The organism is Bradyrhizobium sp. Kon69 (genome assembly GCF_055807515.1).
In genome coordinates, this window is the sequence record NZ_JBVVOS010000031.1 from 1 (window position 1) to 54731 (window position 54731).

At 63.7% G+C, this 54731-nt stretch carries 57 protein-coding genes and 1 pseudogene (1 of these 58 running past the window's edge); 32 read left to right on the forward strand and 26 right to left on the reverse strand.

Translation table 11 applies throughout. The features are described 5' to 3' along the window. The 5 genes from AC0L3U_RS31790 to aat form a co-directional block, all read left to right on the forward strand. Nucleotides 1–658, forward strand: a 658-nt coding sequence (locus tag AC0L3U_RS31790) for an ATP-binding protein (protein WP_473364351.1), incomplete at its 5' end; no start/stop codon positions are given. Between the two features lie 106 nt (nucleotides 659–764). Next, nucleotides 765–2282: a sensor histidine kinase gene (locus tag AC0L3U_RS31795; RefSeq protein WP_473364352.1), complete on the forward strand. Its 1518-nt coding sequence runs from the start codon at nucleotides 765–767 to the stop codon at nucleotides 2280–2282. Then, nucleotides 2279–2719 (forward strand): response regulator, encoded by a 441-nt coding sequence (locus tag AC0L3U_RS31800; protein ID WP_007609730.1) that lies wholly within the window; start codon nucleotides 2279–2281, stop codon nucleotides 2717–2719. Before AC0L3U_RS31795 ends, AC0L3U_RS31800 begins: the two co-directional genes overlap by 4 nt. After that, on the forward strand, nucleotides 2716–3831 hold the full coding sequence (locus AC0L3U_RS31805; protein WP_473286976.1) for a sensor histidine kinase: 1116 nt from the start codon (nucleotides 2716–2718) through the stop codon (nucleotides 3829–3831). Before AC0L3U_RS31800 ends, AC0L3U_RS31805 begins: the two co-directional genes overlap by 4 nt. 50 nt (nucleotides 3832–3881) lie before the next feature. Next, nucleotides 3882–4562 (forward strand): leucyl/phenylalanyl-tRNA--protein transferase, encoded by a 681-nt coding sequence (aat, locus tag AC0L3U_RS31810; protein ID WP_026232743.1) that lies wholly within the window; start codon nucleotides 3882–3884, stop codon nucleotides 4560–4562. Nucleotides 4563–4598: 36 nt separating this feature from the next. Here the strand turns inward: aat and AC0L3U_RS31815 are convergent, their stop codons facing one another. Continuing rightward, nucleotides 4599–5645: a DUF2155 domain-containing protein gene (locus AC0L3U_RS31815; RefSeq protein WP_473364353.1), complete on the reverse strand. Its 1047-nt coding sequence runs from the start codon at nucleotides 5643–5645 to the stop codon at nucleotides 4599–4601. Nucleotides 5646–5898: 253 nt separating this feature from the next. On the opposite strand from AC0L3U_RS31815, the pseudogene AC0L3U_RS31820 reads away from it, so the two are divergent. Both AC0L3U_RS31820 and AC0L3U_RS31825 read left to right on the forward strand, forming a co-directional pair. Beyond that, a pseudogene (locus tag AC0L3U_RS31820) lies at nucleotides 5899–6030 on the forward strand (alpha/beta hydrolase); the annotation flags it as partial. 13 nt (nucleotides 6031–6043) lie between these two features. Next, nucleotides 6044–7060, forward strand: a complete 1017-nt coding sequence (locus tag AC0L3U_RS31825) for a Na+-dependent transporter (RefSeq protein WP_473287454.1) — start codon at nucleotides 6044–6046, stop codon at nucleotides 7058–7060. A gap of 59 nt (nucleotides 7061–7119) precedes the next feature. Here AC0L3U_RS31825 and AC0L3U_RS31830 read toward each other — a convergent pair whose 3' ends face one another. Then, on the reverse strand, nucleotides 7120–7296 hold the full coding sequence (locus tag AC0L3U_RS31830; protein ID WP_473286980.1) for a hypothetical protein: 177 nt from the start codon (nucleotides 7294–7296) through the stop codon (nucleotides 7120–7122). 110 nt (nucleotides 7297–7406) lie between these two features. After that, complete coding sequence (locus AC0L3U_RS31835; protein WP_473286981.1) at nucleotides 7407–8348, reverse strand: GlxA family transcriptional regulator; 942 nt, start codon at nucleotides 8346–8348, stop codon at nucleotides 7407–7409. A gap of 91 nt (nucleotides 8349–8439) precedes the next feature. On the opposite strand from AC0L3U_RS31835, the gene AC0L3U_RS31840 reads away from it, so the two are divergent. After that, the gene (locus AC0L3U_RS31840; protein ID WP_473364354.1) at nucleotides 8440–9126 is read left to right on the forward strand and encodes a DJ-1/PfpI family protein; all 687 of its coding nucleotides are present in this window, start codon (nucleotides 8440–8442) and stop codon (nucleotides 9124–9126) included. A gap of 498 nt (nucleotides 9127–9624) precedes the next feature. Here the strand turns inward: AC0L3U_RS31840 and AC0L3U_RS31845 are convergent, their stop codons facing one another. Further along, on the reverse strand, nucleotides 9625–10032 hold the full coding sequence (locus AC0L3U_RS31845) for an NADH:ubiquinone oxidoreductase subunit NDUFA12 (RefSeq protein ID WP_354054866.1): 408 nt from the start codon (nucleotides 10030–10032) through the stop codon (nucleotides 9625–9627). Nucleotides 10033–10279: 247 nt separating this feature from the next. Between AC0L3U_RS31845 and AC0L3U_RS31850 the strand changes: the two genes are divergently transcribed. The 3 genes from AC0L3U_RS31850 (at nucleotide 10280) to AC0L3U_RS31860 (ending at nucleotide 13871) form a co-directional block, all read left to right on the forward strand. Continuing rightward, nucleotides 10280–10957 (forward strand): BA14K family protein, encoded by a 678-nt coding sequence (locus tag AC0L3U_RS31850; protein WP_473364355.1) that lies wholly within the window; start codon nucleotides 10280–10282, stop codon nucleotides 10955–10957. Nucleotides 10958–11199: 242 nt separating this feature from the next. Further along, a complete protein-coding gene (locus AC0L3U_RS31855) occupies nucleotides 11200–11622 on the forward strand; it encodes a response regulator (RefSeq protein ID WP_027569815.1) in 423 nt (140 codons plus the stop codon). Continuing rightward, nucleotides 11619–13871 carry a CHASE3 domain-containing protein gene (locus AC0L3U_RS31860; protein ID WP_473364356.1) on the forward strand — a complete coding sequence of 751 codons (2253 nt, stop codon included), beginning with the start codon at nucleotides 11619–11621 and terminating at the stop codon, nucleotides 13869–13871. The genes AC0L3U_RS31855 and AC0L3U_RS31860 overlap by 4 nt, the downstream gene beginning before the upstream one ends. Here the strand turns inward: AC0L3U_RS31860 and AC0L3U_RS31865 are convergent. The 3 genes from AC0L3U_RS31865 to AC0L3U_RS31875 all read right to left on the reverse strand — a co-directional run bounded on the left by AC0L3U_RS31865 (nucleotide 13868) and on the right by AC0L3U_RS31875 (nucleotide 15757). Beyond that, nucleotides 13868–14803 carry an arginase family protein gene (locus AC0L3U_RS31865; RefSeq protein WP_473286989.1) on the reverse strand — a complete coding sequence of 312 codons (936 nt, stop codon included), beginning with the start codon at nucleotides 14801–14803 and terminating at the stop codon, nucleotides 13868–13870. The two genes, AC0L3U_RS31860 and AC0L3U_RS31865, sit on opposite strands and share 4 nt — an antisense overlap. A 208-nt stretch (nucleotides 14804–15011) precedes the next feature. Beyond that, the gene (locus AC0L3U_RS31870) at nucleotides 15012–15317 is read right to left on the reverse strand and encodes a putative quinol monooxygenase (RefSeq protein WP_473364357.1); all 306 of its coding nucleotides are present in this window, start codon (nucleotides 15315–15317) and stop codon (nucleotides 15012–15014) included. Between the two features lie 74 nt (nucleotides 15318–15391). Then, the gene (locus AC0L3U_RS31875) at nucleotides 15392–15757 is read right to left on the reverse strand and encodes a hypothetical protein (RefSeq protein ID WP_473364358.1); all 366 of its coding nucleotides are present in this window, start codon (nucleotides 15755–15757) and stop codon (nucleotides 15392–15394) included. A 189-nt stretch (nucleotides 15758–15946) separates the two neighbouring features. Here AC0L3U_RS31875 and AC0L3U_RS31880 point away from each other — a divergent pair, with 189 nt between their 5' ends. Further along, nucleotides 15947–16783: a helix-turn-helix domain-containing protein gene (locus tag AC0L3U_RS31880; RefSeq protein WP_473364359.1), complete on the forward strand. Its 837-nt coding sequence runs from the start codon at nucleotides 15947–15949 to the stop codon at nucleotides 16781–16783. Between the two features lie 272 nt (nucleotides 16784–17055). Continuing rightward, nucleotides 17056–17526 (forward strand): nuclear transport factor 2 family protein, encoded by a 471-nt coding sequence (locus tag AC0L3U_RS31885; protein WP_456764543.1) that lies wholly within the window; start codon nucleotides 17056–17058, stop codon nucleotides 17524–17526. Between the two features lie 27 nt (nucleotides 17527–17553). Here the strand turns inward: AC0L3U_RS31885 and AC0L3U_RS31890 are convergent, their stop codons facing one another. Next, a complete protein-coding gene (locus AC0L3U_RS31890) occupies nucleotides 17554–18450 on the reverse strand; it encodes a DMT family transporter (protein ID WP_473364360.1) in 897 nt (298 codons plus the stop codon). A gap of 502 nt (nucleotides 18451–18952) precedes the next feature. On the opposite strand from AC0L3U_RS31890, the gene AC0L3U_RS31895 reads away from it, so the two are divergent. The 3 genes from AC0L3U_RS31895 (at nucleotide 18953) to AC0L3U_RS31905 (ending at nucleotide 27333) form a co-directional block, all read left to right on the forward strand. Further along, complete coding sequence (locus AC0L3U_RS31895; RefSeq protein ID WP_456764545.1) at nucleotides 18953–19171, forward strand: hypothetical protein; 219 nt, start codon at nucleotides 18953–18955, stop codon at nucleotides 19169–19171. A gap of 39 nt (nucleotides 19172–19210) precedes the next feature. After that, nucleotides 19211–22975, forward strand: a complete 3765-nt coding sequence (locus AC0L3U_RS31900) for a vitamin B12-dependent ribonucleotide reductase (RefSeq protein WP_473364361.1) — start codon at nucleotides 19211–19213, stop codon at nucleotides 22973–22975. A gap of 308 nt (nucleotides 22976–23283) precedes the next feature. Further along, nucleotides 23284–27333 (forward strand): PIN domain-containing protein, encoded by a 4050-nt coding sequence (locus AC0L3U_RS31905; RefSeq protein ID WP_473364362.1) that lies wholly within the window; start codon nucleotides 23284–23286, stop codon nucleotides 27331–27333. Nucleotides 27334–27366: 33 nt separating this feature from the next. On the opposite strand, the gene AC0L3U_RS31910 is transcribed toward AC0L3U_RS31905, so the two are convergent. Then, nucleotides 27367–27576, reverse strand: coding sequence for a hypothetical protein (locus tag AC0L3U_RS31910; RefSeq protein ID WP_473364363.1), 210 nt, complete (start codon nucleotides 27574–27576; stop codon nucleotides 27367–27369). Nucleotides 27577–27699: 123 nt separating this feature from the next. Between AC0L3U_RS31910 and AC0L3U_RS31915 the strand changes: the two genes are divergently transcribed. The 5 genes from AC0L3U_RS31915 (at nucleotide 27700) to AC0L3U_RS31935 (ending at nucleotide 35194) form a co-directional block, all read left to right on the forward strand. Beyond that, on the forward strand, nucleotides 27700–28665 hold the full coding sequence (locus AC0L3U_RS31915; protein WP_473364364.1) for a hypothetical protein: 966 nt from the start codon (nucleotides 27700–27702) through the stop codon (nucleotides 28663–28665). A 546-nt stretch (nucleotides 28666–29211) separates the two neighbouring features. Then, nucleotides 29212–29946 (forward strand): hypothetical protein, encoded by a 735-nt coding sequence (locus AC0L3U_RS31920; RefSeq protein ID WP_473364365.1) that lies wholly within the window; start codon nucleotides 29212–29214, stop codon nucleotides 29944–29946. A gap of 187 nt (nucleotides 29947–30133) precedes the next feature. Further along, nucleotides 30134–32278 carry an integrase gene (locus tag AC0L3U_RS31925; protein WP_473364366.1) on the forward strand — a complete coding sequence of 715 codons (2145 nt, stop codon included), beginning with the start codon at nucleotides 30134–30136 and terminating at the stop codon, nucleotides 32276–32278. Nucleotide 32279: 1 nt separating this feature from the next. Beyond that, a complete protein-coding gene (locus tag AC0L3U_RS31930) occupies nucleotides 32280–33344 on the forward strand; it encodes a TniB family NTP-binding protein (protein WP_473364367.1) in 1065 nt (354 codons plus the stop codon). Further along, nucleotides 33341–35194, forward strand: coding sequence for a TniQ family protein (locus tag AC0L3U_RS31935; RefSeq protein ID WP_473364368.1), 1854 nt, complete (start codon nucleotides 33341–33343; stop codon nucleotides 35192–35194). The genes AC0L3U_RS31930 and AC0L3U_RS31935 overlap by 4 nt, the downstream gene beginning before the upstream one ends. A 9-nt stretch (nucleotides 35195–35203) precedes the next feature. Here AC0L3U_RS31935 and AC0L3U_RS31940 read toward each other — a convergent pair whose 3' ends face one another. After that, nucleotides 35204–35800 carry a hypothetical protein gene (locus AC0L3U_RS31940; protein WP_473364369.1) on the reverse strand — a complete coding sequence of 199 codons (597 nt, stop codon included), beginning with the start codon at nucleotides 35798–35800 and terminating at the stop codon, nucleotides 35204–35206. Nucleotides 35801–36217: 417 nt separating this feature from the next. Here AC0L3U_RS31940 and AC0L3U_RS31945 point away from each other — a divergent pair, with 417 nt between their 5' ends. Both AC0L3U_RS31945 and AC0L3U_RS31950 read left to right on the forward strand, forming a co-directional pair. Then, nucleotides 36218–37078, forward strand: a complete 861-nt coding sequence (locus AC0L3U_RS31945) for a hypothetical protein (protein ID WP_473364370.1) — start codon at nucleotides 36218–36220, stop codon at nucleotides 37076–37078. Nucleotides 37079–37312: 234 nt separating this feature from the next. Further along, the gene (locus tag AC0L3U_RS31950) at nucleotides 37313–37759 is read left to right on the forward strand and encodes a hypothetical protein (protein WP_473364371.1); all 447 of its coding nucleotides are present in this window, start codon (nucleotides 37313–37315) and stop codon (nucleotides 37757–37759) included. Between the two features lie 210 nt (nucleotides 37760–37969). On the opposite strand, the gene AC0L3U_RS31955 is transcribed toward AC0L3U_RS31950, so the two are convergent. Next, nucleotides 37970–38269 (reverse strand): hypothetical protein, encoded by a 300-nt coding sequence (locus tag AC0L3U_RS31955; RefSeq protein WP_473364372.1) that lies wholly within the window; start codon nucleotides 38267–38269, stop codon nucleotides 37970–37972. A gap of 937 nt (nucleotides 38270–39206) precedes the next feature. Between AC0L3U_RS31955 and AC0L3U_RS31960 the strand changes: the two genes are divergently transcribed. Further along, on the forward strand, nucleotides 39207–39722 hold the full coding sequence (locus tag AC0L3U_RS31960; RefSeq protein WP_473364373.1) for a ParB N-terminal domain-containing protein: 516 nt from the start codon (nucleotides 39207–39209) through the stop codon (nucleotides 39720–39722). Nucleotides 39723–39838: 116 nt separating this feature from the next. Here AC0L3U_RS31960 and AC0L3U_RS31965 read toward each other — a convergent pair whose 3' ends face one another. Further along, entirely contained in the window at nucleotides 39839–40135 is a 297-nt protein-coding gene (locus AC0L3U_RS31965; protein WP_473287017.1) for an HdeA/HdeB family chaperone, read from the reverse strand. A gap of 219 nt (nucleotides 40136–40354) precedes the next feature. Between AC0L3U_RS31965 and AC0L3U_RS31970 the strand changes: the two genes are divergently transcribed. After that, nucleotides 40355–41428: a hypothetical protein gene (locus AC0L3U_RS31970; RefSeq protein ID WP_473364374.1), complete on the forward strand. Its 1074-nt coding sequence runs from the start codon at nucleotides 40355–40357 to the stop codon at nucleotides 41426–41428. Between the two features lie 55 nt (nucleotides 41429–41483). Here the strand turns inward: AC0L3U_RS31970 and AC0L3U_RS31975 are convergent, their stop codons facing one another. The 3 genes from AC0L3U_RS31975 to AC0L3U_RS31985 form a co-directional block, all read right to left on the reverse strand. After that, on the reverse strand, nucleotides 41484–41702 hold the full coding sequence (locus AC0L3U_RS31975; protein WP_027517660.1) for a hypothetical protein: 219 nt from the start codon (nucleotides 41700–41702) through the stop codon (nucleotides 41484–41486). Beyond that, nucleotides 41696–41914, reverse strand: coding sequence for a hypothetical protein (locus AC0L3U_RS31980; protein WP_456764551.1), 219 nt, complete (start codon nucleotides 41912–41914; stop codon nucleotides 41696–41698). The genes AC0L3U_RS31975 and AC0L3U_RS31980 overlap by 7 nt, the downstream gene beginning before the upstream one ends. 309 nt (nucleotides 41915–42223) lie before the next feature. Then, nucleotides 42224–43231, reverse strand: a complete 1008-nt coding sequence (locus tag AC0L3U_RS31985; protein WP_473364375.1) for an acyl-CoA desaturase — start codon at nucleotides 43229–43231, stop codon at nucleotides 42224–42226. 205 nt (nucleotides 43232–43436) lie between these two features. Here AC0L3U_RS31985 and AC0L3U_RS31990 point away from each other — a divergent pair, with 205 nt between their 5' ends. After that, the gene (locus AC0L3U_RS31990; RefSeq protein ID WP_473364376.1) at nucleotides 43437–44234 is read left to right on the forward strand and encodes a lytic transglycosylase domain-containing protein; all 798 of its coding nucleotides are present in this window, start codon (nucleotides 43437–43439) and stop codon (nucleotides 44232–44234) included. A 119-nt stretch (nucleotides 44235–44353) separates the two neighbouring features. On the opposite strand, the gene AC0L3U_RS31995 is transcribed toward AC0L3U_RS31990, so the two are convergent. The 4 genes from AC0L3U_RS31995 to AC0L3U_RS32010 form a co-directional block, all read right to left on the reverse strand. Beyond that, nucleotides 44354–44629, reverse strand: coding sequence for a hypothetical protein (locus AC0L3U_RS31995; protein ID WP_473364377.1), 276 nt, complete (start codon nucleotides 44627–44629; stop codon nucleotides 44354–44356). 90 nt (nucleotides 44630–44719) lie between these two features. After that, the gene (locus AC0L3U_RS32000) at nucleotides 44720–45046 is read right to left on the reverse strand and encodes a hypothetical protein (RefSeq protein ID WP_473364378.1); all 327 of its coding nucleotides are present in this window, start codon (nucleotides 45044–45046) and stop codon (nucleotides 44720–44722) included. An 89-nt stretch (nucleotides 45047–45135) separates the two neighbouring features. Further along, nucleotides 45136–45795 (reverse strand): cell envelope biogenesis protein TolA, encoded by a 660-nt coding sequence (locus AC0L3U_RS32005; protein WP_473364379.1) that lies wholly within the window; start codon nucleotides 45793–45795, stop codon nucleotides 45136–45138. A gap of 306 nt (nucleotides 45796–46101) precedes the next feature. Then, nucleotides 46102–46638 (reverse strand): helix-turn-helix domain-containing protein, encoded by a 537-nt coding sequence (locus AC0L3U_RS32010; protein ID WP_473364380.1) that lies wholly within the window; start codon nucleotides 46636–46638, stop codon nucleotides 46102–46104. Between the two features lie 201 nt (nucleotides 46639–46839). Here AC0L3U_RS32010 and AC0L3U_RS32015 point away from each other — a divergent pair, with 201 nt between their 5' ends. From AC0L3U_RS32015 to AC0L3U_RS32025, 3 genes are all read left to right on the forward strand, one after another. Next, nucleotides 46840–47190: a zinc ribbon domain-containing protein YjdM gene (locus AC0L3U_RS32015; RefSeq protein WP_473364381.1), complete on the forward strand. Its 351-nt coding sequence runs from the start codon at nucleotides 46840–46842 to the stop codon at nucleotides 47188–47190. Nucleotides 47191–47303: 113 nt separating this feature from the next. Beyond that, a complete protein-coding gene (locus AC0L3U_RS32020; RefSeq protein WP_473287031.1) occupies nucleotides 47304–47519 on the forward strand; it encodes a hypothetical protein in 216 nt (71 codons plus the stop codon). 162 nt (nucleotides 47520–47681) lie between these two features. Then, complete coding sequence (locus AC0L3U_RS32025; protein ID WP_035962695.1) at nucleotides 47682–47867, forward strand: hypothetical protein; 186 nt, start codon at nucleotides 47682–47684, stop codon at nucleotides 47865–47867. 22 nt (nucleotides 47868–47889) lie between these two features. Here the strand turns inward: AC0L3U_RS32025 and AC0L3U_RS32030 are convergent, their stop codons facing one another. From AC0L3U_RS32030 to AC0L3U_RS32045, 4 genes are all read right to left on the reverse strand, one after another. Then, nucleotides 47890–48810, reverse strand: coding sequence for a DMT family transporter (locus AC0L3U_RS32030; RefSeq protein ID WP_473364382.1), 921 nt, complete (start codon nucleotides 48808–48810; stop codon nucleotides 47890–47892). A 90-nt stretch (nucleotides 48811–48900) separates the two neighbouring features. Further along, nucleotides 48901–49047: a hypothetical protein gene (locus AC0L3U_RS32035; protein WP_018454523.1), complete on the reverse strand. Its 147-nt coding sequence runs from the start codon at nucleotides 49045–49047 to the stop codon at nucleotides 48901–48903. Between the two features lie 244 nt (nucleotides 49048–49291). Further along, a complete protein-coding gene (locus AC0L3U_RS32040) occupies nucleotides 49292–49546 on the reverse strand; it encodes a hypothetical protein (RefSeq protein WP_473364383.1) in 255 nt (84 codons plus the stop codon). 171 nt (nucleotides 49547–49717) lie between these two features. Beyond that, the gene (locus tag AC0L3U_RS32045) at nucleotides 49718–49897 is read right to left on the reverse strand and encodes a hypothetical protein (protein ID WP_473364384.1); all 180 of its coding nucleotides are present in this window, start codon (nucleotides 49895–49897) and stop codon (nucleotides 49718–49720) included. A 349-nt stretch (nucleotides 49898–50246) separates the two neighbouring features. Here AC0L3U_RS32045 and AC0L3U_RS32050 point away from each other — a divergent pair, with 349 nt between their 5' ends. Next, complete coding sequence (locus AC0L3U_RS32050; protein ID WP_473364385.1) at nucleotides 50247–51551, forward strand: hypothetical protein; 1305 nt, start codon at nucleotides 50247–50249, stop codon at nucleotides 51549–51551. Nucleotides 51552–51561: 10 nt separating this feature from the next. On the opposite strand, the gene pdxY is transcribed toward AC0L3U_RS32050, so the two are convergent. The 3 genes from pdxY to AC0L3U_RS32065 form a co-directional block, all read right to left on the reverse strand. Next, nucleotides 51562–52374, reverse strand: a complete 813-nt coding sequence (gene pdxY, locus AC0L3U_RS32055; protein WP_473364386.1) for a pyridoxal kinase — start codon at nucleotides 52372–52374, stop codon at nucleotides 51562–51564. A gap of 46 nt (nucleotides 52375–52420) precedes the next feature. Continuing rightward, nucleotides 52421–53062: an FMN-binding negative transcriptional regulator gene (locus AC0L3U_RS32060; protein WP_473364387.1), complete on the reverse strand. Its 642-nt coding sequence runs from the start codon at nucleotides 53060–53062 to the stop codon at nucleotides 52421–52423. Nucleotides 53063–53154: 92 nt separating this feature from the next. After that, nucleotides 53155–53799, reverse strand: a complete 645-nt coding sequence (locus AC0L3U_RS32065; protein WP_473364388.1) for a TetR/AcrR family transcriptional regulator — start codon at nucleotides 53797–53799, stop codon at nucleotides 53155–53157. 97 nt (nucleotides 53800–53896) lie between these two features. Here AC0L3U_RS32065 and AC0L3U_RS32070 point away from each other — a divergent pair, with 97 nt between their 5' ends. Together AC0L3U_RS32070 and AC0L3U_RS32075 are read left to right on the forward strand one after the other, a co-directional pair. After that, nucleotides 53897–54562 (forward strand): O-methyltransferase, encoded by a 666-nt coding sequence (locus tag AC0L3U_RS32070; protein WP_473364389.1) that lies wholly within the window; start codon nucleotides 53897–53899, stop codon nucleotides 54560–54562. A 164-nt stretch (nucleotides 54563–54726) separates the two neighbouring features. Continuing rightward, nucleotides 54727–54731 carry the 5' portion of a DMT family transporter gene (locus AC0L3U_RS32075; protein ID WP_473287044.1) on the forward strand. It continues 340 nt past the right edge of the window, so only the first 5 of its 345 coding nucleotides appear in the window; the start codon lies at nucleotides 54727–54729; its stop codon lies beyond the right edge, outside the window.

Consider the following 54731-nt stretch of genomic DNA (forward strand, 5'->3'; position numbering starts at 1 on the left):
CCACCAGAAGGTCTGGGAGGAAGGTCCCTCGCCTGTGCTGACTGCGGCTGCGCGCGCCAAGATCGGCGAGACCTGCGCCAAGGCGATGCGCGAGATGAAATATCTCGGCGTCGGCACCATCGAATTCCTGTTCGAGGACGGCGAGTTCTACTTCATCGAGATGAACACGCGCATCCAGGTCGAGCATCCCGTCACCGAGAGCATCACCGACATCGACCTCGTGCTGGAGCAGATCCGCATCGCCGCCGGCGGCGACCTGCCGGCGAGGCAGGAAGAGGTCCAGGTCATCGGCCACGCGATCGAGTGCCGCATCAACGCCGAGAATCCGCAGACCTTTCGTCCTTCGCCTGGCCGCATCACGCAATATCACCCGCCCGGCGGGCTCGGTGTGCGGATCGATTCCGCCGTCTATCAGGGCTACACGATCCCGCCTTATTACGACTCGCTGGTCGGCAAGCTGATCGTGCACGGCAAGACCCGCGGCGAGTGCCTGATGCGGCTGCGCCGGGCGCTGGACGAGATGGTGGTCGAAGGCATCGAGACCACCCTGCCCCTGTTCCGCGCTCTGGTGCGCGAAGACGACATCATCAACGGCGACTACCACATCCACTGGCTGGAACAATATCTTGCCGGCAAGGTGGAACCCGCCCCGAAGTAGCCGTCCCTCGGCATGGAACCCTTTGGCCCTAATCGCGTTTGGGACGATGGGGACAGTTCCGAGGGGGCGTTTTGAAGTCCGGCAATCCTGATCGAGCGAGACCGTCGTGACCGCTGACGCGCAGCGACGGCGTACATTTTGGCAGATCCTGCTGTTCGCAGCGGGACTGCTGGTGCTGACCGTGATCAGCGCCGGCTCCGTCTACCTCGTCAACAAGGCGAGAGACGACAGCAAATGGGTGGTTCACACCATCGAGGCGGAGAACCAGATCAACGCCCTCCTGCTGGAAATCCGGCGGGCTGAGAGCACGGCCCGCGGCTACCTCCTGACAAAGGGGGAGGACTTCAAGGCCGACCATGACAAGGCCGTGGCGGCCATCATCCCGGCTCTGGACAGGCTCACGCGCCTGATCGGCGACAATCCGGCGCAACGCGAGAACATCGAGAAGCTGAGCGCAGCGATCGAGACCCGGCTCGGGCAGTTCGCGCAGGAGATGGATTTCATCCGCCGGGGTGAGCCGGAGAAGGCCGCAGCGCTGGTCCGCGAGGTTGTCTCCACGGACGCGACAGCCGCCATCGCCAAAGTCGCGACCGGGATGATCCAGGAAGAAGAACGGCTGTTCCGGCTCCGATCGGTCAATTCGGATCGCAGCCAGACCCTCGCCGCGTCGATGACCGGCATCGGCTCCGGCCTCGTCGTGCTGCTGGCGCTGATATCGATCTGGCTGGTGCGGCGCTCGGCCGGTGCCCGCGACGATGCCGAGGGGCGCCTGCGCGATGCCAATGTCAATCTGGAGGCCGTGGTCGACGAACGCACGGCCGATCTGCGCGAAGCCAATAACGAGATCCAGCGCTTCGCCTATATCGTCAGCCACGACCTGCGCTCGCCACTCGTCAACATCATGGGCTTCACCAGCGAACTCGAAGAGCTCGGCGGCGACATTTTCCGCCGTATCGGCGGCCTTACCCACGTCCCGGCCGACGGGCCGCCGCTGCCGGACGGCGAGATCGCGCTCGAAGGTCCCGACAAGCAGCTCTCGGCGGATTTTTCCGAAGCGCTGGGCTTCATCAAGTCGTCGATCGCCAAAATGGACCGCCTGATCTCGGCGATCCTCAATCTCACCCGCGAGGGTCGGCGCGAGTTCCAGCCGGAAAAGATCGACACCGCCGAGCTGATCGAAGCGATCGTATCGACGCTGGCGCATCAGGCCGCCGAGGCGCAGGCGGAGATTCATGTCGCACCCCTGCCCAATCTCGTCAGCGACCGCCTGGCGCTGGAGCAGATCTTCTCCAATCTGATCGACAACGCCATCAAATATCTCAAGCCCGGCGTTCCCGGCGAGATCAGAATCCGCGGGCGCACCAAGCTCGGCTACGCAATCTTCGAGATTAGCGATAACGGCCGCGGCATCGACCCCAAGGACCACCAGCGGATCTTCGACCTGTTTCGCCGCGCCGGAACCCAGGACAAGCCCGGTCAGGGCATCGGTCTTGCGCATGTGCGTGCACTTGTGCGTCGCCTCGGCGGCACCATGTCGGTATCATCGGAACTGAATACGGGCAGTACCTTCACCATCACGCTGCCCATCACCTGGAACGCCAGCAACCGGAACGCGGATCAATGACTCAACCCGTCAGCATCATCATGATCGAGGACGACGAAGGACACGCGCGGCTGATCGAGCGGAACATCCGTAGGTCCGGCGTCAACAACGAGATCATCTCCTTTGCCAACGGCACGGACGCGATGAAACACCTGTTCGGGCCCGACGGCAGCGGGCTCGTGCAGAAAGGTAATGCGCTCCTGATCCTGCTCGATCTCAATCTTCCCGACATGACCGGGATCGACATTCTCAAGCAGATCAAGGAGAACAAATATCTGAAGGCCTCGCCCGTGGTGGTGCTGACTACCACCGACGATTCCCAGGAAATCAAGCGCTGCTACGAGCTCGGCTGCAATGTCTACATCACCAAGCCCGTGAACTACGAGAATTTCGCCAATGCCATCCGGCAGCTCGGCTTGTTCTTCTCGGTCATCCAGGTCCCGCCCGCCGCCCCATGAACCAGCGCATGCCCACACTGCTCTACATCGACGACGACGGGGCGCTTGCGCGTCTGGTCGATCGCGGCCTGACACGGCGCGGCTACAAGGTCGTTCACGCCGCAAGCGGCGAGGAAGGCCTCGAGCTTATCCGCCGCGCGGGCGCGCAGGACAGCATTGACGGCGGCATCGACGTCGTGGCGCTCGACCAGTACATGCCCGGCCTCGACGGACTGGAGACGCTGGAGCAGATCATGGCGATCCCGGGCGCGCCGCCGGTGGTGTTCGTCACGGCGTCGCAGGATTCCAGCATTGCGGTGACGGCGCTGAAAGCGGGCGCGGCCGATTATCTCGTCAAGGACGTCAAGGGCGACTTCATCCCCCTGCTTCACGTCGCGGCCGAGGGCGCGCTGCGCCAGGCCGAACTGCAGAAGGCGCGCGAGGAAGCCGAAGCCGAGATCCATGCCTCGCGCGACCGCTACGCTGCTCTTGCGGCCGAACGCGAGCTGCTGCTGCGCGAGGTCAACCACCGCGTCGGCAACTCGCTCCAGATCATCGCCTCCCTGCTGCACCTGCAGGCCAGCTCCGCCGCGCAGGATGAGGTCAAGGCTGCGTTGACCAATGCGATGGGCCGCGTCGCCGCGGTCGCGCAGGTGCACCGCCGCCTCTACACCTCGCAGGACCTGAAGAGCGTGGTCCTGAACCAGTATCTGGACTCGCTGCTCGAGGATTTGCGCCGCTCGGCCGAGGGCAACCGGATGTCGCGCCTGACGCTGAAGGCCGAACCGATCGAGATCGATCCGGACCGTGCTGTCGCCGTCGGCATCATCGTCAACGAGCTGGTGATGAATGCGGTGAAATACGCCTACCCTGACGGCGCCGGCCCGATCCATGTCGAGCTGACCTCGCAGGGCGACGATCTCCTGCTGTCGATCAGCGACGATGGTGTCGGCGACAACGTCAAGGCCGATCCGCGCTCCACCGGCATGGGCCAGCGTATCGTCGCAGCCATGGCCACGAAGCTCGACGCTTCGGTCGAGCGCGACCCCACCCATTCCGGAACCCGCGTTGTCTTGACGTTCCGCCGTGTCCCCGCTGCCGCCGGCAAGCCGGCTGCTGCCGCAGCGAACTGATCCGCACCGCCCATCGCAACCGCCTTGCGATCCTGCTATTGTGGCGAGCCATGACTTCGCGCGACTCTGCCCCGTCTGAAATCACGCCAGCCGTGCTGCTGCGCGCCTATGCCTGCGGCATCTTTCCGATGGCCGAAAGCGCCGATGATCCGACCCTGTTCTGGGTCGAGCCGGAGTTGCGCGGCGTCATCCCGCTCGATGGATTTCGCGTGGCCTCCCGGCTCGCGCGCACCGTGCGTTCGGATTCATTCCGCGTCACCGTCAACACTGCCTTCAAGGCCACGATCGCCGGCTGCGCCGCGCCGCAGGCCGGGCGCGAGGACACCTGGATCAACAAGCGCATCCGCGACCTCTATGGCGGGCTGTACGAGCTCGGCCATTGCCACAGCGTCGAGGCCTGGCAGGGCGAGGATCTCGTCGGCGGGCTTTACGGCGTCAGCCTCGGCCGGGCCTTTTTCGGCGAGAGCATGTTCCACACCGCGCGCGATGCATCCAAGGTCGCGCTGGTGCATCTGGTCGCGCGGCTCATCCATGGCGGCTTCGAGCTGCTCGACACCCAATACGTCACCGAGCACCTGAAGAGTTTTGGCGCGGCCGAGATCTCGCGGCGGCGCTACACCGCGCTGCTCGACAAGGCGCTCGCGGGCGAGCCCGGGGATTTCCTGAGGCTCTCCGCCGGCGAAGCGATCCCGGGCGCACGCGCGCTCGAGATCATCGCCGCGCGGCAATAGTCAGGGATATTAGCGGCCAAGCCCCGGGGATTTGGCCTAGCGGCCAAACCCGGGGATACCGAACAGACCCGGCCGCTGCTCGGGCGGCGGAGGTGGCGGCGGCGGTGCCGGCTGCTGCTGCTGGATCGGCGGCAAGGGCTGTGGCGGACGCTGCTGCACCTGTTTCGGCGCAGCCTTCTTCTGGGCAGGCGGCGGCGGTGCTGCCGGCTTGGTGCCGGGATCCGGTGCCGCGGTCGCAATCGTCTGCTGCGGCTCTTTGCAGTCGGTGAGCCAGATATCGTAGATCGGGTGCTCGACGCCGTGCAGGCCCGGACTTGCCGCGTACATCCAGCCCGAGAAGATGCGCTTCACCTCACCCTGCAAGGTGATCTCGTCGACCTCGACGAAGGCGTCGGTGTTGGCGGCCTCGGTCGCCGGTCGCGTGTAGCAGGCGTCGGTTTTGACGCGCAGCGCACCGAACTGCACGGTCTCGCCGATCTCCTCGTCGAAATTGATGATGCGCCCGGTGATCTTGTCGAGACCGGAGAAGGTCGCCTTCTTGTTCACGATCTTCTGGGCCGGCGGCTCGGTGACGACCTCGTCGCCCGGCTGAAGGCTCGCCGGCGTCTGCGGGACAGCGCCGCCCGGCCCGCCCTTCTGCTGTGGCTGGCGCTGACCGGGCGCGCCCGGGGCGCCTTGCGGATTGGGTGGAGCGACCGCGACGGGCGGCGGCTGGTTTGGCGGAGCAGCACTAGACCCGGGCGGCGGCGCCAGAGGCTGGGTCTCGACCGGCCCCGGCATCACATTGCCCTGCCGACCCGGCGGCGGTGCCATCGGACGCGACGGCAGCACACGGCCTTGCGGCGGCAGCTCCGGCACCTCTTCGTCGTCGTCGGGGATCTGCGGCTGCGGCTGGGGCTGGCCACGCGGAATGTTGCCGGGCGGCCGCAGCGGCGGCGGATCGGAGAAGATCGTGCCGATCTGTGCCTGCGCCGGCGTTGCAGCCGTCAGTGCGGTGGCGGCCAGAAGCGCCGCAAGACCTGTCAGGGTAAATGTTCGAAACATCTCGCGCGGCTTCAACAGCGAATCGGGCTTGCTGGACATTCTACAGGGGATACCGCCGCTCGCAGGCCATCCGGTTAACACGGCGAATACGGCGGGGGAAGGGCGGCATCCCTGCCCTTCCCGGCCCGGTCTGGCCAGATCGGCCCCCGGATGGGATAGTCGAGCACCTCCCTGGGGGCCGAGGCGGCTCCGACCAAAAAGAACTCCAACCATAACTGGAAACCCGCAAGGTCGCTCCCCCATGCCCGTCGTGCTCGATCCCGATGCCGCCGCCGTCTACCAGGCCTTCCAAGAGGCCGGCGTGCCCATGGCTACCAAGCATGATCCCGGCCAATTCCACGGCTTTTTCACGATGGGGAAATTGCTGCGAGAGGCCAATGTCGCCGTGAGCGAGATCGGCGCGTGGCTGAAAGGATCGGGCTGAAACGCCGTTCCCGATGCCACCCGTTCTTCAAAGCATATTCGCCCTCCCCCTGCGCGGGCTGACATGGCTTGGCGGCCAAGGCACCCGCGCGGTGGCGGCCGTCGTGTTCATCGCGCTCGCGGTGCCGCCGCTCGGGGCGTTGCTGCGCCCCTACGTCACCGAGGCGATCTTCGTTCTGCTCTGCATCTCCTTCATGCGGGTCGATCTCGCCGCGCTCACCGGCCATCTGCGGCGGCCGGCGCTGGTCGGGACCGCCACCGTCTGGACCATGATCGGCGTGCCCGTGATCGTCGGGCTGATCGTCCATTTCACCGGACTCACGGCGCGCGCGCCCGACCTTGCGCTCGCCTTGGTGCTGCAGAGCATGGCCTCGCCGATGATGGCCGCGCCGGCGCTGGCCGCGCTGATGGGCCTCGACGCCACGCTGGTGCTGGTCACGCTGGTGAGCGCGACCGCGCTGGTGCCGTTCACGGCCTCGCTGTTCGCAAGCCTGTTCCTCGATGGCATGCTCAGCATCTCGCCGCCTGCGCTGGGGCTGAAGCTGCTCGGCATCCTCGCCGCATCGCTGCTGGCCGCGACCGTGATCCGGCAGGTCTTCGGCGCGACCGCGATCCAGCGCCACAGGCAGCCGATCGACGGCTTCAACATCGTCATCCTGCTGGTCTTCGCGACTGCGATCATGGGCGACGTCGCCAGCGATCTCGTCGCCCGGCCGGTCTCCACCCTCGGCTTCGCGGCGCTCGCCTTCGCGATCTATTTCACGCTGCTTGCCATCACCACGCTGCTGTTCCGCCGCATCGGCTATGAGCGCGCGCTGGCGCTCGGGCTGATGGTATCACAGCGCAATCTGGGCCTGATGCTCGCCGCGACCGCCGGCGCGCTGCCGCCCACCACCTGGCTCTATTTCGCGATGACGCAGTTTCCCATTCACCTGGCGCCCTACATGCTGATGCCGATCGCGCGGCGCTTGACGGCGCGCGCGCAGGCCTCGGGCGCCGCGGCAACCGGCGGCAAGGCCGCATCGGGCTGAACCAGTCCGCAAGTCATGTCCGCTGCCATGCGAGGCCGCTGGTGACCAAGTGAACGTCGTCACGCAGCGCGCCAATTTCCCTTGTGAATATCGAACTTCACGGCGCCTTCGTCACGCATCTTCAACAGGAGCGATTGGCAGTCGTCCTGGTTCTTGATGTTCACGCGCTTCATGATGTCGAAAGTCTTCAAAGGTTTTTCGCGAAGGGCAATCAGAATCTTTTCTCGATCGGTCATTGGGGTTCCTTGCATCGGGATCAGCGACGGTACGTGTTGTACGCATCGTCTACAACGGGTGCATTCGCTTGACGAGGTCCGTTCCGGGTCAAAAAGGCGGAAGGCCGGGCCTACCCGGCCCTTGCCGCGCGCCGCAGCGCCTGCGGCGGCTGGCCGAAGGCGCGGATGAAGGCGCGCCGCATGCGCTCGGGATCGCGGAAACCGGTCGCCTCCGCGACGAGTTCGATCGCCTCGCGCGAGGACTGCACGCGCTCCCGCGCGACCTCGATGCGCAAGCGCTCGATGGCCTTCGAGGGCGTCGTGCCAGTCTCGGCGGCAAAGGCGCGGGCAAAATGCCGCGCACTCATGCCGGCGCGGTCGGCGAGATCTTCCACCGTCAACCGGCTATCGAGGTTCTCGCGCGCCCAGGACAGCAGCGCGCCGAAGCGGCCGTTCGGCGTCTTCAATTCCAGAAGTGACGAGAATTGCGACTGGCCGCCGCTGCGGCGATGATAGAGCACGAGCTGCCGCGCCGTGTCCTGCGCGATCTGCTCGCCGTGATCCTCCGTCACCATCGCGAGCGCAAGGTCGATGCCCGCCGTGATGCCTGCCGACGTCCACACATTGCCGTCGCGCGTGAAAATCTGGTCCGGCTCGAACTTCACCTTGGGATAGCGCGCAACGAAATCGCGTGTCCGCCCCCAATGCGTGGTGGCGCGACGGCCGTCGAGCAATCCCGCCTCGGCCAGCACATAGGCGCCCGAGCAAACGCTCGCCACCCGCACGCCGCGCCGCGCCAGCCGCTGCACGAAGGCGCGCGTGACCTCGCAGCGCGCGGCGTCCGTCACGCCCGCGCCTCCCGCCACGACCAGCGTCGTGATCGCATTCGCCGACTTGAAGTCGCGCGCCATCATCTCGACGCCGGACGAGCTGCGCACGGGCCCCGCGTTCACCGCCAGCACGCGGATTCCGGTCGTCGTCTGGCCCGTGCAGCGCGCCGCGATCTCGAACACGGAGATCGGGCCGGCCGCATCGAGCAACTGGAAGTCCGGGAAGATCAGGATGCCGATCATGGTCATGTCCGAAAGCGAGGGAAATACGCCATTTTGGACAGAAGGGCATCATGAGAGGCTGCGTCCGTCAAGCTCATAATTCGAGGCTCTCATGTCGTCCCCGCTCCAGATCGGTCTCTTGGTGTTTCCGCGCGTCACCCAGCTCGATTTTACGGGTCCCCTGCAGGTGTTCTCCTCCGTGCCGGGCGCAAAACTGCATTTGATCTGGAAACGGATCGAGCCGGTGCCGAGCGATTCCGTGCTGACGCTGACGCCGACCACAACGTTCGCCGACTGCCCGCAGCTCGACGTGATCTGCGTGCCCGGCGGCGGCGGCACCAACGATCTGCTCAATGACGAGGAGGTGCTCGGTTTCCTGCGCCGGCAGGCCGAGGGCGCCAAATACGTCACCTCGGTCTGCACGGGATCGCTGGCGCTCGGCGCCGCCGGCCTCCTGAAGGGCTACCGCGCCGCCACGCATTGGAGCGCGATGGAGATGCTCGCTCAGTTCGGCGCGACGCCGACCAAGACGCGCGTCTGCGTCGACCGCAACCGCATCACCGGCGGCGGCGTCACCGCGGGAATCGATTTCGCGCTGACCCTGGTGTCGATCATGGTCGATCGCACCACCGCGGAGGCGATCCAGCTTCAGCTCGAATACAATCCGGCCCCGCCGTTCAATGCAGGCTCGCCCGACACCGCACCCGCAGAGGTGCTGGCGTTGCTGAAAGAGCGCGGCGCGCAGGGCCAGGCCCGGCGGCTAGAGGCGGTGAAGCGCGCGGCTGAGCGGATGGTGTAATTCGTTTCGGGCAATCTCGTGCCCCGGACGCAGCGCAGCGCTACTTCAGCGGTGCGCTGCAGAGCCGGGGCCCAGCAACGCTAGCAAGTGGCTGGGTCCTGGCTCGGCGTCGCGTCATTTCATGCCGCGCCGCGTCCGGGACACAAGAAGTCGCGCAGTCCGCTAAAGAAAAAGGCCGCCCGGTTTCCCGAGCGGCCTTTCCTGTCTTACGGCGGCTGCACATTTCATCGGGCGATTTCGGAGCTTCCAGACCGGGGGCCTATTTCCCGATCGAGTCCTGGTCGGCGGCCGCTGCATTTCGGGACAGTCGCGAACTGTTGCCCGAACCGAACGCGATGGTCTCCCATCTCCGTAAGATGCGACCATTGAGCCGCATCGCCCGCGTGGCTGCAATGCCCGCGCAGGACTCATCCCCGCTGTTCCCGCTGTCCACAGCAAAGCGAGGCGGATGCGGGTGCATCCACTCCCACGACAAGGATTGAGACGGGGATCGGAAGCCTAGCTGGGCGTCCAGGGCTGATAGTCGCCGGTTGCCTTGGGCCGCTTGCCACTGGCGAGCGTCGAGCCCGAGGGACGGTAGGCGTTGGCCGTGCCCGTGAGATTGGGCTGGTGCGGCTTTTCCCACTCGCGCGGCTGGTAGTTGTCCTGCGTCGGCGGCACGTCGACGGTGTGATGCATCCAGCCGTGCCAGGACGGCGGGATGCGGCTGGCCTCGGCATAGCCGTTATAGACCACCCAGCGCCGCTCGAAGCCGAGCGCCGGGTCGATCGCCCCGCCGCGGGTGCGATAATAGAGGTTGCCCTGCTCGTCCTGGCCGACCAGCTCGCCGTAGCGCTTGGTCCAGAGTTGGGTGCCAAAAGTCTGGCCATTCCACCAGGTGAAGAACTTGAGGAAGAATTGTTTCATGCGGCAAGGGCCCTGCTTCGTCGGGTCCTGATGCCATCCGGACGGCGAAATGTCCAGTTCGGCGCGGGCGGCGGCGCCCCGCTGCAGATGCGGTCTACCGGCACGGAACGCTGCCGCAAAGCGGACGCGATCCGTTCATGCCGGATACAGCGTCGCCATGAGAGCCTGTCCTCGCACGCAAACCCCCGTGATCCCAGGAACTCCGGCCCTTTCATGGGGTTTGCTTCCGGGAAAAGGAGTTTTGATCATGAAAAGTCTGAAAGTCTTGAGCGCGGCTGCGGCCGTAGCACTGGTTCTCCCGTTGGCGACGCCAAGCTTCGCGCAAGGTCGCGGCGGACATGGCGGGGGCGGCGGTGGCCATTTCGGCGGAGGTGGCGGTGCCCACTTCGGCGGCGGTGGCGGCGGCGCTCACTTCGGTGGTGGCGGGGCTCACTTTGGCGGTGGCGGCGCCCACATGGGCGGCGGCAATTTCGGCGGCGCGAGGATCGGCGGCGGCGGGGGCAATTTCGCCGCCGGCTCAGCGGTACGTCCCAGCGGTGGCAGCTTCGTAGGCGGCGCGAGCCGACAGGCCTTCTCGCCGTCCTTCAGCGGTACACGCAGCGTCGCGACTGCGGGCAACTGGCAGGGCGGTAGCGGCAATTGGAGCGGTCGTCACTGGCATCATCGTCACGGCGGCGGCTTCTGGCCCGGTGTTGCCGCGGGTGCTGCGATCGGCGGCCTCGGATCGTACGCCTATTACGGCGGCGGCTATTACAACGACCCCTATTACTATGGCGACGACAGCTATTATGATGAGCCGTCAGTCGCCGTGGTCCCCGATAGCGGCGGCGACTCCGCGGGCTACTGCGCGCAGCGCTACAAGTCCTACGATCCGGCGTCCGGCACCTATCTCGGCTATGACGGCCAGCGTCATCCCTGCCCGTAACCCGACCTGCAACATTTGAAGAAGAAGGCGTCGCATCGATGCGGCGCCTTTTTCGCATGCGGGCGCCTCACCTGTTTCGCTCGCCTCGTGTTCCCCATCGGCGATTGGCGCGTACAACCGATGCGAGCGGACCTTTATTCACCGCACCGTGCATACCTACCCTTATCCAATCCCAAATTGACCCGACGCGCGATTCACCTGTATCAACTTGGCTATGGGGACTTCGATGACTGGGAAGTGTCATGCCGCGTATTCTCGTGGTCGATGACGATCCGATGGTCGGTGCGACCATCGAGGTCCTCCTCCAACGTCAGGGCTTCGACGTCACGTTGACTGACGGCGGAGAAACGGGTTTGGCTGCGCTCGAAACCCAGAGTTTCGACGTGATGCTGGTCGACATCTTCATGCCGCATATGCGCGGCTTCGAGTCCATTCGCATCTTTCACGAGCGCGCGCCGGCGGTTCCGCTGATCGCGATGTCCGGCTACGCCTTTGCGTCATCCGCCTCGCCCTCTCCCGACTTCCTCCGGATGGCGCTGGAGCTCGGCGCGACCCGCTGCCTGCGCAAGCCGTTCACGCCGGACGCGCTGCTGACCACGATCCGGGAATGCATCGCCGCGCCGGGCGATGGCTCGCAGCCGAAGGACAAGAAAGAAGCCCCTTGATCCCAACGCAGCGCGTCATTCTCGGTGCTGGACTTGCCATCCTCCTGATCATCACCGCAGCCTCTATCGGCCTCGACGTCAAGTCGCGGTCCGACGCGGCCTGGGTCAATCACACCGTCCAGGTGCTGAAGAAGATCTCCGACCTGCGTGTGCTGATGCGCAGTGCCGAGAGCGCCGCACGCGGCTACGAGATCTATCGCAACCCGAGCTTCAGCGAGGAATTCCAGGCGGTGCACGCCCGGATCGCACCGGCACTCGCCGACCTCAAGCGCAGCGTGCGCGACACTCCCGAACATGTCGCGCTGCTCGAGGGCACCGAGCCGCTGGCGCTGCGCCGGATCGAGATCGCCGCCGAAGTGATGCGCCTGCGCGCCGGAAACGATCAGGCCGGCATTGCCGCGCTCCAGGGCAAGGGCGAGGGCCGTGGCCTCATGGACACGGTGATGGGCAATTTCGATCATTTGAGCGCAGAGGAAGAACGATTGCTCGCGGCGCGCTCCCAGGATTCGCGCCGCACCGGCATCGTGCTGCTCGGGATCGACGTCGCCGGCGCGCTGGTGATCCTGCTGCTGGTCGTGATGATGATGCGCGAGAGCCGGCGCACTGAGGGCGCCCTCAAGAGCACGCTATTGGAAACCACGGCCGCCAAGCATCAGCTCGAGGCCGCGGTGGCCGAGCGCACCGACCATCTGGTCACCGCGCATGACGAGCTGCGCCTCTCGGTCAACGTGCTCCAGAGCACCTTTCACAGCATGGCGGAGGCAGTGCTGGTCATCGATGCCGAGGGCAATGTCCTTCTGTCCAATCCGGCCGCCGAGCGCATGCTGCTGCACCGGACAGGCATGAACCTGCGCAATCTGCGGGCGATGTCCAGCGTGCTTCACGGCGACGGCGTCACCCCGCTCAAGCCCGACCAGCTGCCGTCGGCACGCGTGCTGCGCGGCGAGCCGTTCGAGAACATGGAGATGATCGTCCGCCCGCACAGCGGCAATCCTTCCCGCCACCTCATGATCAGCGGCCGGCCGATGCTGGACGGGCAAGGCAAAGTCTCCGGCGCGGTGCTGGTCTATCACGACGCGACCATTTCGCGCGAGACCGAGCGGCAATTGTACCAGTCGCAGAAGCTGGATGCGATCGGCAAGCTCACCGGCGGCGTCGCGCACGACTTCAACAACATGCTGACCGTGATCTCCGGCAATACCGAGACGCTGGTGGCAAGCCTGAAGCAGCAGCCCGAGCTCCAGCGCGTGGCGCGCCTGATCGACGAGGCCGCCGAGCGCTGCGCCGAGCTGATCCAGCATCTGCTCGCCTTTGCGCGCAGGCAGCCGCTGCAGCCGCGCAACGTCGAGATCAACACCGCGGTCGCGGACATCGCCAAACTGCTGCGTCCTACCCTCGGCGAGCAGATCGAGATCGAGACCGTGCTCGAACAGGGGCAGATGACCGCACACATCGATCCGTCCCGCCTCACCAATGCCCTGCTCAACATGGCGATCAACGCCCGCGACGCCATGCCGAACGGCGGCAAGCTGCTGCTCGAGGCCCACCGCGTCGTGCTCGACCAGGCCTATGCGCAAAACAATCCCGACGTTCGGCCTGGCCCCTACGTGATGCTCGCCGTCAGCGACACCGGCACGGGCATGCCTGCCGAGGTGCAGCAACAGGCGTTCGAGCCGTTCTTCACGACCAAGGAGGTCGGCAAGGGAAGCGGCCTCGGCCTTTCCATGGTCTACGGATTCGTCAAGCAGTCCGGCGGCCACATCAAGATCTACAGCGAGGAAGGCCACGGCACCACGATCAAGCTCTATCTGCCGCCGGGCGAAGGCATGGCCGAGGTGGCCCCCACCACGACGCCGCAGGCGGAAGGCGGCGCCGAGACCATTTTCGTGGTCGAGGATGACCCGCTGGTGCGCAACTTCGTCACCGTGCAGCTCCAGAGCCTCGGCTACCAGACCGTCGCCGCGCCCGACGGCAAGGCCGCGCTCGAGTTGATCCAGGCCGGCCAGCCGTTCGACCTGCTGTTTACCGACGTCGTCATTCCCGGCGGCATGAGCGGGCGCGATCTCGCCGACAAGGTGGCGACGATCCGCCCCGGGGTGAAGGTGCTCTACACCTCCGGCTACACCGACAACGCCATAGTCCACCACGGCAAGCTCGACGACGGCGTCATGCTCCTGACAAAACCCTACCGCCGCAACCAGCTCGCCGAGATGATCCGGAAGGCGCTGGGAGACAGGCCGGCCGGCTAGCGCTTCTGCTTGGCGATATGTCCAATGGCGTTGCAGATGATCCGCGCTGCGCAGATCGCCCCGATATTCTGCACGTCACGCTCCGGCACCAATTCCACCAGATCGAGACCGACAATTCTGGCCTTCGAGGCGACGCCTGCGATCAAATCTATGACTTCGAAATAGGACAGCCCGCCGGGTTGCGGCAGAAGCACGCCGGGAATGACGGACGGATCGAGGCCGTCGCAGTCGATCGTGATCAGGCAATTCGCGTTGTCCTCGATTGCGCTGAGGACAGCTTGAACGCCCCGGCTTTTGACGTCTCGTGCTATAAAAATCCTGGAGCCCCAATTCCGCGCGCAACTGAGCTCCTGCGGCCCCGAGCCGCCGATCCCCCGTAAACCGACCTGCACAATCCGTTCGACCCAAGGCAACTCGCTGGCGCGCCGCATTGTGCTGGAGAAAGTATGTGCTGAGCCGTCGCGCCGGTCCTTCCAATCCAGATGCGCGTCGATCTGCAGGATGGTCAGCCTGCCGATATCTTCGAACGCCTCGAAAAACGGTATGGGGACGGAATCATCTCCGCCCAGCAGCATAGGTACCGCGCCGGACGTCAGGATCTTTTTGGTGGCTCTCCTGATTGTATTCCGGTTTTCCTCGGGAGCATCGGGTGACGTCGGAAGATCGCCGCCATCGGTGACCCGGATTTGCTCCGGGTCGAGCAGGATTCCGTCCTGGTCGAAATCCCACCTGACAAGGTCGGTCTGGTAAACGCGCAAAGCATTGCGAATGGCCGTTGGGCCATTCGCGGCATGGCTGGTCCTGCCCTTCAAATGCGGCGTGGCATCGGCAGCTCCGAAGATCACCATGTCGACTTCGCCAAGAGCAAAGGGAACAGGCAGGGCAAGGTCGCACGCCGCGACGCCGAGGAATGTGTTGCGCTCGCTCGCCATAACCGACTCGTTGGAGGCACTCAGTCCGGCAGAGAGACCTAATCCGCAACGCTTGCGCGGGTTCCTGATTGCTTTTTGGCCCGACGCCGAGCCGAACGCCAAAGCCGCTCTCGCCTGGGAACATGACCTCAGTTGACTCAATGCTGTAAGCCGATGAGGGGCACGTTCGGTGCCTGCAAACACCAGACCGGGCTGCGCTCAGAAAACGTCAGCGATGGTCGCTCCGTAGGGGCTCCCAGATCTCGATTTCGCGGTCCGACGCGAGCAATTCGGGAAGCGCATGGTGCCAAGCGTCCCGATATGGCCGCTTGATCTGAACGTTCAAGACCTCTTCATGGCTCTCCCACGTCTCGTAGAGCATGAAGCGATACTGGGAGGCCGTATCGCGATGCAGGACCGCTTGGTGAAAGGTCGGCTCATCTCTCATCGCATCGAGGACCGTCCCGAGCAGTTGCAGAAAATTCGAGCGTTGCTCGGGCACGACGTTGAATTTGATGACATAGGTGACGGGCACGATGATTGCCTCGGTGTTTGCTTGGCGGAACTTGCTGGGTGGACGATGGCCCGCCGCAGGACGATCCGTCGGCCTCAAGACGGAAAGAACTGATAGTCCGCCACGATCTTTCCGCTGCCATCCACGATGAGAAACTCGAGCCCGCGGGCCAGAATGGTGTCGCCCTTGGCGGGAAGCATTTCCCAGTGAAAGACCACGGCGTCGTGCACCCGGCGAGCATCGTCAGCGGCCCGAAATCGGTTGGCATTATCCCTGACGTTCTTCTCATGAGACTCACACACTCGTCTCTCGAGCGCCTCGTACCCTTCGACCTCGCGATCGCCCACATAGTGCCGGCCCCGGGTGACCCATAGTTCCGCGATTTGGCTTGTGCGCCGCTCTGCATCGGTTTCGTTCCAGACGGCGACGTAGCGGTCGGCCAGACTGCTTGGGCTTTCCATAGTCATCTCCTTGAAATAACGACGCTAGCGCCGCTTCACGGCTCGCGCCCTCGTTAGCGCACGCGGAAGGGTGCCTCACGCGACCGCGGTCGGTCGATAACGTCGCAAGTAAAAAAAGCACGGACCTCCGGTGCGAATTTGACGTGAGAGGTAATAGTCTGGCGGGGGTGGCAGTTGATAAGGTGAAACATGGCCGTTCGCGCAGTTGAATTTGGCGTATTGCTACGGAGGTGGCGCGCCAGCCGGGGTATGTCGCAGACGACGCTGGCGCTGGCCGCAAACAGCTCGACGCGGCACCTGTCCTATCTCGAGACCGGTCGCTCTCATCCGAGCAAGGAAATGGTCCTGCGCCTGGGTGAGCAGTTGAAATTGTCGTTCCGGGATCAAAACACGCTTCTGTTGGCCGCAGGGTTTGCGCCCGAGTTCGCCGAGCGGTGTCTCGAAGAGATGTCGTCTGCCACGTCCGCGATGGAGCAGATCCTACGGGTCCATCTTCCTTATCCGGCCTATGTGTTGGACCGACACTGGAACGTCGTTCTGTCGAATGCGGCGCTGCCGCAACTATATGAGGGATGTTCTCCGGAGTTGCTTCGCAGTCCCGTCAACGCCGTGCGCCTCGTCCTGCATCCAGACGGGATGGGGCCGCGTATCGACAATTTCGTCGAGTGGCGCGCCCACACCATCACGGTGCTGAAGCAGCAGATTGAGGCAAGAGCGGATTCCGTTATTCAGGCGCTGCTGAGCGAGGTGTTGTCCTATCCGGCCCCCAAGGGTGCCGTGGCGCTTGCATCAAGTGAGGGCCCTCAGCGGTATGTGACGCCACTTCGTGTTCAGACCAAGTTCGGCAGAGTCTCGTTCCTGAACACCACAACGGTTTTCGGCGCCCCCGCCGACATCACACTGTCGGAGCTTGCCCTCGAAATGTTGTTTCCGGCCGACGAGGCCACAATCGCCATTGTGAAAGACATGGCCAGTGACGCCAAACTGTCGGCCAGCGGCGCTCCGCTCGCGTCCAGAGTTGGCTGATCGATCGGCCTGGTCCGCATGCGATGCAGATGGCCATCTATTTAGAACCGCCGCTTTCAAGAAAACACCCGGTGATGCTCTCGCTGACGGTTACAGAGGCGCTCCAGGGAGGAAGCACCGATCACGTGACCACTGTTCTCTCAAATATACTCCCACCCCGAAAAGTATTTTGACTTCCGAGGTCATCGACACCCTCCGAGGTAACACGCATCTTGCCGGCGACGTGAGGATCCCGCCGCGAATTGGCTTCGAGGGGTCTCAAGGAGAATAGAATGAACAGGCGAAATGTTCTGGTCGCAACCGCGTTGACTGCATTGGGCGCGCGCTTTTCATCAGGTATGCTTGCAGCCGAGGGGAGAAACAGAGTGGTCAACGTCAATGACATCGTCGTGCGATATCTGGCAGCATGGAACGAGCAGGACACGAAGCAACGTCGCGATCTCATAGCGGCGACGTGGACTGACGACGGTACCTATGTCGATAGGGTTCGTGATGGGCGTGGACATGAGTCCATCGACGGCATGATCGCCAAGGCCCAGGGGCAGTTCCCGGGCTATCGGCTCAATCTCGCGAGCGGGATTGAAACTCATCATGATCATGTGCGGTTCTCTTGGGTCGCGGGCGGCACTGCGGATGCTCCGCTCTACATCAAAGGCACCGACTTTGCCTTGATTGCCGATGACGGTCGCTTCAAGTCAGTCGTTGGCTTTGTCGACGCCGCTCCGGCGCCCGCGGCGCGATAGGCAACCAGACATCGAGCGGCCAGCCCCCTACCGCGTCGCCAGCACCACCGCCGCCAGCGTGAACACCAGCGCGGCGATCTGCCCTGCTCCCAGCGGCTCGTGGAGCGCGATCGCGGATGCCACGACGCCGATCACAGGCACTGCCATGGTGCCGATCGCGGCGACGGAGGCCGGCAGGCGCGCGAGCGCTGCGAACCAGCTGACATAGGCGATGCAGAACTGCACCACGGTCGAATAGACCAGGAGCCACCAGCCGAGCGGCGTCACCAGCTCCAGATGCGTGGTCTCGATGGCGAGGCCGATGATCGTGATGGGCAGGCAGCCGATCCCGATCTGCCAGGCCGCGGCGGTGATCGGCGGCAGACGGATCGGGTACCTCTTGGAAAACACCGTGCCGAGCGCGAAGCCGAGCGCGCCGCACAGCGCCATGATGATGCCCGGCAGCTTGTCCGCGGTGGCGGCAAAGCCATTGCCGCCCATGATCGAGGCGAGGCCGGCAAAGGCCATCACCAGCGCGATGGTGCGCAACAAGGTCGGCCGCTCGCCCAGCACCGGCCAGGCGATCAGCGAGGCCCAGACCGGCATGGTGTAGGCGATCAGCGCGGCTTCGCTGGCCGGCAGCCACAGCAGCGCCAGGCCCATCAGCACCATCCAGCCGGTGACGTTGAGCATCGCGGCGGTCACGAGCCGCGGCCAGATCGCGCGCGGGACACTGAGGCTGTCAGCGCGGATCAGCGCCAGCGCCGCCAGCAGCACCGCGCCCAGCACGCCGGTCACCCCGCGCAAGGTCAGCGGCGGCAGCTCAGAGAGCAGGAATTTCGTCACCGGCCAGTTGAAGCCCCAGCCCACCGAGGTGATGGCGAGGAACATCAGGCCGGCCGGGGCGATGCGCGGTCGCAGCACCGGCCGAGTCGAATCAAGCATGTGGGTAGTCCGGCAAAATCTGAGCGAGCTTGGCGCGGATTCGCCCCTCCCACCACCACCCCGGCGGGCATGCCTGCCCTCACCTTCCGTAGCCCTACGTGAGTCCCCCGGAGGCAAGCCCGCGATTCAAAAATATACCTGCCCTGTGAACAGCGGGGTGAAGCCTCGCGAGGGCCACAAGATGCAAATTTTTTCGGTTGGGAATCCCTGAGGACTCACTGATACTTGGCTCAACATCAGGCGCGGGCCTGCCCCCTGTTATCCCCCACAATCCACCATATTTAGTATTTGATTCAGGAACTCGCACTAGTTCTTGACGGGCGTAACGGAGAGTCCTAGTTTTCGATCCGTTCGGCGCGAGTGTGTTTGCGTCCCGCCGGCACTCCCCCAAAGGGTCTGCAAAACAGCACTCCGCCAAGCCAGACAAAGGCAGCGGGATACGGGCTTGTCTGCCCGGCGAGCGGACTTTTCGGGCGCCTGAACGGGCTGGAAACAGGCTCGGATGGCAATGGTTGAAGACGTGACGTTGTGGGGCGTTGAACGCATGTCGGGCTCATCCCTTTGGGGCGGATGGGTCTGGACGTGCCGGCGGATGATCGGTGCGCGCATCGAGCAATCGCGTCGGGAGAAAATGGGCCGGGTCTACCGGCTGAGCTGCGATGCCAAGGGGCCCGACCGCCCTCAAGCACCGCAAAATGAAATGATGACCCGGCACGCCTGAACGGAGGCGGTTCGGTCAAAGATAGGACGGGGCAAGACCATGCGGATTGAGCGGCGCCACACCACTTCGGGACAGTCACCTTACGCCGGCATCGAGTTCCGGCTGACCACGTCGGAGATCAGGAATCCCGACGGCTCGGTCGTGTTCAAGCTCGACAATGTCGAGGTGCCGACCGCGTGGTCGCAGGTCGCCTCCGACGTCCTGGCCCAGAAGTACTTCCGCAAGGCCGGCGTTGCCGCGCGCCTGAAGAAGGTCGAGGAAGAGTCCGTCCCGTCCTTCCTGTGGCGCTCCGTGCCCGACACCGAGGCGCTTGCGCTGCTGCCCGAGAAAGAGCGCTTCGTCAGCGAGCTCTCGGCCAAGCAGGTGTTCGACCGTCTCGCCGGCTGCTGGACCTATTGGGGCTGGAAGGGCAACTATTTCTCCTCCGACGAGGACGCCCAGACCTTCTACGACGAGCTCCGCTACATGCTGACCATGCAGATGGTCGCGCCGAACTCGCCGCAATGGTTCAACACCGGCCTGCACTGGGCCTACGGCATCGACGGTCCCGGCCAGGGCCATTATTACGTCGACCCCTTCACCGGCAAGCTGACCCGCTCGAAATCCTCCTACGAGCATCCGCAGCCGCACGCCTGCTTCATCCAGGGCGTCGGTGACGACCTCGTCAACGAGGGCGGCATCATGGACCTCTGGGTCCGCGAAGCCCGCCTGTTCAAATACGGCTCCGGCACCGGCTCCAACTTCTCGCGCCTGCGCGGCGAAGGCGAACGCCTCTCCGGCGGCGGCCGCTCGTCCGGCCTGATGAGCTTCCTCAAGATCGGCGACCGCGCGGCCGGCGCGATCAAGTCGGGCGGCACCACGCGCCGTGCCGCCAAGATGGTCGTCGTCGACGTCGATCACCCCGACATCGAGACCTATATCGACTGGAAGGTGAAGGAGGAGCAGAAGGTCGCGGCTCTCGTCACCGGATCCAAGATCAACCAGAAGCACCTCAAGGCCGTGCTCAAGGCCTGCGTCAATTGCGAGGGCTCGGGCGACGATTGCTTCGATCCCGAGAAGAACCCGGCGCTCCGCCGCGAGATCAAGCTCGCCCGTCGCAGCCTCGTGCCCGACAATTACATCAAGCGCGTCATCCAGTTTGCCAAGCAAGGCTACAAGGACATCCAGTTCGACGTTTACGACACCGACTGGGATTCGGAAGCCTACCTCACGGTATCAGGCCAGAACTCCAACAACTCGGTCTCGCTCAAGGACGACTTCCTGCGCGCGGTCGAGACCGATGGCGACTGGAATCTCGTGGGCCGCACCACGAAGAAGATCACCAAGACGCTGAAGGCGCGCGATCTCTGGGAAAAAATCGGTTACGCCGCCTGGGCGTCGGCCGATCCGGGCCTGCACTTCAACACCACCATGAACGACTGGCACACCTGCAAGGCGTCCGGCGACATCCGCGCCTCCAATCCGTGCTCGGAATACATGTTCCTGGACGACACGGCGTGCAACCTCGCCTCCGCCAATCTGCTGACGTTCTACGACATCCCCTCCAAGCGCTTTGACGTCGAAGGCTACGAGCATCTCTGCCGGCTCTGGACCATCGTGCTCGAAATCTCGGTGATGATGGCGCAGTTCCCGTCGAAGTCGATCGCCGAGCTCTCCTACGAGTTCCGCACGCTCGGCCTCGGCTACGCCAATATCGGCGGCCTGCTGATGACCATGGGCCTGTCCTATGACAGCAAGGAAGGCCGCGCCATCGCCGGCGCGCTGACCGCGATCATGACGGGCATCACCTACAAGACTTCGGCCGAGATGGCGTCCGAGCTCGGCACCTTCCCCGGCTACAAGAAGAACGCCGCGCACATGCTGCGCGTGATCCGCAACCACCGCCGCGCCGCCCATGGCCAGTCCAACGGCTACGAGGCGCTCAGCGTGAATCCCGTGCCGATGGACCTGGTGTCGTGCCCGCAGACCGACCTCGTCACGCATGCGCAGGCGGCCTGGGATGCGGCGATCGAGCTCGGCGAGAAGCACGGCTATCGCAACGCCCAGACCACGGTGATCGCGCCGACCGGCACGATCGGCCTCGTGATGGATTGCGACACCACCGGCATCGAGCCTGATTTTGCGCTGGTGAAATTCAAGAAGCTCGCCGGCGGCGGCTACTTCAAGATCATCAACCGCGCGGTCCCCGCGGCACTTCGCGCGCTCGGCTATCGCGAGAGCGAGATCGCGGAGATCGAGGCCTACGCCGTCGGCCACGGCTCGCTCTCCAACGCGCCCGGCATCAACGCCTCGACGCTGAAGGCCAAGGGCTTCACGGATGAGGCCATCGCCAAGGTCGAGAAGGCGCTGCCGACTGCGTTCGACATCAAGTTCGCCTTCAACAAATGGACTTTTGGCGAGGATTTTATCCGCGACCAGCTCGGCATCGGTGCCGAGGCGATCGCGGCCCCCGGCTTCGATCTGCTCCAGGCCGTGGGCTTCACCAAGCGCGAGATCGAGGCGGCCAACGTCCACATCTGCGGCGCGATGACGGTGGAAGGTGCCCCGCACCTCAAGGCCGAGCACTATCCGGTGTTCGACTGCGCCAATCCTTGCGGCAAGGTCGGCAAGCGTTATCTCTCGGTCGAGAGCCACATCCGCATGATGTCGGCGGCGCAGCCCTTCATCTCGGGTGCGATCTCCAAGACCATCAACATGCCGAACGACGCAACTGTAGAGGACTGCAAGTCCGCCTACATGCTGTCGTGGAAACTCGCATTGAAGGCCAACGCGCTCTATCGCGATGGCTCCAAGCTCAGCCAGCCGCTCAACTCGCAGCTCATCGCCGACGATGAGGACGAGGACGATGCGATCGAGCATCTCTACGACAAGCCGATGGCGGCACGCACCGCCCAGGTCTCGGAAAAGATCGTCGAGAAGCTGGTCGAGCGCATCATCGTGATGCGCGAGCGCGAGAAGATGCCGGATCGCCGCAAGGGCTACACCCAGAAGGCGGTCGTCGGCGGCCACAAGGTCTATTTGCGCACCGGCGAGTACGACGACGGCCGCATCGGCGAGATCTTCATCGACATGCACAAGGAAGGCGCGGCACTGCGCTCCTTCATTAACAACTTCGCCATCGCGGTGTCGCTGGGCCTCCAGTACGGCGTGCCGCTCGACGAATATGTCGACGCCTTCACCTTCACCCGCTTCGAGCCGGCGGGCCCCGTGCAGGGCAACGACAGCATCAAATACGCGACCTCGATCCTCGACTACGTCTTCCGCGAATTGGCGGTGAGCTATCTCAGCCGCTTCGACCTCGCCCATGTCGATCCCAGCGAGACCGGGTTCGACGTGCTCGGCAAGGGCGTCGAGGAAGGCAAGGAGCCGGATGATCACGGCCAGCGCGCCTCCAAGCTGGTGTCGCGCGGCCTCACCCGCTCCCGCACCGACAACCTCGTGGTGATGCGCGGCGGCTCGACCGCGGTCGCGCAAGGCAACGACAGTGCGCCGGCCGGCGGCAGCAAGGTCACCTCGCTCGCCTCGCACGGCGCAGGCCGTGCCGGCGACGTCCTCGAAGGCGCGGTCGCGCTGAAGCAAGAAGTGGCCCACGACCTCTCGCCCACCGAGAAGCTCGAAGCCTTGCAGTGGAGCAAAGCCGGCAGCGCGCAAGTCGCAGTCCCCAGCAAGGCCGAGCGCCGCGCGGAAGCGAAAGCCAAGGGTTACGAAGGCGAGATGTGCAGCGAGTGCGGCAACTTCACGCTGGTGCGGAATGGCACGTGCATGAAGTGCGATACGTGCGGCAGCACGACGGGGTGTTCGTGAACGAAACAGCGATGCAGCGACCGAGAGTGTCGCCGCATTGCAGCGATGGGCATAGTTGGTCCCCTACAAGTTGATCCCCTAATCGGGGCAAAGTAGGTCCCCTAGTCCCAATACGGTCACGGCAAAACGTGTCCCTAGAAAAATGTCCTTCGGCGCCGCCGGCGCCGAGGACTGAGAAAGGTTCGCGGCAGGCTTCGGCTTCGCCGCGAACTGGTTAACCGAACGAATCATGAATCATCTCTCTGAGACGCAGAGATCTCGTTTCTTGGGCGTCTTGGTTCGATGTGAACTGTGAAACCCGTTTGCGTATGTCTGAGCGCCAAGACCCGCCCCAGCTGACAGGGCTTCCTGTCCACCCGCCGTTGCCGTCGTTCAGCGTCACGGCTGGGCAAGAGATTCCAAAGCCGAAAGACTGGCAAGACTTCCAGCGCGGCTGCGTGGCCCTATTTCAAGCCGAGCTGAACGATCCGCACGCGCAGGAATACGGCCGCAATGGTCAAAAGCAGCTCGGGATCGATGTTCTTGGGAGGCGCGATGGGGTTCACGATCATTTCGTCGGCATCCAGTGTCGTCGATACGACAAGCCGCTGAAAAAGGCGGCGATACTGAAGGACTGCAGGGACGCGCTGTCGATCAAGGCAGGGCTCAAGGAAATTATCTTCGCCACGACCTGCCCCAGTGACGCCAGAGCTACGGACGCGGCTCTTGAAGTCGAAGCCGAGCTTCGCGCCGAGGGGCATGACCTGAAGGTCATCCTCTACTCTTGGTCCGACCTCGAGCTCAAGATCTGCCAGCATCAGGCGGCACTCCCGTACTTTTTCCCTGCCGCCATTGCATCGACCGCGGCTCAGTCGATGAAGCTTGATTCTGCATCTGTCTTGGCAATCGCCGAGGCCGTGGCGCGCGTCCTCCCTGCCGCCCAAGCCCTTGTCCCGGCAGATGTGAAGGCGCCAACCGACAGTTCAGAGGACCCCGCGCTCCATGCCAAAATCGATCTTTGGCGGGACTTGTTCCGCACCAAGAACGCGTTCGTGCATGCGAAGGAAGGTCTGCTGGAGCTGAAGTCGAAGGAGGACCTGTCGGGCAAGCCGTGGGCTGATTTCAGGATCGAAACCAATCTTGGGTCCGTGGCAATCAACCTCGGAAGGCACGACGAGGCGGCTGCCCACTTTGAGAGGGCGTATTCGATCCGCCCTAACGATTGCAACGCCATCGCTAACCTCGCCTTGGCCAGAACGATCATGGGCCGGCACGAAGAAGCAATGGAGTTGGCCAAGGTCGCGTTGGATTCGACGCCCCGGTCCGATCAAGCCGTATCTTACCTGCTCCAGGCGGCCGCGCGCTCGTCATGGCAGGGAGATCCGGAGACGTTGATCCCTGTCGACCTTGTCGGCTCCGTTCACGCGGATTTGGGGCTCGCGGAGTTTCTGCGGAAGCGGAACGCGCCGGACTGGGCCGAGAGGACGAGGGAGTTGGCGCGCAACCATCTCGATCTCCCCGAGTTCAGGCGGCTCGATGCTATCGCCGTTCTTGAACTGGCGCTGGGACCCGACGTCTTTGTCGGGAAGCCGGGGATCGTCAGTCGCACGGATCTTGAGCGTGCCGCGGACGAAACCCTGGCTATGGCAGACGCCTGTCTAGCCAGTGCTTACGCTGATCAATATGACCTGATGGCGTACGTTAACAACGCCGCAGTCTTGCTTCGTTTGACGGGCCGTCAGGCCGATTGCGAAGCTCTCCTCGCCCGTGCGCTGCCGGCGCTCCCGGACCAGCCGCATCTGAGGCGGCTCTTGGCTCTGGCTCAAGCCGCGCAAAACCGGTTCGACGCCGCCGAGGTCACCCTCCGGAATGTTCAGGATCGTGAAAGTCGCTTGCTTGCAGCAGAGATGGTGGCCCGCCGAGACACCAGGGAGGCGATCAAGCTAGTCGAGGATATCGATGCCGCCGGCGAGGATCATCATCTGGCCGAATTGAAATGGCGCATCCTCGGAGACTTGGGCCTTCGGGTTAGGGATTACGCACGCGTAGATTCTGCCATCGCAGGGCTCGCCAGCTTGCCCAACGGAAAACTGCTGGCGGATCTCCTTCAGCTCCGGCGAGACGCCCAGACCGGCACCGATGAGAAGGAAAGGCATGCACGGCTGATTGAGCTTGCCTCCGGCGACTTCACCTTGGCCAACAACGTGTCGCGCTACCTGGTCGCTGACGAAATGCGGAATCAGGGCCTGCCGGCCGAAGCGGCCAAGCTCATCGAGCCAGTCGCTGATTTGCAGGTTCTGAATCCGGCGACCCGCCTGTACCTTAGCTGTCTAGTCGAAGCCCGCCGGGATGAGGCGTTTCGCGATTGTCTTGCGAGCGCCTCATCCGATGTGCGGAACGACCCCGAGATCCTTTGGCTGCTGGCCACCCATTCCTGGAACATCGGCGACTTGCCGGAGTCGCGCCGAGCGGTCGAAACGCTGCTACGCGCCCAGCCTGATAGTGCCGCAGCGCGGCTCCTGAAGATCGAAATCTCGCTGCGATCCGACAACGTCGACGAGGTGCTGCAGGAGCTTGAGCGGCCGATCGAGCGGCTCGCGATCAGCCGACTGAGCGACAAATTCCGGATCGCGAGCCTACTGGGTCATTTCGGCCACACGGAGCGGGCGGTCGCCTATGCCTACAAGCTGTTTCTCGAGAACAGGGAGGTCTCTCAAGCATGGCTTTGCTTCCACGGGCTGGTCCTGCAGGAAGGAACAAAGCTTGGGGAGGTCAAAGGCGCTTGGGACGTCGATGTCGTCGGCGAGAACACCGGCGTCGACATCGAGTACGAAAGCGGCGAGAAGCAGTTCATCGTCGTCGAACCAGACGGCGCGCTGCGTCGGCTCGACGAGGATTCGTGGGAGCCAGATCACCCGTTGGTCCAGGCGATCACTGGCCTGATCGTCGGGGCGCAGTTCACCAACCCGGTGAACGGTAAAGTCGGAACGATCCGGCTTATCCGGCACAAGTATGTGGCCAAGCACCATTTCGTCCTCAACCACCACGAAGCGCGATTTCCAACGGTCGCCGCCATTCGGTCCATACCGGTCGATGTTTCGACACCTGAGGGCCTGGCGCCGTTGCTTGAGGAGCTCAAGGCAAAGCACGACTGGATCGAGCAGGAGCAGGAAAGCTACAAAAAGGCACCATGGCCACTGGCCGTCCTCGCCCAAAGGACCGGTTGTGACACCATCGATGTCGCAGAAGGTCTGGCGGCTCAAGAGCTCCGCCTGAAGGTGGCTTCCGGCACGCAGGGAGAGAGGAACGCGGCGGTGGCCGCGATTGTCGCCAACCTCGGCCAAGGCTGCGTCTTGGACCTTCATGCGTTCTGGACGTGTTGGCGTCTCGGTGCTCTTGGGTCTGTAGTCGATGTATGCGGCCTGGTTCACATCGCGCAGAGCACCATGGACCAGCTTCTGGCCCGCCGAGAGCGCATCAGTCATTCCGCCGAAAGGGGCTATAAGGGCGCCAGCTACCGCGACGGCAAAATGGCCATCACCGAGGTCGCCCCTGAGCACATCCAGCAGGCGCTTGCGGACATCGACCGGGCTATCGAATGGGCCAGGACGCATGCGGTGGTATGTCCGTTGGTCGTGCCTGAAAAGGCGCCACAGTCTCTTAGGGACTTCCTGCGGGACGGTCCGGGTGGCGTTTTCGACAGCTCTGTCGTCGCCCTGCAAAAGGGGCTCCTGCTGGTCACGGACGATATGCCGACCAGGGGATTCAGTGGTTGCTGCGGGATCGACCGCAACACTTGGCTGCAGCCGGTGTTCATGGTTGCTGCGGACCGCAACAAGATCAACGCCGAGACCTATACGCAGTGGACCGCGCATCTGATCGGCGCCGGGCACAACTACGTATGCGTATCGGGGCAGGTCCTTATACGTGCCGCCTTAATGGATGCGGACGCGGGCAAATGTCCGGGTTATTTCTTTGGGCAGGTCGTCAAAATGCTCGGTGGAGCGACGGCGGAAATGACGTCGCATATCCGGGTGGCAGCCGAATTTCTGCGGTATGCCTGGGACAATCCATCAGCCCTTTCGTACCGAGAGAGCGCTACCGATATACTGCTTCAGCATCTCGTTCGGGAGCGGCCTCACGATCGCCGCGAAATTTTGCGCGCGGTTAAATATTGCGCGCGCGAATATCCCAGACTGGTCAGGTATCTGACGGCGTGGTCGCAAGGTCGTGGTGCTGACTCGCCTCGCAGTTCGGATTTACTCGAGGGCGCGACAAAAACGGTAAGCGATACGCGAAAGCAGACGTCGAAGAAGGAACTACGAAATCGCGACCAAGCATGGAGGGAGGCTCAGAAGCGGAAGCCGAGACCGGCATAATGCTGCATGGCGACGATGGGGCTCGCGGTTACGCTAATCTTTCAGATTGTAGGTGCCGTCCAGCCATCCCTGCAACAGCTCCTCGACCACAGCCGAGACGCTCGTCTTGTCGGGTATCACCTTGAGCTTGGTTTTTATGATCGTTTCTTCGTCGATCAGGACCTGCAAGGGAGCCTTTCCTTCGGGCGCACGAGGTCCGCTCCGGCTCTTACGTACCGCCTTCGGTTTGCCCGCCTTCGCCACCCGCAACCCCTGATTCGCCTGTCTTAACCATGATGCACGCCCAGTCCGACCCGGCAACGGGAGGTGCACATGTGCGCATGAACCCCGTTGACACGGAACCCCTGATAGCTTATTTGGAATTCCATGGAAACTGAAGAAGACATCGAACTCGTTCAGCTGAATAGCGCCCAGGCGGAGCAATTCGCCCGGATCGAGCAGCTGTGGCCCGAGTTCGGCCACTCGCTGCAGGTGCTGGCCGCCTCCGACGGCGGCGGCATGGCCTGGCGGACCATCGACGGCATCGAATATCTGACGCGCTACACGCGCCAGGACGGCAAGCAGAAGGTCAAATCCCTCGGACGGCGCAGCCCGGAGACCGAAGCTATTTTCGAACAGTTCGAGAGCACCGTGCTGAAGGCTCGCCGCATCCGGCGGGAGCTGCGGGAGGACGTCCTCTTGTCCTGCAAGCTGGCGAAGGCCTACGGCGTGGCCCGGCTGCACGGACGCCTGGCCGAGACGCTCGACTGGTTCTGGTACACGGGAGCTTCCAGCCGGGTGTCCCTGTTCGGCGGCAGCGCCCTGCTGGCCTACGAAAGCGCCTCCGGCATCATGGCGCCGACGCCACTCGTGAAGGACCAGCACCTGCAGTTTGTGGCCCGGACCGAGGACCTCGAAACCCTCAATCTGGAGGAGATCGCGGAGGCCTGCGACGTCGACGACGAGGGCGCGACCTGGAAATACGACGACGACCGGTACCTGATCCGGACGAAGCGCGAGAGGCGGATGCTGGCCGAGGTCTTCCTGCCGACCTACTTCGTCCGGCGGCTCGACGGCGATGCTCACCACGAACTCAAGGACATGCTCCGGGGGCCGGGCACCAAGGGCCTGACGTTCAGCCGGGACACCCGTCCGATCGAGATCACCGCGCTCGACCCGCGGACTTATGCGATCGCCGCGCATTGCATGCGCGACAGCGAGCTCTGGACCCAGAGGGCGGAATTCGCCTGCACGCTGGTCCAACACCGGTGGCCCGACGACTTCGACCGGGTCCAGGAGATCATTCTCGACGCCGATCCGGACGTCCGTTGGGGCAGGCTAAGGGGGCCATAGTGGAAGCCGACATAGACGCAGCAGCATAATGGCTGTGGACGACGTGTTGAAAACCTGACCCGCCGAGCTTCGCCCGGCGGCTGCCGACCCGTCGTGTCCTGGCGGATTTTTCAAGGACTCGTCTGGAGGCGGTTTTCACAAACACCGCTTCCGCGGCCTCGAACGTAGTTAATGCTTTTTGCGATCCGTTAGCAGGATCGGCGTCGAAACTGTCGTCAAGCGCGGAATCGGCGGAAGAACAAGTTTCTTGCCCGGGGCGATCGCACTCGGGCACGGTCAAACCAGCGAAAAGGAGAAAGCGACCTCCCAAACGAAAACCGCGGCCCCTGCAAGGACCGCGGTTCGATTGGGGAAAGCAGAGATAGTTTCCTCGGAAGAGAAAACCCCAGAGCGACCCACCAACAAGCACCCGCACCAGATCAGCTCGGTAGCGGGTTGGCAAGGTCGCTCTGGGGCCCCTCTTCCACAGATCCACGTAATTCACCGCCCACGTCCGGGACCTCGTTTTCCGGCGACGGCGGAGCATTGCCCGGAGGCAGACCACCGATGTCGACAGCGATGATTCACGAACAGTATTTCATGCCCGATCCGTCGCTGCGGGACCCGCGGCCGGAGCCCGACGTGCTGCCGGAGATGCTGCCCAGCCTGTCGAGCCGCCCGATTTCGCTGCATTCGGCGATCTCGGTCCACGGCTGGGATTTCTTCGACGGACGCAAGGTCTGGTACGAAGCCGAACTCGAGCTGAATTTCGCGTTGCTCGCCACGATGCGGCCCGACGTCGCCGAGATCGCCGAGCAGCCGCCGACCGTGATCTTCGTCAACGATCAGGGAATCCGACAGCGGCACACGTTCGATTTCAAGCTGCGGATGATGGACGGCACTAGCGGCCTGGTCGCGGCGAAACCGTTCGCTCTGGTGGAAAAGACGGGCATCGACCGCGTCGTCGAACTGACGGCCGAGCAGATCCCGCCGTCCCTCGCCGACTGGACCCTGCTCTTCACCGACCTGGATCTCTCCCTCACCGACCTCTTCAACGCCAAGGTCATCCATCACGCCCGGCGCGATCCCTGGCCGCAGGACGACGCCGTCGTTGCCCGGCTCATCCGTAACTTCAAAGGCGAGACCACCATCGGCGAGCTGACGGCCAAGTCCGGACTGGACGGCTACGCATTCGACGCCGTCGTCCGTGCGATCGCCGACGGCAAGCTCAAGCCGGTCGAATACGGCAGGCTGGACGACAATCTCGCGGTCGTCGGGCCGAAGCGGAAGCGCAAGGCCTGAGCCACCGATGCTTCAGCGCGCCCACGATCTCCTCCCTCCGAAGCCGCCGCGTTCCAGGCAGGCTTTACGCTGGCATGTCGGCGATACCGCCATCGCCAGCATCATGGGAGAGCCGTGTCTGCGAAAGAAGGTCGACAAGAGCGGCTTCCTGTTCGAGACCGTTTCGCTGCCCAAACGCGAGATCACCTTGACCTTCGAGGAATTCGACCTCCTCAAGGACGGCTACGAATTCGACATCGACCACCTCGGCACTGAGCCCGGCAGGGCCGCGGGCAAACTCCACAGCGACGAAGACATGATCGCCGATCTCGGCGACGAAGAACGCGAACTGGTCGCCAACAAGCTCGTCGCAATCAAGGCGTTCCTGGCGATGAAGGCCCGGGGCGCCGCTTCGCGGTACCGGCAGAACCTCGGCCGGGTGCTCGCGAAGATGCAGACCGACCTTTTCCCGACGCCGCCGAGCCGAGGCGGCCGGATGGCGAAGGCGCCGTTCAAGCTCGTCGGACCGAAGCGCTTCCTCGAGTGGGTCGACAACTATCTCGAAATGGGCCCGCTCGGCCTGGTCAACCAGTATCACCTGTGCGGTCGCTACGGTGAGCGGTACGGCTGGGAAGAACGGCAGATCCTGATGGATTTCGTCTACGGGTATCTCAGCCGCGAAGCCCCGACCATCGTCCATCAATGGGGCGACATGGAGAAGGAATTCGCGAAGATTAATCGCGAGCGCATCGAAGCAGCCGGGCTCGATCCGGCCGACTACGCAGGCATCGACCTCGCGCGCGTGACCAAGGATTTCAAGGAGCACATGGACGGGCGCGGCGTCTCGCTGCTCACCTGCCCCGCCATCGATCTTCTGCGCGTCGAAATCCGCCGGCTGCCGCCTTTCGACGTGATCGCCGCCCGCAAGGGCGAAGAAGTCGCGGTGCGCTTCTTCCACCCGTCGAAGGGCGGCGTTCAGGATCTCGTCTACCCCATGGAGCGGGTCGAAGCGGACGACTGGAAAACGGACCTCCACACGCTGGTCATGGAGCTGCCGGCGATCTGGCACGCAATCAGCCCGGAACTGCGGGAAGCCGCCCCGAAGAAGCGGTGCGTCTTCAGCGCGGCGATCTGCTGCACGACGCGGGTCATTCCAGCGATGACGCTCGCGCTCAGCACCGGCGCGTCCAACACCAAGCAACTGCTCCGGATGTGCCTGTCGGACAAGACGGCGCTGGCGCGCAGTATCGGCTGCGAAACGCCCTGGGAATACCGGGGCACGATGGGCACGTTCGTCATCGACGAGGGGTCCGCCCTGCTCAACGCCCAGACGGAATTCGTCTGCACCGATCTCGGTATCCGCCTGAAAAGCCCCCAGATCAACACGCCTCAGCAGCGCCCCAAGATCGAACGGTTCTTCCAGACCCTCGACATCAAGGGGCTGCTGCGCTTTTCCGGCCGAGCGTTCTCCAATCCGCAGGTGCGCGGCAAGTACGAAAGCCTCGCGCGGGCCTGCGTCACGGTGGAGGAGCTCGCCGCCCTGATCGTGCGGTTTGTCGTCGACGTCTATCACAACTCGAAGCACGCCGGCCTGGGCAACCAGACGCCGCGCCAGCGCTGGCTCGAGCTCACGAAAAAGCGCGCCCCCACCGTGCCCCCGGGTCCGAACCGCATCCGCCGGGCGTTCGGCGAGCGGTACTCGGTCGTGCTGCAGGCCGAGGGCATCGAAATCTTCGGGAATTGGTACCGCTCGCCACTGACGGACTATTTGTTCCAGGAGGTCCCCGAGCGGGACTACGAGGTGACAGTCGACGGCGAAGACCTCGGCGCCATCTCGCTGCTCGTCAATGGCGAACGGAAAACCGTGGTCGGCCCCAAGATCATGCAGGGCGTGAGCGCCGCCGTGTGGGACGCCGCCCTGGCCGACCTGCGACGTCAGAACCAAGACCTGCAGAGGTTGGTCAAACCGGTCGTCCACCGCGCCATCGAATTCGCCCAGAACGGTGACGCCGAGACCCGCAAGCGCCTCAGCATCCTTTATCGGCCGAAGTCCCGCGAGCAACTCGAGGCGATCCGGATGCGGATGAACCAGACCGTGCGCCACTACCAGGAGCCCCTCAAGCCGCAGGAGGGGCCGATCGACGTGCTCGCGCGTCGCATTGCCGTCGGCACCAAGGCGCCGCCGGCCGATACGGTCCGCGAGCTCCCGCCGGCTTCCCAACCCGATGTGCCGGCCGTCGAAGAAGCCGCCGTCAAGCCAGCCGCCAAGTCGAAATCGCGGACGCGGCCCGAAAAGCCGCAGCCCGAACCGCCGAAGAAACCGACCCGGAAGTGGGTCGTGAAGAGGACCTGACATGAACGAACATTTCGCAGACCCGTCCGCCTACCTCCGCGAGCTCTGGACCGACGACGACCGCAAGCGCAACGGTCGCATCGAAGCCGTGAAGGGCATGTACGTCGAGTCCGACCGGGACGAGGCGCTGACGCGCCACCTCAAACGCCTCGCACTGAACGCCGCGTTGCGGGTCGATCCGTCCATGCCCTTCGCGGCCGACAACCGCGCGCCGGGCAAGGCCCTCGTCATCGTCGGCCCGAGCGGCGCCGGCAAGACCCGGCTCGTCCAGCGCACCTTCCGCAACAGCCCCTACTTCCCGAACTACGGCATCGTCGAAGCCCCGAGCCCCATGATCAGCATCCAGGCGCCTGCGCCCTGCACCCTGTTGCAGATCGCGCTGCGGATCCTGGAAAAGCTGGGCTACGAAATCGAGCGGGATCTGCGCGAGAACAAGGCTTGGCTGCGCGTCCGCCAGCAGCTCCGGCTGCACGGCATCCTGTTCCTCCACATCGACGACATCCAGCACGTGCTGCATGCGCTGAGCGAGGACGAAGTCCAGAAGGTCCGCGACACGCTGAAGGACATCATGCTGCTCGACTGGCCGGTGCAGCTCATCCTGAGCGGCATCCCCGACCTGATGCCGTTCGTCCGCAAGGATCGCCAGCTCCGCCGCCGCTGCCGCTTCATGTACCTCTCCAAGCTCTCCGCCGCGGAGCACGCTGAATTCCTCGACGCCGCCATCAACGAGTATGCGGCCACGGCCGGCCTGAAGGTCGATATCGACGACGACGCCATGCTGGTGGGGCGGCTCCTCCACGCCGGTCAATACGAAATGGGCATCAGCCTCGAAATCCTCGGCGAGGCCGTCGAAGCCGCCCTCGATCGCGACGGCAAGACCCTGAAGCTGGTCGACTTCCAGAACGCCTATGCCGACCGCAACCTGATGCCCGACGACCAGAACGTCTTCTTCGCCAACGCCTGGCACACGATCGACGCCACCCTCGTCCGCCCGGGCGACGCAGAAGAGGAAAAGGCCGAGGCGCAGATCGCGTCCCACAAGAAGAACCGCCGGAGCAAGTCGTGAAGCCGCTTCGCCACACCGTCCCGCTCGGCGCCGGCGAAACGCCCGCGAGCTTCGCGTCACGCCTGGCCACACTCCACGGGTTGCCGGCCCGCGAGTTCTGCCTGGACATGGGTACGACCTTCCAGAAGGTCGTCGATGGCGCCCCCGAAGCCCTCGCCGTCATCGCCTACAAGGGCAGCGCCGACGCGGTCGCACTGGCTGAGAATGCCTTCGTCAAGACCGCCGAGCGCCGCTACACCCACCGGGGTCAAGAGCTCACCCGCGATAACCTGCGTCGCGGAGCCGTCCTCGTCTGCCCGAAGTGCCTGGCGGAGGACATCTCCGCTGCTCCGCAATCGCGCCCGCAGGTCGCCGCTACGCAGCGCGCCCGCTGGCAGATCGCGGCCTTGAAGACCTGCGCGGTCCACCTGGCGCCGCTGGTGATCGTCGACAAGGACATGACCCCCGGCACGATGCACGACTGGTCTCATCATGTCGGCAAGGTCCTGCCTGCTCTTCCTCGTCTGGTCGCCGAGGCCGGTACCCGCCCGCTCACCACCTTCGAGACGTATGTTCGCGACCGCGTCGACGGCGGCACGGGCGGCACCGGCTTGATCAACACCCTGCCTCTTCACGTCGCCATCGCGGCATGCGACCTGTTCGGCGCCGTCGCCGCCTTCGGCCGTACCGTCAACCTGAAGACCATGACCGACGAGGACTGGCGCGTCGCCGGGGGCGCTGGCTTCGACATCCTCGCCGGGGGAGCGGTCGGCGCCCATGCCTTTCTGGAAACGCTGGGTGCCACGTACCCGTACTCCGGCGCGGCGACCGAGGGGCCGCAGGCCGTGTTCGGCCGCATCTACCAGACCCTCGAATTCTACCGGGACGATGCGTCCTACGACCCGCTGCGCGACCTGGTCGGCGACTTCATCCGCGCCCGCTTCCCCGTCGGTCCCGGCGACGTCGTGTTCGGCAAGCCCGTCGAAACCCGCAGGCTGCACTCGATCCGCAGCCTGTCCAAGGCAACCGGGCTGCACCCGAAGCGCCTCCGTAAGCTGCTCTCGTCGGCGGGAATGCTGCCCCCGAATGCGGAAAACCTTGCCGACGGAAACTGCTTGTTCGACGCCGAGAGCGCCGTTGCCCTGGCCCAGACCGCGGCCTCTGCCACCCTGTCCGTCCGCGACGCCGGCGCCTACCTCAACGCGCCCCGCGTCCAGCGGGACATGCTTTACCGCTCCGGCATCCTGGTCCCCCGGATCAAGGCGACCGACCACGGCGCCGCCGACCAGTTCGCGCCCGAGGACCTGGACGCCTTCCTGGCCCGCCTGCTCGATGGCGCCGCGCCGGTGCCGGCCGCAGACGCCGGCCAGGTCGACATCCCGACGGCGGCCAAGGCCGCCTGCTGCGGCTCCGTCGAGATCGTCCAGGCCATTCTGGAGGGCCGCCTGACGCGCAAGGCTCAGCTCGCCGGCGAACGCGGCTACATGTCCGTTCTTGTCGACCTGGAAGAGGTCCGTGCCCTCGTCCGCGGGGCCGACCTTGACGGCCTCACCAGTCAGGCGCTGGCCGAAAGGCTCCGCGTCGCCGACAAGGTCACCCGCAAGCTCATCGCCGGCGGCCACCTGCGTACGGTCACCGCGACCAACCCCGTCAATCGCTGCCCGATCACCATCGTGCCGACCGAGGAGATCGAGCGGTTCGAGGCCGAGTTCGTCACCCTGTTCGCGATCGCCCGCCAGCAGAGCCATCACCACCTGGTGGTCAAGAAGGAGCTTGAGGCCGCCGGCGTGAAGCCCGCCTTGGACCCCGAGCAGGTCGGGGCAACGATCTACCGCTGCAGCGATCTCGCCGCCGCATTCCCGCAACAATGACGGGTCGTTTTATCGACTGCGATCGAAGGGGCGGCAAAGCTCCTCCACCACGCTGGCGTCAAGGTCTGGGCACACGCCAGAGATGAGGCTTGGAGTGAATTTAACGAAGCTGATTTCCCTTTCGCGGAGGCGCTTGATGCCATCGGGGTAGGCATCAAGCAATTTCCGGGTCAAATTAGCCGCTCGCTTGTAATTATCCTCGCTCGAGTGCCAACCCCATCCATTTCGGGCCGAAACCTCGTCCGAAAACAAAGTTGCCACGCCTTCCTCGATCACGGGTGCGTCTTCGCTTCCTGATGGAGCTAGGACATGAATGACTTCGTGAGAAAGCTGAAAGAGGGCCCGGTTGAGGTCTTGTCGCGTATTGTCGCCCAGCATGATGGAGACACGGCGCCGGCCTTCCGGATACCAGAGGCGCGGGCCTCGGTCGGAAAACTCAATGCCGACCGGCGTCCAGTCCATGTCTCGCAAACCAAACCGGTCTTCTGCCTCGGATAACAGTCGGCCGAACGCGCTGGTCAGCGTCCAGCTGTACCCGGCGTCGGTGCGGAAGCAGTGAAATCCCTGCGATGGTTCTTTCGAGAAATAGTGTTGGTCAATTTTCATAGCAGTCCGATCGGATTGATGTTCTCCGATTAGATTTGGTTGATATGGGTTACGTCAATAGCGGTTCGATTCCGGCGCCTAGCGCACCGCTTCCATCTGGACCGTAGACGAGCCGAAACCTCTTAATTTAAGGCGTTTTTCATCGCTCCGGTCGGATACGCCGACAGGGGACGTACTTTACGCGTAGACGTCCATCGCGAGTTCGATGTTGGATTTTCAGCCTGTGAGAATGCAACGGGTTACGGATGCAATAGCGGATGAACTCTGGCCATCGCTGCACGCATCTGAGCTTTTCGATAAATTCAAAAAGGGCGGCCGAAGGGCCGCCCGATTTGTAATTTTGACTGCAACCTAAGATTTACGCTATTAAATGCAACAATCAAGTCGCTTGACCATTTCTTCTGCGCAGGATCAGCAATGTTGGATGGCCTCGTCAAAGACCCAATCTATTTTTCTATTGCGCTAGCCGTCGCAGGCCTTGTGGGAGGTGGCCTTCTGAGCTGGCTAATTACCTTCGCCTATTTCAAGAAAGCGCAAGCACGCAAGCTGCTATGCTACGCAAGCTTCACAACGAGCTATCTTGGCCATAATCAGGGGGACTTTCACGACCTGACCGTTCGATATGGCGACAAACAACTTAGAGACCCTTTTCGATACACGCTCTACGTCTGGAATTGCGGAAACATAACCATCAACAGGGACGATCTTTCAAACCTCGATCCACTCGCATTCGGGCGAAGCGACATCGAGGTGCTTGAAATCAATCCGATCTGGACTACTCGTGAGAGTACCAACCCGACCGCATTGATAGACGCGGCAAAGAAGCGAGTATCGTTTGAGTTTGACTTTCTCGATCCAAACGACGGATTTGGAATTCAGTTTCTTGCGGACAGAACTGAGCAAAAATCTTGGCCGACGAATTTGCAATGCTACGGGACGATCAAAGGCCTCATGAGATCACCGTACCAAGTGAGCGCCACTTTCGAGAAAACACACTGGTGGTCTTTCCTCATTGGACTCGCTGCTTTTTCGTTCTTTGCTTTTTCAGCACTTGCAATTGGGTATGATGCCTGGCTGTCGGGCGCGTCTGTTACGGGTCTAGTGCGGCTCCTTGCGGCCGCGCTTTTCTCAGTGATTGCCCTCGTTGCCGCAGGGATCACTTTATCCGGCCGTACCCCTTCCGAAGAAATTGTTCCAGCGCTTCTGCGTCGCCCAAACGACGACCCTTTCCAAAATGAGGTAATTTTCCGCGAAGATTTGCGCCGTCTCCGTCGTTGAGCCGGGGCGCGCTCAGGTCCTCCGCCCGGCGTCACAGAACATTTAGCGAACATCCGTCGCAGTGCTGCTGAGAGTAGGATATCCACAGACTTTAGCCTAACCGCATGACATATCCAGCACCTAGATTTAGTGCCCGCGCCGCTCGCAGTTGCTAGCACTGGCAAACACATGCATACTTGAATAATATCTTTTGAAACGATTCGACCCGAAGTCTGCTCTATGGCATACTCGGGCATGTCGAACGTTCACCTCCTTGACACATCATCAGACGCTGATCGCGAGCATCGGGCGAGGATCGAAAAGATCGCGCGCGGTATTGCGAACTCGGCTTTCGAGATGCTGTCCGAGGAGGATCGCAAGGATGTGCTCGACCAACTCATCGAGATCTTGCGGCCAATCCCCACACCCCGGGCCGGCGATGTACTGGACGCCGTTGTGAGGCTGTTGCCACGCAAAAAGGACTGGTCAGTCCAAGATATCCGAGAGGGTGTCGCAGAGAAGGGAGTGAGCGCCAATCCGAAGGAGGTTTATAACGCCGTCGGGTACTTGGTGCGGAAGGGACACATGCGTCGCATTGGCTATGGGCGCTATGTCGTTGACGGTGGAACTTTGATTGTGGCGTCGGACGATTTTGGGGGCCCGACCGCGTCGCATGAAGATGCGTATCGCGTAGATGACTGAAAGAGGCGGCCGCCGAAAATGGGGCCGCCTTTTTCTTTGCCCGGAGAACGATACCTATGACGCAAGAAGAATACTATCGTGCCGCTCGCCGTCTCGGCCTTAAGCCGACTGACGTCCCAAACGTCTGGGCCAACTCCGCTGGGGAGTTCTACAACGTACCGGACTCCGGCGCGATGACACCTGATCAACGCGTTGAGACGATTGATGTGCTTAAGAAGAACTTGGGGATCGGGACTGCTCCATAACGCGCTTAGCGAGGTCTGCAGGAATTGCTACCCAAGGAAAGAACTCTGGGTCATCATCTTGGGCTTTGGTGACAACGACGGCCTCTCCACAAGCCGCATACAGGTCTGCGATGCTTTTTGAGATCGCGACATCCAGCTTGTCGATGTCGGGTTCAGCCACGAGCAATCCCTTAAGATCGGGGCTGGTTGCATAGAAGAGACCTGCCTTCCCTTCTTCAACTTTCACGCGCACGATCTTAGCCTTCATAGACGTCATCGCGCTCATCTGCTCCGCCTCTCTGATGCCACGTTTCTTGCTTGTTCCTGATTTGTTAATATTTTCTTACCTCGCTCAAGCCAGCGCGTCCATCCACTTTCCCGCGAGTCGTGGCCGCGCCTCGCCCAAAGCGACCTCGCTAAGTGCCTTGTAAATTGGCATCTTTTCGGAAAGTTCCTATATGGAGGAGGTCTCGACGTGCGACAGCGCACGCCCTTCGGAGCAATTTCCATCAAGGTGGTCCAGCCCGTAGGATGGGCGGAGCGAAGCCGATACCCATCGCCACCTGAGCGACAGACGCGATGGGTTTCGCAAGGCTCAACCCATCCCACGAGCTGCTCGGCTCGTGTCCCCCTATGCGAAATCGAGCCAGGCTAGGCGGCCCCGCCTCTACTTCGTGTTGACCTCGAACACATCCAGCAGCGGCATCTCCCGATGCGACTCGGAGAAGCGCGAGAGCTTGTTGCCGTTCTTGTCAGCGCTTGCGTGTCCACGACGGGATTGTTGCGGCGGCCGGCGTAGAACCCGGCGAGCCAGACGTTCACGGTCTGCATGAGGGTAATGCGCGGGGTCATGTATTGGTCGCGGCTCGTAGGATGGGTAGAGCCCTTGCGAAACCCATCATTCGGCGATCGATGTTGATGGGTTTCGCTCCGCTCTACCCATCCTACGAGCTTCGTCCGACTTAAAGTGCGGGATGTAATTTCCCATGAGGAGCTCCGATCAAAAAGCTCCTTTTGGTTGATGTTTTTCCTGTATCATGCTCCGCACGAGCAACCCTAATCGCTCACAAAAATGCTCGCGCACAAGGCTTGGTCCCGCGCGCGAATGCCAGGACGCCGCAAGCCAACACTCGAAATTACCTTTGCGGTCGAGCCCTTCCCCCCTAAACTCCCACCTCCGCCGGCATCGGTTCCGACGGGCCCGGTAGAAGCGGAGTGACGTTATGCCCAAACCGGAAAGCTTCCCGATCGAGAGGATCTTCGTTCCCACGAAGCAGAAGAAAGCCATCAAGCCCGAGATCGTCGGGGAGATCGCTGAAAGTATGCTGGACATCGGACAACAGGAACCCATTTCCGTCCGGCTCGACGGAGACCGCCTCGTTCTGGTCGAGGGACTGCATCGGCTCGAAGCCTGCAAGGCGCTCGGCGAGACAACCATTATCGGTGTCATCGTCCCGGCGGAGGTCGCTCACCACAGGCCGCTGCTGTCCGAAGGACCCGCAGTCGAGGCAGAGCGCATCAAGATGGCGCGATTGAAACAGCTGCGCCTCGAGAAGGAAGCTGCGGAAGCATCTATGGCTGGCTCGAAGAGCGTCAACGGAATGGAAGCGCCGCGCACCCGTCCGACGAAAGGCGTTCGCGACAATCCGAAGGCATCACCGGGCCGGACTGCGGGATCGACACCGAAGACATTGTCGGACTGGATCACGCAGCAAAAGGGCCACGGCGGTCGCTATTGATGGCCGGCGATGACGGTGTCAGTGCACTTCACCTGTCGATGTAGATTCCATGCGCGTCGCCGTGATGCGCGATCTGGTCAGGCCGACACGACCGCAAACGCCCGCGCCCCCCGCCCCTACTTCGTATTGGCCTCGACCGCGTCCAGCAGCGGCATCTCGCGATGCGACTCGCAGAAGCGCGAGAGCTTGTTGCCGTTCCTGTTCAGCGCCTGCGTGTCCACAACGGGATTGTTGCGGCGGCCGGCGTAGAACCCGGCGAGCCAGACATTCACGGTCTGCATGTGGGTAATGCGCTGGGTGATGTACTGGTCGCAGCTGATCTTGGAAACGTCGACCAGCACCTGGGCCTTGACCGGCACGGCCAGCAGCAGGGCCGCGAAGGCACCGAGGATGATCGCTCTTGTCTGAACCATGTGTTCCTTCCGATGAATGTCTGCACGGTGGCGACGGTCGGGCGCCGCATGCTTGATCCAGATCAAGGGCGCCTGTTGCAGACCCCGCGACCGCCCCACCCCGAGGCCTCGCCATAATTTCTCCTTCGCACGCGCGTTGTGTTGGACGGCGGCGAGTCTTATCGTTCCGATCGGACTGCCGCACTCCCATTGACGCCCGACGGAATCGAGAGCGCATCGGTGCCCGAGACGAACGACCCCAAACCTGACGACCACAAGCCAGACGCGCCCAAGCCTGACGCGCCCAAGCCTGACGCGCCCAAGCCTGACGCCCCCAAGCCGGACGCAGAGCGCGCCGAAGGCGGGCTGGCGCGGGCCTACGACCGGATCAAGAGCGCGGAGCAAGACCTTGCGCGGCTGGACCGGCTGGTTTCCGGAATGGAACGCGGCAGCGAAAGCCCGCGGGTCTCGCGAGCAAGCGCCGGTGCGGAGACTGTCCAGGCTCCCAAGGACAAGATTCCCGAGGACAAGACCCCCAAGGCCGCGGCGCCCGTGCCGGATAGCACGGTTCGCAACCAAGGCCTGAAGGGAGATCGGCCCATGCTGCGCGCTCTGGTTGGCCTCGTGCTGGCGATCGGCATTCTCAGTGCCGCCTTCGCTTCGCAATATCGCGACGAGGCCAGGTCTATGAGCAGGTCGATCATGGCGCGATGGGCTCCGCCGGCCGCGACTGAGCCTCCGCATGCGTCCGCGGTCGAAAGTCCGGCGCAACCGCCGGCCGTGCAACTCGCTGCCGCGGATGAGCCCGGCACGGTGCCCGCGCCGCCGGCCGGCAAGGACACGGAGAGCAATGCAGGGTTTGACGCTTCAAGACCCAACGCATCAACAACGGGCGCCACAGCCCCTGACTCGTCGTCGTCTGATCTCGCGCAATCGCTCAAGACCATCACCAGCGAGCTCGCGAACATGAACGGAAAACTCGAGCAACTGAAAAGCCGCAGCGAGCAGACGCTGCGCGAGCAGGCCGACACCATTCAACAGCTCAAGGCGGCGCAGGAAAAGGATGCGGCGGCCAATGCGCGCCTCGCCGCACAGGTCCAGGCGCTGCAAAAGGAGCTGACGACGCCGTCCGCATCGTCATCCGCACCTGCATCCGCGAAACCCGTCCCGCGGAGCGCGATCAACAACGAGACCGCTGCGCCTGCGCGGCCGCACGTGCAGGCGGCCGCACCGCGGCGGCCCCGGCCGTCGCGCGGACCCTGGATGCCCCCGCCCTATATGGTCGATCCCTATTACGGTGATCCGGATTGGTGAGCCCGCAGGGCAATTCGAGCAGTTCTGCGCCAGCACGCAAGCTTGCGGACCCGCATCAATCACGCGGCGAGATCTGAAGCTCCATCAACGCCATGCGCTCCAGGACAGCGGGGTCTCGCTCGCCCTCCTTCGCCGTGCGAAGGATTGTTTCCGCGATCGACTTGACATGCGCAGAGCTGACCGGGGCCGGCAGTGACGCAACCGCCGTGTCCAGCGCAGTTTTCATGATGCCGATGGTTTCAGGCGTAAAAGATGCATTCGAAAAATCTAGCATGCTGGATCCGATCTGGAGGTCATCACGAGCGTCGCCTGGTTCGAATGGCTGCTGATCTGCGCAATCCGGTCGACCAGGGCCGTCAGATGTTGCGGCAATGGGTCGTGCTCGCCCCGAAGCTTGATCCGCAGGCGGTCGCCTATTTCATTGCAGATCGCCAGGCTGGAGCCGCGGTCGATCTGAATGGCATTGCGAACATCGGGGCTGTTCATGAAGGTTTCCGGTTGATTCGCACGGAGGACGCTTCGCGCCGAGCCGCGCTTACAACGCGGCTGCTGTTGTTATTCAGACGAGGATCGGAGGTTCGATCTCGCTACGCTCGGGGATCACGGGCTCAACGGCCCCATCGGGCCAGAGTTCCCTCCGAACCCAACTTATGTTTGGATTTCACGGAAGCAGCAGTTTCTGCGGCTTGCGGCGGTTAAGGACCGTAGCCCGGATGGAGCGCAGCGAAATCCGGGACGGTGCTCGCGGCAGGATTCCCGGATTGCGCTACGCTCCATCCGGGCTACAGGCGCGCATCAGACCGTCGCTTCCGTATCTGCCACCGGACGCTTTCCGTCTTCTGGATCTCCGGAGCGAACAGCCCGGCTTCCGGCCGCGAAAATATCGTGCACCAATCCGAGCTTTCCCAGCCCGAGAATGATCAGGCCGTTGATGTCGATCTCGTACCAGGCGTGCGAAATGTAGGCGTCGCGCGGAAACCGGTGATGGTTGTTGTGCAGGCCTTCGCCGAAGGTGAGGATGGTGGTCACGAACTCGTTGGTGGTGCCGTCGTCGAGATCGAAGCGGCGATAGCCGTAGCGGCCGTCGCTGTGGCAGACCGAGTTGACCAGCGATGTCGCCATGGTCATGAGGTAGCTGCGGAACAGGCCGGAGAAAAGAATGCAGCCGGTCATCGTGTGCACGCCGCCGAACGCGTAGCCGATCGCACCTGGAATGATCACCGCCGAGAGCGCGTACCAGTACCAGCGCGTCCTGGTGAAGAACATCGCGATCGGATCGGCCAGGATATCCTTGGCGTAGTATCCGGCATCGGTGGTGGCCTGGTCCCACACCCAGCCGCCTTGCGCATGCATCATCCCCTTGGCGAAGGTGACATAGGGGTTGCCGTCGCCGTCATAATAAGGGCTGTGGACGTCGCCGGGCTTGTCGGAGTGAAGATGATGCCGGCGATGATTGCTCACCCATTTCAGGATCGAGCCCTGCACCGCCATGGTGGCGATGGCCGCGAACAACGCCCGCATCACCGGACCGCAGCGGAAGCTGCGGTGCACGAAGTAGCGATGCATGAAGCCGATGCCGACCGTGGACAGCGCGAACGTGCCGGCGAAGACCGAAACCTCCACCCAGCCGATGCCTTGCCAGAACGCCCAGACCAGCGCCGCGATCGAACCGCCGATCATGATGACGAAGGAGATGTAGGAATCGCGAAACTTGGCCTCGACCACCGGCCCTTCGACCAGCACGCCCGGCGGCATTTTCCGCTCCGCAGCTTCCGCCGACATCACGCTTTCGATTACGGTCATTCCAGCCGATCCATTCACACAAAATTAACCCTGTTGCGGCGCACAGTACAACCTCGGGTTATTTCCATCAAGGATGCGAGCTGCCGTGGGAGTACGGAGCGGCGACTTGAAACGACGCGACCAGAGAGAAAAGAAGCCGGATTTCAAGGCCTCATGACAGCGTTAACCAGGTGCAAAGCCTCCGCAATGCACTCCCAAAAGACCGATGCCATCAAGAAGCAAGCCCCTCCTCTCTCGCCTTCGCAAGCTCAGGCGACGCGCGCGTTGGGTGCGAAAGACTTTCGCGCGCGCACCGTGGATGGTTTGGATCGCGGGCGGCGCGGCGATGCTGCTTGCGGTCGTCGTACTCGTGAACATCACCTATCAAACAATGCGCAAGCCGACCGAGCTGTTCGTCCTTGTCGGCCACGCGCTCGACAAGGAGCCATCCGAGACGTGGCGGCAATACGGGCCACTGTTCCGCAAGCATTCCACCGCGACGATCACGCCCGAATTGCTGGCGGCGCTGGCGCAGGTCGAGACATCGGGCAATCCGCTCGCTCGCACCTACTGGCGCTGGCGCTGGAGCCTCAATCCGCTCGCGATCTACCGGCCCGCCTCCAGCGCCGTCGGCCTCTTCCAGATGCTGGACGCGGCCTACGCCGACGCCGCGCGGTTCTGTATCCGCGGCAACGCGGTCACGGAAGCCGGCTGCGGGTCTCCCTTCCTCTATGTCCGCGCGATCCCGAGCCACGCCATCGAGCTGGCATCGGTGTATCTCGATCGCAATGTCGCCGATGTTCTCAGCCGCGCGGGCGATGTGAAGGCGAGTGCGCGCGAGCGGCAGGATCTGGCCGCCTTCATCCATCTCTGCGGCGCCGGCCCCGCCACGGCCTACGCGCGCCGCAAGTTCCAGATGATCACCGACGAGCGCTGCGGCGATCATCTCGTCACAAGCTATGTCGCCAGGGTCAACGCAATGAAGCGGCAGTTTCTGCGGCTTGCTGCGGATGACGGCGGTTAGCAAAGGAGCGTAGCCCGGATGAGCGAAGCGACATCCGGGAATGCTGCGGTAACGTCCCGGATATCGCTTCGCTCATCCGGGCTACAGGCGCCAATCAATTCCGCGTCCGTCGGTGGCCTTCACCACCAATACGGCCAGCGCCAGCCCTCGTAGCGGACATACGACGACACCAGCGGCGGACCATAGGGATCAACCCGGTCGTCTTCCGGGCGATAACGATAGCGCGGAACGATATTGTAATCCCACGGCGTCGGCCTGAGCACCGGGACATCCACCCTCAGCCGTTGTTCATCCAGCACGCGGGCCTTCCGCGCGCGGGCTTCGGCACCCGTTATCCCGAGATTGCACAGCACCAGAGCGGTTCCGAGCGCACACGCGACAGTCATGATCTTCATGCGTTGGTCTCCTTGCCGCCAGAGTGCAAAAGGACGCCAAGCAAGGCAAGCGAATTTGTCCAGAGTCTTCCGCGCAGCGCAGACCGATTGTCACGCGACGGGCTTGCCGTCCAACAACGCGAGCGCTCGCGGCACCTGATCGTGGTCCGCAACCAGCACATACTCCTGCCGCGCCAGACTGGCGCCGCTCGCGATCACGATTGATTGTTTCGGGCAGAGGCCGAAGCATCCGGTCACGATCAGCTTGGCCGGCTTGGTGCCGTTGCGCTTGTTCGCCTTCAGTTCGGATTTCAGCGCACGCCTGACGTCGCGGCCCTCGTCGCTACGCTTGAGGCATTTGCGGCACACCAGGACCGGCGCCGCGCGGCGCGGGCGCACGATCATCGGGATTTTGGAATTCGAGGGATTTTCGGGCATTGCAGACCTATATGGGACTGCAGTCCATATAGGCATGGAACCGCGATCTTGCCGACGGAGACGGCGACGCGGCACGCATGGCCGGGCATTTACTCCCGCGCGCGACGCACAGCCTCGGTCAACTTCATCCTCTGCTTGTCCCAGCGCGTCGCCTCCGCCTCCGCGCGTTGGTCGAGCGCAGCGCGCTCCGCTTCGATCGCCTCCGCCCGCGCGTCGTGCTCCCGCCTCGCCTCGTCCAATGCGGCCTGCGCACTCGCGACGGCCTTCTCGCGGCGCGCGCGCTCCTTGGCGCGGGCGGCCTCCTCCTTGCGGCGCTCGGCTTCCCGCCGCCGCTCTTCCTTCTCGAACGCCGCGGCAGCCTTGCGCGCCTGTTGATCGTCGATCTTGCGGGCTGGTTGCCTTGCTGCCTTTGCGGGACGCTTTTTCGGCGTGGACTTGGCTTTGGACTTGGCCTTGCGCTTCGGCCCGGCCTCGTCGTCAGCGAGATCGGTCGGCAACTCGGAATGCTCGGTGAACGCCCCGTCCGATCCGACCGGCCGCCGGAGCACCAAGCCCGGCTTCTCCATCGTCGCCGCGACGATGTCGGGATCGTCGGTCTCCTTCGCGGCGCCTTGATGAAACAGATTGGACCTGGCGCCCCAGGCGTCCAGCGCCGCCTTCATCGACGGCGCGGCGATCGCCTGGTCGTAGAAGCCGAGCGAGGTCTGGTAGGTCTTCAGTTTTCTTTTTGGTTTTGCTTTTTTCGGCATGTCGCTCCGCAGCTGGCGAGCCACCTGCTTCCTGCGGCGCCATCATGCCATACTGCCCCTGTTTTGCCCGACGAGTCAAATTCGATTCGGTATCGCCGAAGTCGATGCGGCGCGCATAGGCCCGTAGCCCGGATGAGCGAAGCGACATCCGGGACCTTTGCTGGCGGCCTTCCCGGGTATCGCTTCGCTCACCCGGGCTACGGCGCAACACCACCGGAACTTCGGATTTCCAACACACTGAAATCCCTCGGGATTTCTACTGTGCATGGGGTTGTTTTCGACGTTTTTGTTTTGACGGGGTGCCAACTACGCCGCGTCGAAATCCTCAGGCGCCGGCCCGGCGACGAGCCCATCGAGACCGACCATCAGCAGATCGGCGATGTGCATCAGCTGGTACAGCGGAATGTCCGCTTCGCCCTGCTCGGCCAGCGACACGAAGGCAGGCGTGGCGCCGACGAGCTCGGCGAGCTGGCCTTGCGTGTAGCCGCGCTTTTCGCGCGCAGCCCTGAGGCGCGCACCGATCCCGAGCCGGTGCCGGGACTGCTCGTCCGCGGTCATCATCACGGCCTGCTCGTCCGCACTCGCATAGCCGTCCACGAACGCGCTGCCGATCAGCCGGCCCTTGCGCCAGGCGACCCGGCAGTCCTTGCGCAGTCCGCTGCTGAAGACCAGCGTGAACTGCTCGGCGACCCAGAGCGAGGCGTTGAGGCCGAGGCGCGCGCCGGTGCCCGAGACATCGCGGATCGTGCAGGGCGCGCTGATGATCTTGCCGGTGCCGTTGTCGAATTCGACAATGCCGGTGCGCAGCGTGTGATGTCTGACTGCGGCGCGATGCTCGCTCATGACCAGAACACTCCCTTCCGCCGCGACGTCGAACCGACGCAGCCACAAATTCCGGACCTCGATACCGCAGAGTTTTTCCTGAACTCCTAAGTTTCCAAGGGTTCCGCCAGGACTGAAAGCCATGGTAAAGGATTTGCTCCCAATCCATCTTTTTCCGGCGGAAAGCGTGCGGCGCGCCCGTGACGGGCGACGAGGCGAATAATGACCGACGCGATGAAATGTCCGACCTGCAACTCCGAGCACGCCTATCAGGATCGCGGCCTCGGGGTCTGCCCGGAATGCGGCCACGAATGGAGCGGCACGGCGGAGGCCGCCGCGGACGCCACTCAGGAGGCCGGCGTGCGCGATGCCAACGGCAATGCGCTCACTGATGGCGACAGCGTCATCGTGATGAAGGATCTCAAGGTCAAGGGCTCCTCCTCCGTCGTCAAGGGCGGCACCAAGGTCCGTAACATCCGCCTGCAGGACGCCACCGACGGCCACAACATCGCCTGCAAGATCGACGGCATCGGCGCGATGAATTTGAAATCGGAGTTCGTGAGGAAGGCGTAACCGCCGCGAACGCCAGGCGACCGCCAACGACGCATCGGGGCGAAGAAGAGGTGCGTCGGCCTGAACTTTTCGCGAGTTCGGCCGTTCTCTGTGTCAACAGAGGATGGCGGAAAATGGTTTTTGATTTGCGGATCGTCGCGATCTCGGCGAGTCTCGTTTTGGCTTCGATCGCGGTTGCCGCAGCCAGCGATCTGCACGAACAGCCGTCCTCGGCTGCCGCCGGCACGAGCGGCCCCGCAAGCGAGGCGCGCCCCATTCGCGTCGTTCTGCCTGCGCCATGGGAGCCCGCGACGCCATCGTCCGCTTCAGCGGCCGCTACGCGAAAATAACCCGCCCTACGATCCCGCCAGCCGCATGTCCTGTTCAAAAGTGGACATACGCTGCTGCGCCGGACCGGTACCGATCACTCAGCATCCGCACGACAATTTTGGGAGGCCGCTCTGCGAGGACCGCCAACAAGCGACGCGACCAAACCAAACCCGACCGATGACATGTTCGACAATCTGAGCGATCAGGCCGTCTTACGATTGTACGAAAACATCCGGCATCAGGTTGTCGCCGACAAGGCGCTCGGAGGCAGGTATCGGTTGCTCGGCAAATCCGCCAGCGAGCGCGCCGAGCGGCTCGGGCGGGAGCTGACCGGCCGCGGCGTCAAGTTTACCACTATCGAATGGTAAGCGCCGTTTCGAGGCTTGCGATCTATCGCTGCCTCTGCGCCAGATAGAATCCGCACAGCACCGTCACCAATCCCGCCGTCTGCAATAGTGTCGGCGGCTCGCCGAGCAGGAGCCAGCCGGTGAGCACCGTCAGCGCCGGCACGCAGGCCGGGACAACGGCGGCGCGGGCGACGCCGAGGCGTTGGACCGAGACGGCGAACAGATAAAGCGCAGCGGGGCCCGCAAGCACGCCCTGCGCCAGCGCCTGGATGGCGTTCTCACCGATACCGATCGCCGCGATCCGCGCGAGGCCGCCAGTCATGAGGTAGATCGGCAGCAGCAGCAGCGACAGCACGTTGATGACGAGCGCAGCCGACACGGCGGAGACCCGCCAGTGGCGCACCAGCGCGCCGAAGCCTGCGAACATCAATCCGGTCAGCACGAAGGTGAGATCGCCGAGCACGCCGTCGGCGCCGATATGGCCGATCGATTCCGCGCCGATCACGCCGAGCCCGCCGACGATGACGACAGCGCCGGCGATGCGCGACGCGGAGACATGCTCTTTCAGGAAGAGGGCTGCGAGCAGCAGGCCGCCGAGCGTCGCGCAGGAGGGCTGGATCACACTGCCATGGCCGAGCGGCACGAACAGGAATCCAGTGTAGGAGATCAGCGACATCACGGGGCCGCCGAGCACCATCAGCGCAAGGCCCCTGCCCCAGCCGATGCCGCAGAGATCGGAGATGCCGCCGCGTATCACCAGCGGCAGGAACGCAATGCCGGACCAGACATAGCGATGCACCAGCAAATCGACCGGCGTGAAGCCGACCTTGAGCCCGTGCCGCGTGCCGGCAAAGCCGAGCGCCCAGAACACCGCCGCGGCAAGGCCGCAGAGCACGCCGACAAGCGCCGGCGCCGCATCGTTCTTTTGAGTGAGAGCGTCGGCGCCGCTCGTCCGCTGATCCATGGGACAAAGCGGTACGCCGACAGAGGCCGTCGCTCAACCCATGTGCCCGCAAGGCTGGCACGCAAGCGAGAGACGCCAGCGCGCCTTCGCTCAGAAAAATCCCGGGCTGAGATCGAGCCCATACGTCAGGCTGAGCACGAACACGAACAGCGCGGCGGCTGCGAACAAGGCGAGATGCTTGAGAATGAACGCGCGCGGCGAGACGCTTGCAACAACGGCTTTCTGTGCAACGGGCATGACTACTCCATTATGAAAATGATTCTTGGCTGCTCAATAAGCGGCGCCCGCATCAAGCGCCGCGATCTGCAAAGCAACTATTAAAGAGATCACACTCGCTTTGAACGGCCGTACACAACGCACGTGATCATGACTCGCTGCGCCAAAAAAAGACCGCGCTCCCCAAAGGGAACGCGGCCCAGGCAGGCTCGGAGAAAACGAGCCTGCATCACGTTGGCTTGACGTTGGCTTGTGGCGTCCCAGATCAGCGGGCGCTGCCCGTCGTGACGTCAGCCGTCTTCACCTTGCGCGGCGACAGAACGCGGGTCTGGTGGACCGAAGCGACGTTGGCGGGCGCCGAGGCCTGCTGCTCGACATGCGCGGCACCAAGCACGCGCACCTGCATCGGGGAAACCGGAAAGCCGTTGGCCTCATAAGTCGGCAGCTCGGCGGCGAAAGCCGCGGTGCTGCCCGCGATCGTCAGAATGGCGGCGGCGATCGACAGAGTCTTCTTGTTCATGGGTGATGCTCCTGAATGAAACGTTCGGAGCACATCTAAGCCCATTTTGTTGCATTGCGACAGGCACTGCTGCATTGCAACAACGCGCCCGGTGCATGGCAATATGTTTAATGCGCACAAGGCTTTGGCCGAATCACCGCCGGCTGCGACATGACGCTTTTATGAGTGGCGTCAGCCACCGAGCACATGGCCCCAGCCATCGAAGACGTAGGCCTTCCAGATTACGGTTCCGTCCTGGCCCGGCCGGCTGGCACGCCTGAAATCGTCGGCCTGCTCAGCGGTCCAGGTGATGATCGTATCGGAGAGCTGGTCGTGCAGGATGGCGGGCTCGGTAGGGTCAAAGGCGTCCATGGGACGAAGCGAGGAGTGCGTCATGGGCGCCTAACGCGCCGGCCGTGACAAGGTTGCGCAATGTGTCGGCGAAACACGGTTAGGTCGGCCCGTGCCAAATATTCGCCTTTAACGAATTTTTCCCACCGCCCGCGAGCAAGCGCCCGTGGAACCGCAATGGAACCCGCGTTGCCGCCGCGCAACACCTGCTCGAAAAGCCCGCTTTCGCCGAATTGCGCCATTGCGCCGCCACACCGTCCTCCGAACAATCGACGCGCGGCGTGCCTTTTCGTGCAAGACTGTTTGACCAAGATTGGTCAGACTGTTCGGAGAAGACGAGGTTCGACAGAACCGTTTGGAGGCAGGGATCATGAATGATCGGCGGTCTCTTCTGGTGGCGGTCTCCTGCCCCTCGGCGGTTCTCGCCGGCTGGCTGGCTCTCTCTTTGTCCGCCTATGCCCCTGCACTCCTCGAGAACAGCGGCGCAAATGCTTCCGCCGTCTCGCGCGCGAAGGATCTCAGCCGGCTTGACCTCGCCGACATCCCGCACGCTGCGGCCATCGAGGACGGCGTCGCCCTGACCGCCGATATCGCGGCCGCTGTTGCTGCGACACCAAGTGCGATCACCGCTGAAGCGGCCGCGCCCGAGGCGCCAGCTCCGGCCATCAAGCTCGCCTCGGCCGACCCAGTGCTGATCTTGCCGACCGAAGCGCCGCTCGCGCCGCAGATTGCGCCTGACCCGGCACCGGTCGCCAGCGAGGCGGCTCCGGCGCCGGAGCCCGTGATAAAGCTCGCATCCGCCGATCCCACCGAGATCGTGACGACGGACGCACTGTCGCCCGTGACGATCGCGACCGGCCCCGCGCCCGCGGCGAGCAAGGCCTCGCCGTCCGCGGACACGACCGCAGTCCTCGACGAATGCTACGTCATGGAAGCCTGCATCGACCGTTATCTCTGGGCGCTCTACCAGCGCACGCCCAAGGAAGACTCGGTCAAGGTCGAGGATCGCCGCGCCGTCACCGTCAAGCGCAAGGGCAAGATGGTGACCGTGATGCGCAGCTTCACGAAACTGGTCGACGAGGACTTTGGCTGGAAGGATCCGAAGGCGGCCGACCGCGCCGGCATGACGATGATGGACTACGTCATCGGCGGCATGGACAAGAGTTTCAAGCGAAAGCTGTTTCGCACGTTGCTCGCGGCTGAGGCTGCCGGACTTTCGCCGGGTATCACCAGCGCGTTCCGCGACGACTATCGCCAGTCGATCGCGAGCGGCCTGAAGGCTGCCTCCGATCGCTCCTATCACGGCGGCAGCACGCGCGGCGGCTACGGCCACGGCATGGCCGCCGACATCGTCAGCACCAAGGGCGACAACCGCGCGCAGCGCTGGGTCTCGACCGAGGTGCTGTGGAAGTGGGTTGATGCCAATGGCAAGGCGCTCGGTATCGGCCGACCCTATCTCGGCCGCGATCCCCCGCATGTCGGCCCGGTCGACGGTACGGAATACGTCTCGCGCCGAGGCACGTCGGACCGCAAGGAAGCCAGCGTCAAGCCGAGGAAGGCGCGGGCCGTGGCAAGCGCGAAGCTGCCAAAGGCGAAGGCACAGGCGACGCGCGAGCAGAAGGTCCCCGCGAAGCCGCAGAAATCAGCGCAATCGGCCGCGAAGCGCGCGACCTGAGTATGACGGTCTACCGTCCCGGCGTCGGCAACGGCACGAGCCGCATCTCCGCGGTGCCTGCCTCCTGCGTGCGCACCAGCACCGCATAGATGGTTTCGACTGCGAGCCGCACCGCCGCCTCGGTCGCAGTGCCCTTGGCCAGATGCGCCGCGATCAGGCCGGTGAGAAGATCGCCGGTGCCTGAGGGGCGGATCGGCAGGCGCGGCGTCGCAAAGCGCGACAACTGACCGTCGGCGCACAGAATCGTTTCCACCTGCCCTTCCGCCGTATCAGTGAGCGTGCAACCGGTGGCGACCACGTCGATGTGGCCGGTCCCGGCCAGTATCGCGCACGCCGCGCGCAGACCCTGCGCATCCGCGATGTCGAGGCCTGCGAGCAGCCCGAGCTCGAACTGGTTCGGCGTGGTCAGATTGGCGGCCGGCAGCAGCCGGTGCCGGACCACGTCCAGGATGCCGTCGGCGACGTAGACGCGGCCATCGTCACCGATCACGGGGTCGCAGAGATAGACCAGCTTTGGATTGCGTGTCAGCGCCCGCTCGACGAAATCGGCAATGACAGCGGCATTGCCGGACGAACCGAGATAGCCGGTGACGAGGACCGCGGCCTCGTCGACGAGATCGCGCTCCTCGACGCCTCTCAGCAGATCTGCAACGAGCTCGGTCTCCAGCACCCGCCCGCGCAGGGTCGGATAGCGCGGATGGTTCGACAGCAGCGTGGTCGGCACCGCCGCGACATTCACGCCTTCCGCCTGCATGGCATAGGCGGCGGCGCTGTTGCCGACATGGCCGTGGACCACCTGGCTTTGAATGGAGATGACGAGCATGAAAGTCCGTAGGGTCAAATGCCGCGCGAGACAAGGGTCGCCCGGATCACGAAAGACCATACCCAAGCCCGGGCCGCAGCGCTTGCATCTTCCGCGCCAGCCGCCGATGCCCGCTCTCCTCCGATCGCGCCAGCCGGTCCACGACCGCGACGTGATCCGCATCGCTCTTGTGCTGGTTGAGCTTGGCCTGCCCCTCGACGCTATCCACCACGAGATCGATGACGCGAATCGCGGCCAACATGGTCTCGCGCTTGTCTGGCTCCATCTGTGTCAGGTCCCAAGGCGCCTTCGGCAGCCGCGCTTCGGCGACCGCGAGTAGCGCATCGCCATGCCCGCGGTTCTCGTCGAGCCCGCGCACATGCGCCACACCCGACAGGTGCACGGCCTCGTAAAGCCAGGTCGAGACGTTGTCGCGCGAAGAATACCAGTCATTGGAGATGTAGGCGTCGTCGCCGGCAACGATCAGCAGGAAGCGCCGCGTGCCGTCCGCGAGCGGAACGAGCGGATTCCTGGCGGTGAAATGGATTTGCACGATCGTGCGCCCCTCGCGCTGCTCCAGCACGAACGGCACATGCGAGGCGCGCGGACCGCGCTCATCCGCCGCGACGATCATGCCGAAGCCGCGCTGGGTTGCGAATGCCAGCGCTTGCTGCTCCTCGATGCGGAATTGGGGGCGGAGGACATGCATGGCGGGGCGCTCGTTGGCGGGCTGGAGGACAAGCCGAGGCTAACTCATGATCCGGTCAGATCAGAAGCGATATTGGCCCGCAAACGCGGATGTCAGGAATGATCTCGCCGCCGCGCAAGCTCATCGATATAGGCGCAGAACATGTCGGCCATTGCGTCGGCATGACGCGCGATCTCCGCCTCGTTGCGCGGTGTCTCCGAGAACTGCTTGCCGACCTCGCTCAGCGTCGTCTTGATCAGCTCGCCGGCAAGCTCCCGCGTCGCATCCGGCGCCTTCGGCAGCGCCTCCCGCATGAAGGCCGCGACGATGGCCTTACCGGCGGCCCGCGCGTCGTGTGCTTCGGACGCATCGCGATAGAGCGGCGCGGCGTCGCTGAGCGCCGTGCGGATCGCAGCCTCCTCGCACTCGGAAAGAATGAAGGCGTGGACCAGCGCGCGCAGCCGGACCAGTGGCGGTTTCGCTTCGTCGGCCAGGATGCCGCGCAGGAGCTCGCTCGTGCGCCGCCACTCGTCGCTCTGGAGGCGGAACAGGATCGCCGCCTTGTTCGGAAAATATTGATAGAGCGACCCGACGCTCACCCCGGCCCGCTCGGCCACGCGCGCCGTCGTGAAGCGCTGCGCCCCCTCCTTGGCCAGGACCTGAACAGCCGCGTCCAGAATGGCCGCCACCAGCTCGTTCGAGCGGACCTGCTGCGGCTGTTTTCGTGAGGAAACTGAACGGCTTCGGCGATCGGCCATGGCGCCCTCGAGCAATGCGAATAGCGAATGCGACGAATTAGTCGTATTTCCATCCTCACGCAAGCACTCGCCTCTCGGCGACATCTGGAGACTACATATGACCATCCCGACCATCACATCACTTGCGCCACTGCTCGATCGTCTGTTCGACCAGGACGAAGCCGCGCGCGGCGCGATGCGAGCCGCCTTCGCCGATGTGACCGACGCCGACCGCGCACGGATGATGCGGAGCAAGACCGCTTACCGCGACCTCTACGGGCGGCTGAAGGACGCACCGCTCGCGGTCTCCCGCGAGACCGGTCACCTGCTTTACATGCTCGCACGCAGCTCCCGCGCCAAAGCGATCGTCGAGTTCGGCACCTCGTTCGGCATCTCGACCCTGCACCTCGCCGCAGGGTTGCGCGACAATGGCGGCGGCCGCCTCATCACCAGCGAATTCGAACCGTCCAAAGCGGCCCGGGCGCGCGAGAACCTCGCGGCCGGCGGGCTGCTGGACCTCGTCGAAATCCGCGAGGGCGACGCGCTGAAGACGCTTCAAGTCGATCTGCCTGATACGATCGATCTCGTGCTGCTCGACGGCGCCAAGGCGCTCTACCCCGATATCCTGGATCTGGTCGAAGGCCATCTCCGGCCGGGCGCGATCATCGTTGCCGACAACGCCGACGACAGCCCCGACTATCTGGCGCGCATGCGCAGGCTCGGAAGCGGCTACATGTCCACGGCCTTTGCCGAGGACGTCGAACTCTCCGTGCGGATCAACTAACGCCACCACCAGCGAACCGCCGCGCGAACCATCGCGCGGCGGTTTCGTGCTGCGCTCCGCCGTGTCGCAGGCTCGTCACTGACACGTGATAATTGGACCCGGGCAAACGTCATATTCCCCGTACCGCGCGGTATCTTTCTTTGCACAATACGCCCGAGCCCGTGATGAC

Bases quoted from the DNA above. Each gene is read 5' to 3' on its own strand.
- AC0L3U_RS31800 (WP_007609730.1), top strand. From the start codon at position 2,279: ATGACTCAACCCGTCAGCATCATCATGATCGAGGACGACGAAGGACAC.
- AC0L3U_RS31805 (WP_473286976.1), top strand. From the start codon at position 2,716: ATGAACCAGCGCATGCCCACACTGCTCTACATCGACGACGACGGGGCG.
- aat (WP_026232743.1), top strand. From the start codon at position 3,882: ATGACTTCGCGCGACTCTGCCCCGTCTGAAATCACGCCAGCCGTGCTG.
- AC0L3U_RS31815 (WP_473364353.1), bottom strand. From the start codon at position 5,645: ATGTCCAGCAAGCCCGATTCGCTGTTGAAGCCGCGCGAGATGTTTCGA.
- AC0L3U_RS31825 (WP_473287454.1), top strand. From the start codon at position 6,044: ATGCCACCCGTTCTTCAAAGCATATTCGCCCTCCCCCTGCGCGGGCTG.
- AC0L3U_RS31830 (WP_473286980.1), bottom strand. From the start codon at position 7,296: ATGACCGATCGAGAAAAGATTCTGATTGCCCTTCGCGAAAAACCTTTG.
- AC0L3U_RS31835 (WP_473286981.1), bottom strand. From the start codon at position 8,348: ATGATCGGCATCCTGATCTTCCCGGACTTCCAGTTGCTCGATGCGGCC.
- AC0L3U_RS31840 (WP_473364354.1), top strand. From the start codon at position 8,440: ATGTCGTCCCCGCTCCAGATCGGTCTCTTGGTGTTTCCGCGCGTCACC.
- AC0L3U_RS31845 (WP_354054866.1), bottom strand. From the start codon at position 10,032: ATGAAACAATTCTTCCTCAAGTTCTTCACCTGGTGGAATGGCCAGACT.
- AC0L3U_RS31850 (WP_473364355.1), top strand. From the start codon at position 10,280: ATGAAAAGTCTGAAAGTCTTGAGCGCGGCTGCGGCCGTAGCACTGGTT.
- AC0L3U_RS31855 (WP_027569815.1), top strand. From the start codon at position 11,200: ATGCCGCGTATTCTCGTGGTCGATGACGATCCGATGGTCGGTGCGACC.
- AC0L3U_RS31865 (WP_473286989.1), bottom strand. From the start codon at position 14,803: ATGGCGAGCGAGCGCAACACATTCCTCGGCGTCGCGGCGTGCGACCTT.
- AC0L3U_RS31875 (WP_473364358.1), bottom strand. From the start codon at position 15,757: ATGGAAAGCCCAAGCAGTCTGGCCGACCGCTACGTCGCCGTCTGGAAC.
- AC0L3U_RS31880 (WP_473364359.1), top strand. From the start codon at position 15,947: ATGGCCGTTCGCGCAGTTGAATTTGGCGTATTGCTACGGAGGTGGCGC.
- AC0L3U_RS31885 (WP_456764543.1), top strand. From the start codon at position 17,056: ATGAACAGGCGAAATGTTCTGGTCGCAACCGCGTTGACTGCATTGGGC.
- AC0L3U_RS31890 (WP_473364360.1), bottom strand. From the start codon at position 18,450: ATGCTTGATTCGACTCGGCCGGTGCTGCGACCGCGCATCGCCCCGGCC.
- AC0L3U_RS31895 (WP_456764545.1), top strand. From the start codon at position 18,953: ATGGCAATGGTTGAAGACGTGACGTTGTGGGGCGTTGAACGCATGTCG.
- AC0L3U_RS31900 (WP_473364361.1), top strand. From the start codon at position 19,211: ATGCGGATTGAGCGGCGCCACACCACTTCGGGACAGTCACCTTACGCC.
- AC0L3U_RS31905 (WP_473364362.1), top strand. From the start codon at position 23,284: ATGTCTGAGCGCCAAGACCCGCCCCAGCTGACAGGGCTTCCTGTCCAC.
- AC0L3U_RS31915 (WP_473364364.1), top strand. From the start codon at position 27,700: ATGGAAACTGAAGAAGACATCGAACTCGTTCAGCTGAATAGCGCCCAG.
- AC0L3U_RS31920 (WP_473364365.1), top strand. From the start codon at position 29,212: ATGTCGACAGCGATGATTCACGAACAGTATTTCATGCCCGATCCGTCG.
- AC0L3U_RS31930 (WP_473364367.1), top strand. From the start codon at position 32,280: ATGAACGAACATTTCGCAGACCCGTCCGCCTACCTCCGCGAGCTCTGG.
- AC0L3U_RS31940 (WP_473364369.1), bottom strand. From the start codon at position 35,800: ATGAAAATTGACCAACACTATTTCTCGAAAGAACCATCGCAGGGATTT.
- AC0L3U_RS31945 (WP_473364370.1), top strand. From the start codon at position 36,218: ATGTTGGATGGCCTCGTCAAAGACCCAATCTATTTTTCTATTGCGCTA.
- AC0L3U_RS31950 (WP_473364371.1), top strand. From the start codon at position 37,313: ATGTCGAACGTTCACCTCCTTGACACATCATCAGACGCTGATCGCGAG.
- AC0L3U_RS31955 (WP_473364372.1), bottom strand. From the start codon at position 38,269: ATGAGCGCGATGACGTCTATGAAGGCTAAGATCGTGCGCGTGAAAGTT.
- AC0L3U_RS31960 (WP_473364373.1), top strand. From the start codon at position 39,207: ATGCCCAAACCGGAAAGCTTCCCGATCGAGAGGATCTTCGTTCCCACG.
- AC0L3U_RS31965 (WP_473287017.1), bottom strand. From the start codon at position 40,135: ATGGTTCAGACAAGAGCGATCATCCTCGGTGCCTTCGCGGCCCTGCTG.
- AC0L3U_RS31975 (WP_027517660.1), bottom strand. From the start codon at position 41,702: ATGCTAGATTTTTCGAATGCATCTTTTACGCCTGAAACCATCGGCATC.
- AC0L3U_RS31980 (WP_456764551.1), bottom strand. From the start codon at position 41,914: ATGAACAGCCCCGATGTTCGCAATGCCATTCAGATCGACCGCGGCTCC.
- AC0L3U_RS31985 (WP_473364375.1), bottom strand. From the start codon at position 43,231: ATGACCGTAATCGAAAGCGTGATGTCGGCGGAAGCTGCGGAGCGGAAA.
- AC0L3U_RS31990 (WP_473364376.1), top strand. From the start codon at position 43,437: ATGCCATCAAGAAGCAAGCCCCTCCTCTCTCGCCTTCGCAAGCTCAGG.
- AC0L3U_RS31995 (WP_473364377.1), bottom strand. From the start codon at position 44,629: ATGAAGATCATGACTGTCGCGTGTGCGCTCGGAACCGCTCTGGTGCTG.
- AC0L3U_RS32000 (WP_473364378.1), bottom strand. From the start codon at position 45,046: ATGCCCGAAAATCCCTCGAATTCCAAAATCCCGATGATCGTGCGCCCG.
- AC0L3U_RS32005 (WP_473364379.1), bottom strand. From the start codon at position 45,795: ATGCCGAAAAAAGCAAAACCAAAAAGAAAACTGAAGACCTACCAGACC.
- AC0L3U_RS32010 (WP_473364380.1), bottom strand. From the start codon at position 46,638: ATGAGCGAGCATCGCGCCGCAGTCAGACATCACACGCTGCGCACCGGC.
- AC0L3U_RS32015 (WP_473364381.1), top strand. From the start codon at position 46,840: ATGACCGACGCGATGAAATGTCCGACCTGCAACTCCGAGCACGCCTAT.
- AC0L3U_RS32020 (WP_473287031.1), top strand. From the start codon at position 47,304: ATGGTTTTTGATTTGCGGATCGTCGCGATCTCGGCGAGTCTCGTTTTG.
- AC0L3U_RS32025 (WP_035962695.1), top strand. From the start codon at position 47,682: ATGTTCGACAATCTGAGCGATCAGGCCGTCTTACGATTGTACGAAAAC.
- AC0L3U_RS32030 (WP_473364382.1), bottom strand. From the start codon at position 48,810: ATGGATCAGCGGACGAGCGGCGCCGACGCTCTCACTCAAAAGAACGAT.
- AC0L3U_RS32035 (WP_018454523.1), bottom strand. From the start codon at position 49,047: ATGCCCGTTGCACAGAAAGCCGTTGTTGCAAGCGTCTCGCCGCGCGCG.
- AC0L3U_RS32040 (WP_473364383.1), bottom strand. From the start codon at position 49,546: ATGAACAAGAAGACTCTGTCGATCGCCGCCGCCATTCTGACGATCGCG.
- AC0L3U_RS32045 (WP_473364384.1), bottom strand. From the start codon at position 49,897: ATGGACGCCTTTGACCCTACCGAGCCCGCCATCCTGCACGACCAGCTC.
- AC0L3U_RS32050 (WP_473364385.1), top strand. From the start codon at position 50,247: ATGAATGATCGGCGGTCTCTTCTGGTGGCGGTCTCCTGCCCCTCGGCG.
- pdxY (WP_473364386.1), bottom strand. From the start codon at position 52,374: ATGCTCGTCATCTCCATTCAAAGCCAGGTGGTCCACGGCCATGTCGGC.
- AC0L3U_RS32060 (WP_473364387.1), bottom strand. From the start codon at position 53,062: ATGCATGTCCTCCGCCCCCAATTCCGCATCGAGGAGCAGCAAGCGCTG.
- AC0L3U_RS32065 (WP_473364388.1), bottom strand. From the start codon at position 53,799: ATGGCCGATCGCCGAAGCCGTTCAGTTTCCTCACGAAAACAGCCGCAG.
- AC0L3U_RS32070 (WP_473364389.1), top strand. From the start codon at position 53,897: ATGACCATCCCGACCATCACATCACTTGCGCCACTGCTCGATCGTCTG.